This window comes from Pseudonocardia charpentierae, from assembly GCF_031845345.1.
Lineage (GTDB): Bacteria > Actinomycetota > Actinomycetes > Mycobacteriales > Pseudonocardiaceae > Pseudonocardia > Pseudonocardia charpentierae.
Genome location: NZ_JAVREJ010000003.1, coordinates 1 through 56124, shown reverse-complemented (window position 1 = coordinate 56124; position 56124 = coordinate 1). Strand labels below are relative to the sequence as shown.

Sequence of the window (56124 nt, the reverse complement as noted above, 5' to 3'; positions counted from 1 at the left end):
GCGCCAACCGCACCGGCACGCCCTCCATGAGCGTGATGCCGACCCCGATGACCACCAGGCCCAGCGGCGCCGCCCACCAGCCGAGCCCGCTCACCCTGACGTTGCCGAGCAGCTGCGCAGGTGTCCCCAGCAACGTGGCCGCCGCGGCGACACCCAGGGCGAACAGCAGCAGCTGCACCGTGCCGTACAACAACCGCGACGCCCCCGCGACCATCGCACCCGCAGCCAGTTCCGACAACCCGGTCACCATCAGCGCACCGGGCAGCAGTACCGCCAGCGGCGGCAGCACCGTGCGCAGCGCGCCGTCGAGCAGACCCGCGGCGGCGGCCGCGAAGACCAGGGCGGACACCGCGAAGGCGGCCATCGTCGGGAGCAGCGCGAGCAACGAAGAGTGCCACTGCGCCATGCGGGACAGACCGATCACGATGACGCCACCCAAGGCCGCCGCGGCGAGGTTCGCCAGGCCCGGCTGGAGGATCAGGCAGATCCCCACGGCCACGACCACCAAGCCTCCCTCGGCCAGCCATGCCGGGTACCGCAGCGGCTTGCCACGTAGACCCAGCAGCCGGTCGAGGGCCTCCTCGCGGGCGATCCGGCCGGTGACGAGCAGGTGCCGGATGAGACGGACGTCGACGGCCTGGTCGAGTCGCAGCCGCCCGTCGACCGACTCGAAGGTGGCCGGATCACCACTGGCCAGGCCGACGTGCACACCGGTCGGCCCCGCGGCGACCTGCACGTCGGGTGCGCCGAGACGGCGCCCCACCTCCCGCAGCTCGTCCTCGACCTCGTCGACGGGCTGGCCCGTGGCGACCATCGCCGCACCCAGGAACGCCAACAACTTGCGGCGGTCGCGGTCCGCACCACACGCGCACGAATCGGTCACGACACCCCATCTCCAGCGCCTGGTCGAGAACGTCCTCGACCACAGTCTGTGGGGCCGCCTGCGAGGACCCGCGCCCGGAGATCATCGTCCGCTTGAGGGACCAGTGCGAGGGAGAGCGGATGCGACGCGCACCGATCGTCACGACAGAGGACCGCGGCGTCGACACGCTGTCGACGCCGCGGCCATCGCTCAGACCGAGTAGCGGCAGAGGGTCTCGCCGCCGTCGACCTTGATCAGGTCGCCGTGGATGTAGCTGGACTCGTCCGAGGCCAGGAACACCGCGAGGTTGGCGATGTCGTCGACCTCGCCCCACCGCTTGAGCGGGATCGACTCGGTGAAGACCTGGTCGAAGTCCTTGTCGTCGAACAGCGCCCGGGTCAGCGAGGTCTTGGCGTAGGTCGGGCAGATGCCGTTGACGCGGATGCCGTCCTTGCCGTACTCGATCGCCAAGCAGCGGGTGAGATTGGCCTGGGCGCCCTTGGAGATGTTGTAGACCGACTGGTTGGGGTGTCCCTGCAGTCCGGCGGTGGACACGAGGTTGACGATCACGCCGCCCTCGCCCTGGTCGAGCATCTGCCGGATCGCGGCCTTCGAGCCGAAGAACGTGCCCCGGACGTTCACGTCGAAGCAGATGTCGAGATCGGCGACGTCGAACTCGTGCAGCCGCTTGCCGTTGCGGTAGATGCCGGCGTTGTTGACCATCACGTCGATCCGGCCGAACCTGCGCACGGTCTCGGCGATGAGGTTGTCTACCTGATCTTCTTTCGTGACGTCGCAGCTGACGTAGGTGGCGGTGCCGCCGGTCTTCTCGATCACTTCGACGGTGCTCAGGTCGGCGTCGTCCTCGAACCCGCCGGTGTTGGGGTGTTCGTGGATGTCGCCGACGACGACCTTCGCGCCCTCGGCGGCGCAGGCTCTCGAGATGGCGCGGCCGAAACCGGAGCTGGCGCCGGTGACGACGATGACCTTGTTCTGCAGGCGTGGCATGCGTTGTCTCCGATCAGGGGGCGGTGAAGCCGCCGTCGATGGTCAGCATCGATCCGGTGGCCCAGCGGGCGTCGTTGGTCGACAGGAAGACCGCGGCCTTGCCGACGTCCTCGGCGGTGCCGAGCTCGGGCCACGGGGACTTGGAGTGCAGGACCTTGTTCAGCTCGGGGTCGTCGAGGAACGGGCGCACCATGGCGGTGGCGAGGAAGCCGGGGCAGATGGCGTTGACGTTGATCCGCTCGGGAGCGAAGTCGACCGCGAGCTGGCGGGTCAGGTTGACCACGGCGCCCTTCGCTGCGCAGTAGGCGGGCTCGGCGGCCAGCCCGACCAGGCCGCCGATGGAGGCGATGTTGACGATCCGGCCGCGGGAGCCGTCGACCGGCTCCTGGGTGAGCATCTGGCGGATCGCGAACTTGCACCCCAGCCACACGCTCTTGGCGTTGACGGCCATCGTGCGGTCGTACTCGTCCTCGGTCTCGTCGACGATGGTGTGCAGCCCGGTGAAGATCCCGGCGTTGTTGACCATGACGTCCAGCCGGCCGAAGCTCGATACAGCGGAGTCGACCAGATTCTCCACGGCCGAATAGCTGGCAGCGTCGGCCTCGACGTACTCGGCCTTGCCTCCGTTCGCCCGGATGACGTCGTCGGTCGGGGTGAGGATGTCGCCCTCGTATCCGCCTTCGCGGGCCTCACGCCGAAGGTCGGAGCAGACGACCGCGGCTCCTTCCGCGGCGAGCGCCAGTGCGATGGCGCGGCCGTTGCCGGAGCTGGATCCGGTGACGACGGCGACCCTGTCCCGAAGCTTGCTTGCCATCACTGATCAGCCTCCGAGGTGCTGCAGGAACCAGTCGCGGGCGGCCGGGCCGGACGCGTCGAAGCCGTCGACGTAGGCGTCGAAGTGCCCGCCCGGCAGGATCTGCAGCTTCTTCGGCTCGCGCGCCTTCTGGAAGGCGGCGATCGCCAGGTCGGTCGGGGTCAGCACGTCGTTCTGCGCGGGCATCAGCAGCAGAGGGGTCGGACTGATGTAGGGGACGTAGGCGACCGGCTCGTACTCGGTGAACAGCTCGACACTGCGCAACGTGACCTCGTTGCGCCACGAGGATGCGCGCAGGTCGTGGGTCTTGGTGAACCAGGTGTAGGAGTCCGGGGTGGGCAGCGCGGACGGCGCGAGCGGGTCCTTGTCGACCACCGGCACCATCCCGGGCTCCTTGCCCTCGTAGCGGGAGAGGCGGTCGGCGTCGAACAGGGCGCGGAAGCCGTCGATGAAGTCCGCGCGGACCAGGGCGCGGAAGTTGTCGTGCCCGCTGACCAACGGCACCTGGGAGACCACGGCCTTGACCCGGCGGTCGATCGCTGCGACGACGAGCACGTGACCACCGGAGTAGCTGCTCCCCCAGACACCTATCCGGCCGCCGTCGACCTCCGCCAGGGTGGTCGCGTAGGTGATCGCGTGGCGGTAGTCCCGCACCTGCGCCCACGGGTCGATCTCCTGGCGCGGTTCGCCGTCGCTGGCGCCGAAGTTGCGGTTGTCGAACACGAGTGCGTTGAACCCGGCCGCGGCGAACGTCTCGGCGTACTTGTCGAGGTACATCTCCTTGACGGCCGAGAAGCCGTGCGCCATGACAATGGTGGGCGCCGGGCTGGAAGAATCGTCGGCGGTGTAGAACCAACCGCGCAGAGTGACGCCCTCGGCGTCGAAGTCGATATCGCGTCGAACCATGTGTGATCTCCCCGGTGAGGTCCAGAAACCCGGCCCGGGACGCGTCGACTCAGCCCCGGGCCGGTGTGACCTCAGTCTCTCCGCGACCGGGCGCCGGGCCTTGAACTGCAGCGACAGGTCGTTGCACCGCAGCGCCACCCGGCGGCCGGGCGCTCGACCGGTACTCCGTCGGCGACGTGCCGTAATGCGCTTTGAAGCTGCGGCTGAAATGGCTGGTGTCAGAGAACCCCCAGCGGTGCGCAATCACCGAGACGGGCCGGTCGGATTCACTCAGTTCCTCACGGGCGTGCGCGAGGCGCCGGATCCGGATCACCTCGCCGACCGTCTGCCCGGCCGCGTTGTAGATGCGGTTCACCGTCCGGATCGACACGCCGTGCGCCGCTGCCAGTGCGTTCGGGGTGATCGATCCGTCCAGGAGGTGACGTTCGATGTACCGGTCCATCGCCGCACGCAGGGCCGGCTGCGCCGCACTCGTCGACGGTGCGTCGCCGTCCGGCCGCAGCGCTCCCATCAGGAGTTCGAGCGTGGCGTTGCGGGCCGCCGCCACCGCCGACGACCCGAGCACCGGCAGCGATGCGCTGAGGGTGTCGAGATATGAGCTCAGCAACCGGGTCGCCGGTGAATCGCCTTTGAGGCTCACTCCGGTCTTCGTCCAGGCCCGCCCCTTGACCTCGTCGAGCGCGGCCCGGGGAATGACCAGGCTCCGCTTGCTCAACGGCTCCCACACGCTGAACCGGGCCGACTTCGTGCTGTCCCACACCACCGCATCACCGGGACGCATGGCCGTCTCGACGTCACCTTGGCTGACGGTCTCGCTCCCGGCGCGCGTCATCAGCACGACGACGAACTCCCCGTCGGTGTCGGCCAGCTGCCGCCGCTGCCGCGTGCCCGAGCACGGGCTGCATTCGCAGTCGACGAGGGCGAGATCGTCGATCCACCACCGGCGAACCCACGCTTCGAAAAGCCGCTCGTCGTCGCACGGATCGACCTGCACGGTCCATGGCAGGTGCGTCGCGGACAGCATGTCCTGCCACTGTGCGGTCCGGTCGTCCACACCGGCCTGACCGCTGGTGGTACAGTACTCGCCACCCTGCATCGCCGACGACACCTCCGGTCCGACCTCACCGTCGAACAGCGCCCGCACCGACCATAGGTGCTCGAGGCGCGCTGCGTCCCCGCCTGCTCGCCGGGCACCGCTCCTCACCGTGCCGACGTCACCGACCTCGTCCGTAGAACGACGACGACACCCGCTTGTACGAGCGCGCCACGGTCTCGCCTCGGCGGCACTCAGCGCGTGGTCAGGCGCAGGAGCACGTCGGTGTCGAGCGCCGGGAGTTCCAGTGCGCCGATCAGTCGGGGTACGGCCACCTCGTCGATGTGCCGGCGCAGGTCGACCAGCGACGCGCCGTCGTCGGCCGTGACGCGCAGGTGCAGAGCGGGGTGGGCGTGCGGGCCGGTCAGCCGCGCGGTGGCCGACCGCACGCCGGCCTGGGCGGACAGCTCCTCGGCCAGCGGAGCGGCGGCGTCCGCCGTGCCGAGCACGGTGATCCCGGCGCGCTGGTCGGGGCCGCACCCGGAGTCAGTCGGGCGCACACAGGACACCGGGCTGGCACAGAGGTCGTGACCCGTGTGTCAGCCCGGCTTCCTTGGTGCGAGCGGTCGCTTCAGCCGATCCTCGTCGCGGTCGCCGAGCATGCGCAGGGCGATCCGGAAGATGCGACGCCGGTGGCGCCGCACCAGCACCTCGTACGCGTCGACGTCTTCCCCTCGGGCGCGGCGGACCAGCCACTCGTCGGCTGCGCCGTCCCCGGCGCGGGGACGACCCGACAGCAGCTCCGAGCACATGGTGGACAGTGTCGGGCGGACGACGTGCGCGGGCATCGGTCAAATGACGACGCCCGCCCTAGCGTCGGTGGAGGCCGGACCTCTCGCGCGGCACGGCCGCCGCGTCCGTCTCCTGCGTCCGCCGCTCGCCCCGGTAGCTCAGCCGACCCCGCGTCGCCGCCACGACGATCGACGCCACCGAGACGAACCCGACCAGCACCGGCAGCAGACCGTAGGCATCGAGCAGCGGGGCGGGGAACAGCGGCACCACGATCTTGTTCGCGAACGTGTTGAAGGACGCGTGCATCAACATGGTGATCAGCAGGCTGCCCTCGGCGTTGTTGAACACCCAGGCGATGACGACGGTCAGCGCGGTGGTCATCACGACGAACATGACCATGTTCGCCAGGGTGGGCGGCGTCCACACCCCCGTCCAGAACAGGGGGAAGTGCCACAGGGCCCACAGCACGCCCAGAAGGGCGCTGCCGGCCAGCGGCCCGTACGCCACCTGCAGACGGGGCAGCGCGAAGCCGCGCCAGCCGGGCTCCTCGCCCAACGGCCCGCCGAGGACGAACGTCGCGACGAACGCCAACGGGTAGCCGAGCAGCAGCCCGAGTGTCAGCGGTTGATACGACGCGAGGACGCCGGGCAGGACGATCGCGCCGAGCAGCACGCCGGCCGGGATGACCAGCAGGACGAACAGGTACCACCGGAACTGCACGCGCCACAGCACGTACCGGCGCAGCAGGCGCTTCGGCCCCTCCCTGCCCTCGGTCGCCCGGGCCATGACGAACGCCGACAGCGTCGGGCCCGTGAAGGTCGCGGCCGCGATCAGGACGAGCACGGCGATCGGCGGCAGGGTGTAGGGCAGGAGGCCGGTGCCGGTCCGGGAGAGCACGACCGGCAACTCCAGCAGCCACGCGCCGGCGTAGGCGATGACGAAGAAGGACACCAGCGGGTGCCGGGCCAGGACACCGGGACGTGCGTCGGCGGGCTGCGACCCGAGTCGGGACGTGGTCATCGCGTGGCCCTCTTCCTGGCCGGAACGGCGGGTCGTCGACGTGCCGGGCACCTTCCGGGGGAGCGTAGGCAGCGGGCATCGGCCGGAAGCCGGAGATCATCCGATCGTGTCCGGCACGCTCCCGGCCACGCTGCCCGCGGACATCGGCCACCGGTCTTCACCGCGGCGCAGCAGCCGTTAACCTCCGTGGGCATGGCTCAAGCACCCCGGGTGACCGACACCTTCTCCTGCACCGGCGGTGAGCAGTCCTGGACGGTCCCGGCCGGCGTCGACCAGGCGACGTTCGTCGTCGAGGGCGCGGCCGGAGGTGGGCTGGGTGACGTCCCGCCCGGACTCGGTGGTCGGGCGGAGGCGACGGTCGCCGTGACGGCCGGAACGGTCTACACCATCGTCGTCGGCCGCCAGGGCCAGCAACCCGGCGGATACTGGCCTGGCGTGAAACCGGCGCAGGGCGGCTTCGGCTTCGGCCGGGGCGGCGACGGCGGACCGTCGGACTCCACCTCCTCCTTGGGCGCGGGCGCCGGCGGTGGCGGGTCCGCCGTCCTGCTCGGTACCGAGGTCATGCTCGTCGGCGGTGGTGGCGGCGGCACGGCCTTCGGCGGCGATCCCGGTGCGGGCGGAGGGACCACCGGTGGTGCCGGAGGCCCGATCACGGACATCGGTGGCGGTGGCGGTGGAGGCACGGCCACCGGGCCCGGTGCCGGCGGACAGGTCCGCGCCGGGTCGCACGGCAACGCCGGCACGGGCCACGACGGCAGCAGCGGGTCCGCGGCCGCCGGAGCCGACAACGGCGGTGGTGGCGGTGGCGGCGGAGGCTGGTTCGGGGGTGGTGGCGGCGGATCCGGAGACTTGGCGACCGGCGGCGGTGGCGGTGGGTCCGGCTACGCCGCGCCCGGCCTCTCCGCGCAGCTGACCCCCGCGTGCGTGCCGGGGACGGCCAGGTGACGGTCACCCACGACGCGACCTGATTCGTCCAGGAGCACCGTCGCGGCGTGGGCAGCGGCCGAACGGGCCTATGAGCAGGCCAACCGCCCGGCTTTGTGGTTACCGTCTTCCTGGGGATGCGGGAGGCGGGCCATGGAACCACACCACGTGCACGGCGGGATCCTGTGGGACGGCTGGGTGCTGATGTTGCCCGGCATATTCGTGGCGGCGGTGCTGGTCACCGCCCTGGCGCTCAACGGCCCCGGCGAGGCCCTCTACACGTGGGTGCGGGCACAGCTGGCGCCGAACCCGTGGCGCGGCCGCTGGGACGACGCCGTGACGCGCCATCAGGCCACGGCACAGGCCTTCGCCGAGTTCGAATGCGACCTCGACGCGGTGCTGCGGCTGCCGGCCCTGGCCGACGTCGAACAGCCGGCCACCGCGCGCTTCGTCGACGCGTTCGCCGAGGCGAACGCACTGCGCACCGACGAGTTCCCCGGCCCGGACTACGCCCGGCGGTTCGTCGAGGCCGTCGAGCACGCGGAGCAGGGCTGGGCCGCGGCGGTCGAGGCGGCGGAGCGCAAGCGCGACGCACGGTTCGACCCGGCCGAGCGGCGGCTCATCGCCCAGGTGCGCACCCTGCTCGGCGTCGCCGCCTCGTCGGACTTCGAGTCGGAGCGCCGGGCCGCGTACCAGCAGGCTCAGCGCCGTCTCGCCGAGCTGGAGCGGCGCAGCGGGTGGCGGGTGCCGCGGCCGGCGGCCATGGCCCTGGAACACCGGGCGCGCGGCATGCTGGCCGCGGCGGGGGCCGACGGCTGACGGATCCGCACGCCACCTGGCGCGGGACGCGTCACCCGGCCGGGCCGCACGCGTTCACCTCAGGGGGCGACGAGTTCGCCCGGCCGGTCGAGGAACGGAGTACCGAGGACTCATGCGCAACGACGTCACGACGGTGTCGAGTGCCCGAGCGGCGGCGATCTCCGACCTGCTCGCCTCCCTCGAGGTCGTGCTGATCTCCTGCCAGGTCGTCCCGGACGCCGACCGCGAAGCGTCCTGGAACGCCGACGCCGAACGCATCACCGGCGAGGTCGCCCGCCACCTCGCCACCGCCCGGACCCGGCTCTCCCCCAGTTTCGATCCGTCCACCACGCCGCGCCGCTGACCGGCACCCACCGGGCGTCGCGACTCCTGTCTCAGCCCATCCCGACCACGGCGCCGTCCGGCCCGGCGGTACCGACGACCACCGCGCCGGGAGCGGGCACGACGAACGCGTCGCGGAGCAGGTCGAGCGCGACGAACTGGTCACGGCGACCCAGGTCGACCGGGACCGGGGCAGCGCCGTCGGTCTGCACCGCGAACGTCGACGCCGTCCGGCACAGCCGCAGCACCCCGCCGTCGGTGACCGTCGCCGTGACTTCGGCCGGGCAGCCCTTTTGCACCGGCTGCAGCGCGCCCGATGCGGGGTCGACTGTGGCGACGACGCGCTCCGGGTCACCGCCCGCGACGGCGATCCGGCCGTCCCCGAACGGACGCGGGAAGCCCGCGGCGTACGGGATCCGGCCGACCGGCGTGCCGGTGGCCGTGTCGACGACGACACGGTCGCCCGCGCCGGCGGCGACCAGACGGGTGCCGTCGGGCGTCGTCCGGAGCGGGTCCGAGGAGTAGGGGTCGAAAGGCCTCGTTCGCAACGTCCAGGTGACCGACCCGGTGCGCCCGTCGAGCCCGTGCAGCACGAGGCCGTCCTGACATGACGTCTCCACGGGCACCACCGTCGCCGACACCGCCGGGTGGAGCAGCGTCGAGTCGCAGCCGGGCGGAGGCTCCCACGTCCACAGCACGGCTCCGGAGCCGATGTCCCGAGCGGTCGTGCGCGAGCGCGGCGGATCGTCGTAGCCGACCTCGAGCAGCTCGTCGACCGCGAGCACGCCGTCGGTGAGCAGCGCCACCGGCTTGCGGTCGGTGGCCAGCTCCCACCGCCGTTCCCCGGTCGTCGCGTCGAGCACGGTGAGGACGGCGGCCCGCGCGGCAGGGCCGGCATGGATCGTCACCACCGTCTGCCGGTCGGGGCTGACCAGCAGGTCGGTCAACCCGGCACCGACTCGCCGGAACGTCCAGCGCGCCGCGCCCGTCGTCCCGTCCAGGGCCGTGATTCCGTCGTCGCCTGCCACCACGACCCCGACCCCTGCGGCACGGACGTCACGCACCGGCCCGCCGCCGCGCCACGTCCAGCGCGCCGCGTCGGCGCTGTACTCCACCGGAGCGGGCTCGGCCTCGGGTGCCGTGGTCGCACGCACCGGCGCGTCGATCACCGCCGCGGCCGCGGCCGTTCCCCCGAGCGCGGTCACCGCCGTCGCGAGGAGCACCGGCAGCACCCGTCGCCACCCTGCCGAGGGCCTGATCCGCGTCGAGTCGGCGCTTCCGCCGACCACCCGCGCCACGACCCCGACGAGCACGACGGCCGACGCGGCCGCGAGCACACCCGTCGACGGGCCCGGAAGGCCCGTGGCCACGGCCCGCACGGCCGCCGTCGCGCTCGCCGTTCCCGCTGCCGCGGCGAGCACGACCGCGACCACCCGGGTCCGGCGCGACGAGGCCAGCGACAGCAGGCCCGCTGCCGCGAGCACCACCGCGGACCTGCGGTCAGCCGGTCCAGGTCGGCGTCGAGGTTCCAGCTGCCCAGGCCGCGCCGGTCCAGCGCCGCGGCCATCACGATGCCGACCAGTCCGACCAGCACCACGGCCCTGCGCACGACGATCAGTCTTACCGATCACCGAGAGTGGACGACCGTGAACCGCTCGTCCCCGACCACCCGGGGGATGATCGGATCTGTTCCGGGTCTCGTGGACCCGCGGGCAGATGTGGTCGGTCGGACACGAGGGAGGTCGTGGCGGTGACGACGAACGACGTCGCGGCGGCCTGGCGGGCGTTCGCCGTGGAGCTCGGCTATCCCGTCCAGGCAGGCGCCGGCCCCGCATCGGTCGCCGACCTCGTGGCACGGTCCGCGGTGCTCGGCGGAGCTCCGCCGCCGGAGTTCCTCGATCTGCTGCGCGACCAGAACGGCGGCGAGGTCAACGGCCTCCGGTTCTTCCCCGCCAGGTCCGGCCGACCGACCGGCGGGACGGAGCTGCCGGACCTGGTGGAGGTCAACCTCGACATGCGGGACGGCGGCGGCCTCGCCGAGCACATCGTGCTGGTGAGGGCTGCATCTGCCTGCGCGCGCTGCACCTGCCCAGCGGAGCGTTCCACGAACTGGACCGCGTCTCGCTGGACGTGATCGTCGTGCATCCGTCGTTCGGTGCACTCATGGCAGCCGCCATGGACGCCCACCGGTGACAGAGTGGCCACTGCACCCGACCCACGACGGAACGGCAGGCAGCAGACGTGGATGACACCGCCGAGCAGGGGCGTGCGGCCGCGTACGTCCCCCAGATCGCGCAGACGGAGCTCGGCCCCGTCGAGTACGCCGTCGTGGGCACCGGTGCCCCGGTCGTCGTCGTCCACGGCACCCCTGGCGGGATCGACGCCGCGGCGCTGATGGCGGGTTTCCTGCCGCACGACGGCATCGCGGCGATCCTGCTCTCCCGGCCCGGATACCTCGGCACCGCGCTCGGCGACCGTACGACCATCGATCAGCAGGCCGACCTGGTGGCCGCCCTGCTCGACCACCTCGGTGTCGAACGGGCCGGCGTGTTCTCGTGGTCAGGTGGCGGGCCCGCCGGGTACCGACTGGCCGTCCGGCATCCGGACCGGGTGAACGCACTCGTCGCGTTCGCCGCGGTCAGCCAGGCTTACCACCTGCCGAAGACGGACCTCGCCACCCGCTTGATGTTCACCACCGGCGCCGGGCGGTGGTTGCTCCGGCTGCTCGCCGCCCACCAGCCCAAGCAGTACATCGCCGGCTCGCTGTCCGGCGAGGGCGACCTGACGAAGGAGCAGCTGGAGCAGCGGGTCGAGGAGGTGTTCGCGGATCCGGTGAAGCGCGACTTCGTCCTGGCCCTCGGCCCGACGGCGAGCCAGGACAACGCCAGGCGTACCGGCTACGCGAACGACCTGCAGCAGTTCGCGGCCATCACCTCGCTGGAGCTGGACGCGATCACGACGCCGACCCTCGTCATCCAGGGCACCGCCGACAGCGATCTCCCACCGGCACAGAGCACCTTCGCTGCGGAGACGATCCCCGGCGCGGAGCTGCTCACGCTCGACACCGGCACCCACCTGGCACTCTTCACCCACCCGGACGCCGTGTCGGCTCAGGCACGCGTCGTCGACTTCCTGCTGCGCCCGTGATCGTCGTCGCCGAGCACGAACGCCCGGATCTGCGCCACGAACCGCTCGGGCTCCTCGACGTTGATCAGGTGACGGAGGAGCCGGTGCCGGGACCGACACCGGCTGGCCCTCAGGGTAAGTCTCCGTACCAGGTCGCGAACGCTGCGGCGCGGTTGCGGAGCGAGGTGCGCAACCACTGCGGGGCCAGGGCTTCCGGTTCCTCGGTGCGGACGGCCAGTGCCGTGATCGACCCGGTCCGGACGCTGTGCGGGTTCGGCAAGTTCCTCGGCGGCCAACACCCGCGACAGCCGGTAGGTGCGGTCCGCGCCGGACCTCGTCGCCAGCAGGTAGCCGTGACCGTGGACGGTCACCAGGCCGATCGGGTCCACCGTGCGCCACGTCGGAGCCTGGTCCACGGCCGCGTAGTGGATGCGCAGCTTGTGGCCGGCGAACACCGCGCGCCGGACCTCGGTCGCGATGCTGTCGGGGACCTCCTCGGCGACGAGCCGGCGCGAGAGGAGGTCGGTCTCCGGGTCGACGAGCAGTCGCCGGGCCGCGTCGCTCGCGGTGGCCCGATAGCTCTCGGGCAGCGCGTCGACCACCTTGAGCATGGCCGAGGCTTCCTGCAAGGCTCCTTCATGCAGGGAACCTCGACGAATCGAATGGGAGCCGGTGTGGCGATGGAACGAACCGCAGTCAACCCCGTGCCGTGGTCGCTGGAGATGGGTTTCAACCAGGGCGAGATCGTCTCCGGGCACAGCCGGACCCTCTACTGCTCCGGGCAGACCGCGATGAGCGGCGACGGCAAGCCCCAGCACGACGGTGACATGGCGGCCCAGTTGGCCTTGAGCATCGACAACCTGGAGGCGGTGCTCGGCGAGGCAGGCATGTCTCTCGCGAACCTCGTCCGGCTCAACATCTACACCACCGACGTCGACCTGCTCTTCGAGCACTACGGCGTGCTGGCGTCGCGGTTGGGTGCCGCCGGGGTGGCGCCGACCGCCACGCTGCTCGGGGTGACCCGCCTGGCGATCCCCTCCCTCATGGTCGAGATCGAGGGAACCGCCGTCGCGTGATCACCGACCCCTTGCTCGTCCGGATCGGCGAGGCGGTGCAGCTCAGCCACCAGGGCGAGCGGGAGACCGCACGTCTGCTCTTCGCCGAGATCTGGGACGAGATCGGTGGCGAGCAGGGGGATCCCCTGCACCGGTGCACGCTCGCGCACGCGATGGCCGATGTGCAGAACGACGTGCGCGAGGAACTGCTGTGGGACCAGCGAGCACTGGCGGCCGCCGATCTGCTCACCGATGCGCGAGTGGCGCAGGCCGGGGTGCCGCTTCCGGTGGCCGGCCTGTACCCCTCGCTGCACCTGAACCTGAGCGAGTGCCATCGGAAGCTGGGCGATCTCGACCGTGCCCGTGAGCACCTCCGGCACGCGCAGGCCACGATCGGCGCGCTGGGCGACGACGGTTACGGCCAGATGATCAGGAACGGCCTGGAGCGGATGGCCGAACAGCTGCGCTGACCGGTCGCATCCCCTTCAGACGCTCGGGCTGATGGCGAGGATGGCGAGGTCGTCGCCGAGGAATCCCCTGCGGTAGGCCATGGCCGAGGTGGTGACCACGTCGACGACTGCGCGAACCGGTTGGCCGCTGCTGGTGGTGAGCGTGTCGGTGAGACGTTCCAACCCGAAACACTCGCCGCCCGGGCCGGGCCGGGCGTCGGTGACACCGTCGGTGAACACCACCATGACCTCGCCCGCGCCGATGCGGACCTCGACCGCCGGTGCGGGCTGCCGAGGCACCAACCCCAGGAGCATCCCGCCGGCGCTGACCACCTCGACCGCGCCGCCGATCCGCCGGATCAGGGCCGGTTCGTGGCCTGCGGAGGCGAGTCGGCCCACCAGCCCGCCGTGCCCGTCGGGGCGCAGTACCGCCGCCACGGCGGTGACGAAGCGTCGACCGGTCCGCACCATCAGGATGTCGTGCAGCCGGTGCAGGAGCAGGGCCGGGTCCGGCGCAACGGGGCCTCCCGCCGACGCGTCGAGGGCGTCGGACGCGACCGTGTGCGCCGCGTGGCGGACCGAAGCGGCGACCGAGGCGGCGGCCATCCCTTTGCCGCACACGTCGCCCATGACCACCCACCACCACGTCGCGTCGTCCACCGCCTCGTGACCGCGTGCCGGTATCTCGATCGGGAAGACGTCGTAGAAGTCGCCAGTGGCGTCGACGCCCGGCGTTCCCGACAGTTGCGTCGCCGCAAGGTCGAGTACCTGCATGCTCTGGGTGTAGACGACGGCCGGCGGCTCCACGGCATAGCCGACCCCGCGTCCTGCGAGAGGTCGCGACACACCGCTCAGCGTCACAATGACGGCTCCCATCGTCTCGTCGTCAGCCCCGGCTGGCCCCGACACCGACCTAACGACGTCCCCACCGGAGGCGAGGCGCGGCAGCGCGACATCCGGACGCAGACCACTCTTCCGAGGGGCGCGAACGCAGCGGGTGACCGCGGCACGCCCGCTCTGGTGATGCGATAGAACAACGAGATGACGGGGACGACTGCGACCGAACTGCGTTCACGGTGGGCGGCCGGACGAACCGCTCACGGCCTGTGGAGCCTGCTTCCGGGAGCGGTGACCGCCGAGCTACTGGCGCGGACCGGTCCCGACTACGTCGTCCTCGACCTCCAGCACGGCGCGCTCAGCGAGGCGGACCTGCCCGGCGTGACGGCGACCATTGCGGCGGCCGGTGCCGTACCGCTGGTCCGCACCCGCAGCGCGCAGTTCGCCGACATCGGCAGGCCGCTCGACCTCGGCGCGCACGGCGTGTTCGTGCCGAACGTGCGCGGCGTCGACCACGTCCGCGAGGTGGTCGCAGCGTGCCGGTACGCGCCCACCGGCACCCGTTCCGCCGGACGGTTGGTGGGAGGAGCGAACGAGCCGCTCGTTATGATCGTCCTGGAGACGGCCGAGGCCCTCGACGACCTCGATGCCATCCTCACCGTCGAGGGTTTGGACGGCATCTACGTCGGACCGACGGACCTGAGCCTCTCCCTCGGGCGCTCGGACCCGACCGACCGCGACCACATGCAGGCGGTGATCTCCTCGGTGATCACCCGCGCCGTCGCCGCCGGGATCGCGGTCGGGGTGCACGCTCCCACCGGGGGTGCGCGGGCCAATCGGTACGCCGAGCAGGGCGCGACCATCGTCACCGCCGCCGTCGACACCAGCACCCTGATCGCCGCCGTGCAGGAGCAGCTGAGGCTCGCCCGCGCAACTCACGACCGCGCTGACGGGTCATGACGCCGCACCACGCCGAGCTGCGCCGTCGGCGTCCGGTGCTGCTGCTGGTCGTCGTCGTGCTCGCCCTCGCCGGGTGCAGCGCCGACACCGGTCGTCGGATCGAGCAGGGAGCAGCCGAGGTACGCACGGATCAGGCGTTCTACACGCTGCCCGATCCGGTGCCCGCCGGGCCGCCGGGCAGCATCGTGCGGACCGAGCCACTGCCTAGCACCATGGAGGGGTCGGTCGCGTGGCGGGTGCTGTACCACACCACGGACCAGCAGGGCACCGACCGAGTGGCGTCCGCGGTGGTGGTCGCACCGGCCGGACCGGCCCCCGCGGGTGGCCGGTCCGTGATCGGTTGGGGCCACCCGACCACCGGTGCCGTGGCGCGCTGCGCCCCGTCCAACGGCCTCGACCCGTTCGACCTGATCGAGGGGCTGAGCCAGCTGCTGCACGCGGGCTACGCGGTCGCCGCCGCCGACTACCCGGGTCTGGGCGTCGAGGGCCAGAGCTCCTACCTGATCGGCGTCACCGAAGCCCACAGCGTCATCGACGCCGTCCGCGCGGCGCGCAACCTGCCCGACGCGGGCGCCGGTGCCGAGGTGCTCCTGTGGGGCCACTCCCAAGGGGGCCATGCGGCCCTGTTCGCCGGTCAGGAGGTCAGCCGCTACGCACCGGAGCTCTCGCTGCGCGGCGTCGCCGTCGCGGCACCCGCCACCGAGCTCGCCACCCTGCTCGACGACCACATCGCCGACGCGTCGGGGGTCACCATCGGCTCGTACTCCTACGCCGCCTACCAGGCCGTCTACGCCGACCAGCACCCCGGCATGTCGCTGGAGTCGATCCTCACCCCGGCCGGGGTCGCCGCAACGCCCGCGATGGCCCAGCTGTGCCTGTTCGGCCAGTACCTGTCCCTCCGCAAGATCGCCGATCCGTTGATCGGCAAGTACGTGGCGCACGACCCCGCGACCACTGAGCCGTGGGCCACCCTGCTCCGGCAGAACACCCCCGGGGCGGAGCGGATCGGTGTTCCGGTGTTCGTCGCACAGGGCGAGTCGGACGCGCTGGTCAAGCCGGCGGCGACCACGCAGTACGTCAGCAGGGTGTGCACCGCGGGCGAACACGTGACCTACAAGCAGTACCCCGGTGCGAATCACGGCTCGATAGCCCGCGCAGCGATGGACGACGTGCTGCCGTTTCTCGCCGGCGCACTGCAGGGCACCCCACCGGGCTCGACCTGCTGACCGGCTCGGTCGCCGCCCGGTGAAGGCGCTGATGACGGCGGGGTTTCCAATAGCGGCGTGGATCAGCACACGCCCCGGTCGGAACCGGCCGGCCGTTCGAGATGGGGCCGCTCGGGATCGTCGGCAACCTGCTGGTCTTCGCTGCGCTGGGGTTCTTCGCTCCGATGCGGTTCGCGGCGCTGGCGTCCCTGCCGCGGATCCTGGCGCTCGCGGCGGGGTGCTCGGTCCTGATCGAGGTCGCGCAGTACGTGCTGCAACTCGACCGGGTGTCCTCCGTGGACGACGTCCTGCTCAACGCCGTCGGCGCCGTGCCGGCCGCCCTGGCGTCGCGCCCCTGGTGGCGCACCCGCCCGATCGAGGCCGTCAGATCGGCAGGAGCATCCGCAGGCCCGCGGTGACCACCACGGCGACCAGCACGCCGACGAGCACGGAGCCGCCGCGCCAGAACACGATCCCCGCACACGCCACGCCGACGGCGTCGGCGCCGATCCCGAGGTGGCCGTTCTTCCCGAACAGCTGCGTCATGACGAGCGCGGCCAGCAACGCCGGCGCGAGCAACCCCACGACCCCGGCCAGCCAAGGCGGCAACTCCCGACCACCCAACGCCACCGGGCCCGCCGCCTTCATCACCACCCCCATCAGCGCCATGCCACCGACCAGCAGCCACAACGTGGTGCTCACGCCGTCGGCCGGCGCAGCCCGGCCAGCGCGGCGAGGCTGGCCGCCAGCACCGGCACCCCCGGCGGGGCGAACGGCGCCAGCGCGAGCGCGATGGCCGCACCCACGAGCGCCACCACTCGCGACCGCCGGTGCCGGAGCTCCGCGAAGAGCAACGCCAGGAAGAACGCGGGGAACAACGCGTCGAGCCCGAACCGGTCCAGGTCACCCAGCGCGGCCCCGGCCACAGCACCGACCACGGTGCCGGTCACCCAGCCGATGTACTGCGGTGCCGTCGATCCGAACAGGAACAGCCGGTCGAAACGCCCGTCACCCCGGTTGGCCATCGCCCAGGAGGCGTCCACCACCGCCTGCCCCTCGACGGCACGGCGCAGCGGTCCGCCGGGCAGCGACGGCGCCAGCCCGATACCCATCGGCAGGTACCGGGAGTGCACCAGCGTCGCCGCGCTGAGGGCGGTCGGCAGGCCACCACCCTGGGCGATCACCGCGAGCGCCGCGAACTGTGCCGACCCGGCGAACACCAGTGCCGACATCGCGATCGCCCCGATCGCCGAGAAGCCTGCTTGGACGGCGAGCACGCCGAAGGAGAGCGAGACGACGCTGTTGGCCAACGCGTACGGCGTGCCGGCGCGTACTCCGGCCCAGAAGGACGCGCGTGGTGGCCTGTCCTGGTCATCCCCCGGCATCCGCGCCGCCCCCGATCCCGATCATGCGATTCCCGGCCCAGTGAAATCGACGCCCCGCACCGTCGCAAGGGCCCCCTGACAGCGCTCGCGGAGATGGGTGCTGCACCCGATGGTTCTTCCGCCCGGATCTCGACAGGCTTCTGGTGACGACAGCACGGACTGGGGGCTCGAGCAGGACGGCATGGATCTGTGGCTGCTGTGGCTGGTCCTCGCGGTGCTGCTGGGTACCGCCGAGATCGCCACCTTGACCGCGGCGTTCGGCCTGCTCGGCGGGGCCGCCCTGGTCTCGGCGCTCACTGCGGCGGTCGGGCTGCCGCCTGTCCTGCAGTTGCTCGTCTTCGCCCTCGCTGCCACGGCGGCGCTCGTGTTCGTCCGCCCGCTCGCCCAGCGGCACCTGCTCGCGCGGCGGCAGGACCGCTTCGGTGTGGACGCCCTCGTCGGTCGCAGCGCCGAGGCGGCGGTCACCGACACCGCGGTACCGACCGGCACACGGTCGATCGACGACGGGGCGACGCGCGCGCTCACCCACCGGTCAGCTGAGAGCCGGTGTCGTGACGCACGATGCGTGAGTGCCCCCGCTCCGGACCCCCGACGGTCGGTGGATCGTCGTCGACGGCCGGAGGTGGCGGGCTGCCGATCCCGAGCTGCCCGAGCAGGTCCGGGCCCGGTTGCTGCACCACCTGGGGGCAGCTCGCTCCGCGGTCCGCACCGCACAGCGGGCCGACGACCAGGCGGCGGTGACCGCAGCACGCGCGCGGGTCGGGGCGGCCAAGCGCGGTCTGGGTGAACGCGGAACGCCGTGGTGGGAGCAGGACTCCGACGCACGCAGCGAACGCTGGACCGCAGCCCTGGCGGAGCTCGACCCTTCCTAGGGCGGTCAGTGTTGACAGCCCGGGCACCACCAGGTCTCGCGCCCGTGCGGGGTCCGGGCGGCCTCGGCGAAGGCGATCGGGGTGGCGCAGCGCAGGCAGGGACGCCGGGCGCGGCCGTACACCCAGTGCCGGGGGGAACGCCTGCCCGTCGTGTTCTGCGACGGATCGTGATCGACGGCGTGCCGCAACCGACGCCGGGCGTCGGCCAGCAGCGGCGCCGGGTCGGTGGCCGACGCCGGTCGCCACGGATCGACGCCGTGCAGGAACAGCAGCTCCTGCGCCCACATGTTGCCCAGCCCGGCGACCCGGCGCTGGTCCAGCAGCGCGGCGACGGCCGGTTGGGCCCCGGCCGCGACCACCCTCGCGGCCGCGCGGGCCAGTCCCTCGTCCGTCGCTGTCGACGCGTCGAGCAGGTCCGGACCGAGGTGGCCGACGACCCGGTGCTCGTCACCGGTGCGGACGAGGGTGAGGACGGGCAGGTCGATCCCGGCGAGCGTGCGATCGTCGTGGAGGCGCATCGCGATCCGCAGCCGGGCGGCGACGGTGCGCGGCAGCCGCTTGCCCGCGCCCAGCACGGTCCATCGCCCGCTCATCCGCAGGTGGGAGTGCACGGTGATGCCGGCGTCGGTACGCATGAGCAGGTGCTTGCCGCGCGGCGCCCAGCCGAGGATGCGCTGGCCGGCCAGGTCCGCGGTGGCGAACCGCGGGTGTCGGACGTCGCAGACGGTGATCACGCAACCGGCCGTGCCCGAGTCCAGGCGGGCAGCGAGGCGGGCGATGCTGTCGCCTTCGGCCACCCGACCAGATTACGACGACGTCAGACGGCGCGGCGGGTCCTCGTGCCGTCCTCGGTGACGACGACGGTGGACACGGTTCTCCTTAGATCGGGTCGTTCAGGACGGTGGCCGGGATGCGATAGAAGCGTTTCGCGGTCCCGGCGAACAGGTCGTCGCGCTCGTGTCGGTGGAGGCCGGCGGTGATGGTGTCGAATGCCGCGTACAGCGCACCGAAGGTGGAGTAGAGGCCGTCGACAGGGAAGTTGCTGCCGAACATGCAGCGCGAGGGACCGAAGACGTCGATCGTGTCGAGGACGATCCGGCGGATGCTGTCGGTGGTCCAGTGGTGGTCGTTGGTGCCGAGCGCGGAGATCTTGACGGTGGTGTTCGGCTCGGCCGCGACGACTGCCAGGTTCCGCTTCCAGCGGTCGAGCGCCTGCGGGTCGCGCTCGATGGGCATCCCGGCGTGGTCGAGCACGACGGGGATGTCGCCGTGGTCGGCCGCCAGTGCCGCCGCCTCCCGGAGCTGGTCGGGGAAGACCTGCAGGTCGAACGACAGGCCGAACTCCCGGAGCGTGGCGAAGCCGGCCAGCCAGGCTGGGTCGGTCATGAGGTCACCCCGATCCCGGTGGGTGAACACGGGATCGGGGTGCCAGTTCAGGATGTCGCGCACGCCACGCACGGACGGCAGCGTGGCGTGCTCCGCGAGCTGGTCGTGCGCCGTGGGCGAGGTGAGGTCGACCTTCACCACCTGGACGGTGGGGAGCCCGTTCTCGGTGATGACCGTGTCGATCCACCGGCTCTCCCGGAGCGGGTCGGCGGCTCCGTTCTCGACGTGCACCGACCCGGCGAGCCGGGCTCCGAGCGGACGGAGCTCGGCGGTGTCGGTCCGATAGTCGTCGATCAGGTAGTCACGCCGCAGGGGCAGGTCGTCGCCGTGATAGCGCAGGATGGGCGGCCCCTCCAGCCAGGGGTACGAGGCGGCGCTGAGTTGGCACAGGTGGTGGTGGGCGTCGACCACGTCGATGTCGAGCATCCGTGGTCACCGCCGATCCTGTGCGTGGCGGGCCAGGGACAGCTCGACTGCGGAATGATCGAGCGCGCCGTCCCCGTCCGCGATGGCTTGTTCGAACACCGTATGCAGGGTGGCGGCGACGGGCAGTCGCAGATCCCGGGCTGCGGCCGTCTCCGCGATGAATCGCAGGTCCTTGAGCTGGTTCGCGGCACTGCCGCCTCCGTCGAAGTCGCCGGTGATCCACCGGTCCCGCTTCTGCCGGAGCACCTCCGAGCCTGCGAGCCCGCCGCCGAGCAACTCGAGGAGCTGCGCGCGATCGATGCCGGCGGCGTCGGCCAGGACGAGGGCCTCGGCCAGGGCGGTGACGGTGGCGGCGACCACGACCTGGTTGCACGCCTTGGCGACCTGCCCGGCTCCGCTCGGTCCGAGGTGCCGCACCGTCGAGCCGACGACCGACAGCACCGGCCACGCGCGGGCGACCGCGGCGTCGGCCCCGCCAACCATGACGCTGAGGGCGCCCGACTCCGCGCCGGCCACACCGCCGCTGAGCGGCGCGTCGACGACGTCGATCCCCTGAGCGACCAGACGCTGCGCAAGGGCGGCGACCGCAACGGGCGAGACGGTGCCGTGCACGACGAGGACCGGTCGCCCGACACCTGCCGAGACCCAGCCGGCGATGAGCCCTTCCGGGCCCCGCAGCAGGTCCTCGACGTCACCGAGGTCGGTCAGCACCGTGAGCGTGACCGCAGCGGCCGCCTCTGCGGGCGTGGTGGCCACCTGCGCGCCGGCATCGACGAGGCCGGCTGCCCTGGCCGGAGTCCTGTTCCAGATCGTCAGGTCGCCGAGCTTCGCGAGCAGACGCCGGGCGATGGGCTCGCCCATGCGCCCGAGCCCGAGCAGCGACACCTGCGGGGCGCTCATCGGTCGAGGTCCCCGAGGTCGTCGAGGTCGGCGAGGAGCGCCGGGTCGATGTCCTCGAGCAGGGTGGTAGCCGTGAACCCGAGCTGGGCCGCGGCTCGGTCCAGCGACACCGGGACGTCCCGGCCCGCAGTCGGCGTGCGGGGCACGCCGGGAACGGTCTGCCGGAGTGCCTGGTCGGTCTCCTGGCGGAGGTAGGTCCGCGGTGCGGCGACGAGGATTCCCGGGGCGGCGGGCGTGTCGTGGGTCAGGGCGGCGACGGTGGCCGTCGCCGCGTCACGGACGTCGAGGTAGGTCCACCCCTCACAGGCCTGCCGGCGCGGGTCCTCGCGCAGCACCCGGCGGATGTGGCGGGCGAAAACGGTGCCGCCCGCGGCGGTGATGTCGCGGACCAGCGGGTAGCGCAGCCCGGTCATCGCCAGTCCGTGCCGACGGGACAAGGCGACGGCGGCCGCCTCGTTCGCCTGCTTCGACAGCGAGTAGGCATCGGCGATGACCGCCGGCTCGTCCTCGTCCCACGGGTACCGCGAGGGCAGCACCGCGTGCGGGTTCAGGGGCAGGCCGGAGGCGTTGATGCTGGAGGCGTAGACGACCTTGGCGACGCCGGCCTGCGCGGCCGCCTCCATCACCAGGAACGTGCCCAGCGTGTTCGCGGTGTAGATCTGTTCGGCGGTGCCGCCGTCGAGGCCGGCGATTCCCGCGAGGTGGACGACGGCGTCGTGCCCGTCGACCGCCTTCGCCACGCTCGTCATGTCGGTCACGGAACCCGAGGTGTGGTTCTCGGCCCCGGCCTGCCCGGCGCGGGCGGCCGCGTCCGGCCCGCCCAGGTCGTAGACGTCGACGCGGGCCCCCAGCTCGGCGAGGAGCCGGACCACTGCGCTGCCGATCAAGCCGTCACCACCGGTCACGAGGATCCGGCGCGTGGCGACGCCGTCGAGGGATCGGCCCGCGTGTCCGATGCTCATTCGCCGGTCCGGGACGCGACGGTCGGCTCGCTGGCCTCCGCCGGGTCGGTCGTCGACGGCGACGGGGTGACGGGCGTGGGCTCGCTGCGGTTGCGGCGGCCGCGGCCCAGACCCCACCAGGCGTGCTTGCTGCCCTGGTCGATGGCGACCGCGATGACCACGACGAGTCCGGTGACGATCTGCTCGTAGAAGCTGGGCACGTTGAGCAGGACGAGGCCGTTGGTGAGGGCGCCGAGGATGAGTGCGCCGACCAGGGTACCGGCGATGCGGCCCTCGCCGCCCATCAGGTTCGCTCCACCGATCACGGCCGCGGCGATCGCGGTGAGCAGGTACGGGGCGCCGGCTTCGGACTGGGCTGCGCTGATCCGGGCGACGACGACCAGGCCGGCCAGCGCCGCAAGGGAGCCGGAGAGCCCGTAGACGAGGATCTTGACGCGGGCCACCCGCACACCGGAGAGCCATGCGGTCTCCTCGCTGCCACCGGTGGCGATCACGTTCTGTCCGAACACGGTGCGGCGCAGCAGCAGCCAGGCGAGCAGGGCGACCACGATGACGATGACCACGATGATCGGGACGCCGGCGATGTAGCTGTTGAGCATCAGCACGAAGGACTGCGGCACGTTGTAGACCGGTTGGCCCTCGGTGACGACATAGGCCAAGCCCTGGTAGACGCTCATCGTGCCGAGCGTGGCGATGAACGGGGGCAGTTTGACCAGGGTGATCAGAATGCCGTTGAGCCCGCCCGCCACGAACCCGAGCACGAGGCCGACCAGCAGCGCCGGGGCTGCACCGACACCGGAGTTGACCATCAGGTTGGCCGAGACGATGCCGACGAAGCTGGCGATCGATCCCACGGACAGGTCGATGCCGCCGGTGATGATGACGAAGGTCAGGCCGATACCGATCAGGGCGTTGACACAGGCCGACACGGCGATGTCACGCAGGTTGCCGACGGTGAGGAAGTTCGAGTTCAGGAATCCGAAGATCACGAAGATGGCGGCCGCGGCGAGGAAGATGCTCAGGGCCTGCATGTTGAGGTGGAAGTGCCGCTGTGGACGACCGGCGGCGGTGTCGGTGGTCATGGCGTTCCCTTCGCGCTTTCACTGGCAGCGATACCCATGGCGCTCGCCACGAGGCTGTGTTCGTTGATGTCCTCGACGTGTTCGGAGATGAACCGGTCGTTGCGCATCACCAGGACGCGGTCGCTGAGCGAGATGATCTCGGGCAGGTCGGAGGAGACGACCACGATGGCGTTGCCCGCTGCGGCCAGTTGGTCGATCAGCCCGTAGATCTCGGCCTTCCCGCCGACGTCGACGCCCTTCGTGGGCTCGTCGAACAGGAAGACGCGGGAGCCACGGCGCAGCCACTTGGCGATGACGAGCTTCTGCTGGTTGCCGCCGGAGTACTGGCGGGCACGCAGCCGGACGTTGGCCGGCCTCAGCGAGAGGGAGGTGCCGAGCTCGCTCGCCACCTTGATCTGATGCCGTGGGCTGATGAACGGCCCGGTACCGACGAGATCGGGAGCGGCGGTCAGGGCGATGTTGGCGTAGGCCGGCATCTGCAGGGCCAGCCCCTGGCGCTTGCGGTCCTCCGGGATGAACGCGATACCCGCGTCACGGCTCCCGTTCGGGCTGTGGATGTTCACGGGCTTCCCGTCGATCACGAGCGTCCCGCTGCACCCGGGGTCGGCCCGCACGAGAGCCCGGAGGAACTCCGTCCGCCCGGAGCCGACCAGCCCCGCGATCCCGACCACCTCACCCGCCCGAACCGTGAGGTCGTTGCTGGCCGGGCTGTCGGGCCGGGTCACTCCGGTGGCGGTGAACAGCACCGGAGCGTCGGGCCCGACCGGGTGGGCGCGCCGGAAGCCCAGCAGCTCCCGCCCGACCATGTTGCGCACGATCTCTTCGGTGGTCGTGTCGGCGATCGGCGACTCGTACCCGACGCGGCCGTCGCGGAGCACGACGACGCGGTCGGACACCGCCATGACCTCGGGCATCTTGTGCGAGACGAAGATGACGCCGATGTCGCGCTCGGTCGCGAGATGGCGCACGCGGTCGAGCACGGCGTCGACGTTGTGTTCGAGCATCGAGGTGGTCGGCTCGTCGAGAGCGACGATCTTGGCCCCGAAGGCGAACGCCTTGGCGATCGTGAGCGCGTGCCGCTGGGCCGGGCTCAGTCGGGAGAGCCGGGTCCGGCGGTCGAGCGGGAAGCCCATGGCGGCGACGTCGGCGAGCGCCCCGTCGACCGCGGACGCTGCGGCGCGGCGTTCGGCGGCGGTCTTGCCGAGCAGCAGGTTCTGCTCGACGGTGAGCTGCGGGACGATGGCCGGCTCCTGGTGCGCGATCATCACGCCCTCGGCCAGCGCCTGGCGCGGCGAGTACTCGCCGCGCCGGACGCCGTCGACGCTCACCGACCCGTTGTCCGGCGCGAGCGACCCGCCGAGGATGCCGAGCAGGGTGCTCTTACCCGCGCCGTTCTCCCCGGCCAGGGTGAGGACCTCGCCGTGGCGGAGCGTGAAGCTCACGTTGTCGAGTGCGCGGACGCCGGGGAAGGACTTGGCGACGTTGCTGATCTCGAGGAGGACAGGTTTCATGGTTCGGGTCCCGTAATCTGCTCGGCCGGATCGGTCAGGGCATGCCGGCCGCGTAGTCCGCGACGTTGCTCTTGTCGACGATGAACGCGGGCACGTCGACCCAGCCGGGCACGGTCTTGCCGTCGAGCAGCCAGAGCGCGGTCTGCACGCCCGCGGCGCCTTCCGTGGAGGGCCGCTCACTGACCGTCGCGGTGATGGCGCCGTCGGCGATCTGCTTCTTCGCCTGCGGAATCCCGTCGGTGCCGACGATGATGACCTGACCGGTCAGGCCCTTCGCGTCGATCGCCGCCTGGACGCCGAACGCCATCGTGTCGTTCTGCGAGTAGAACGCCTTGATGTCGGGGTTGGCGGTCAGCATGGCCGTCGCGATGGTCTGTGCCTGGTTGGTGTCCCACTTCGCGGACTGCGAGGCGACCAGGTTGAGATTCGGGTGCTTGGTGAGCCCCTCCTTGAAGCCCTTGCCGCGGTTGAGTGCGTTCGACGACCCGGGGTCGCCCTCGATCATCGCGACCTTGCCGCCATCGGGCAGCTGCTCGGCGATGTAGTCGGCGGCGGTCTGGCCGATCGCTTCGGCGTCCGGGCCGACGTAGACGACGCCGGGCAGGGTGCCCTTCGCGTCGTTCAGCACGATCGCCGGGACGCCCTTGGCCAGGGCCGTGGTGAAGACGCTGTCCAGTGCGGTGGCGGAGATCGGCGACGCGAGCAGGGCCGTGCACCCCTGGTTCAGTGCGCTCTGCGCCTTGTCCAGCTGCTCGGTGATTGACGCCTCGTCGTTCACGGCGAAGGTCTGGAACTGCACGCCCAGTTTCTGGGCCTCCGCCTCGAAGCCGGTGCGCTCGAAGCCCCAGAACTCGTTGGCCAGGGTCCGGGTGACGTAGCAGAGCTTGGTGTCGGGCTTGACCGTCGGATCACCCAGCGACTTCTGGACATCCTCGATGGTGGTCTTCTGGTCGGCCTGGACGAGCGAGGCGATGTTGGCCGTGCTCGCGCCCCCTCCCCCGCTGGGAGTTCCGCCGGGGGTCGCCGTGCAGGCGGCCAGCGGGAGGAGCGCGGCGGCGGCCGTCGCAAGGACCGCCAGGGGGCGCAGTCGTCGCTGCATGGGAAGTTCCTTTCGTCGTTGGAAGGCACTGCAGGGGAAGCGCGCCCGCGGGCCGTGCCGGTTCTGCTCTCCGCCACGGGCGCCGGAGAGCACCGTGGGTACTCAGGGGTGGACGAGTGCCTCGGTCTCGCGGCGCAGCTCGAGAGCGGTCGCGAGGGACTCGTCGATCACGACGTCGTCCCAGCTGACGCTCTGTCCCTTCGGCACGTCGTTCTTCAGCGGAACGTGGTGTGCGAGAGCGACGGGCAGCAGGCGGTTGCGCACCGAGGTCTCGGCCGAGACGAGCTTGCCCCACACGGTGTAGCCGCCCTCGCCGTCGAGGAGCTCGCCTGCCGCGAGGTCCTTCTTCGCGGTGGCGACGACGTCGCCGTAGAAACCCTTGGGCGAGCCGGTCGCGACACCGCGCAGCACCGCGTTGGCGATCGAGATGTTCAGCTCGAGACCGACGTAGTGGTAGGGCCGGTAGAGCGCGGCGTACTGGCCGGTGGGGTCCGGGTGCCACGGGTACTCGGTGAAGCAGCCCGACACGTACTGGTTCGTGGCCTTGACGACGACGAACACGCCCTCCTGGGTGTTGAACGGGATCCACTCCCCCGCCCGCGTCACGCTCGACATGACCTCCACCGACGCGTCGTTCGCGAGGACTCCGCCCACCGAGGCGGGGCGGCAGATCGTGGCGATCTCCTCGACGTTGCCCGGGGTGAAGGTCAGCCCGCTGTCGGACGGCACGAGACCGGCCGCGTTGGCGACCGCGGCCATCTCGATCGACGCCTTGGTGCCGTCCCGGAACGACGTGTGCATGTAGGGGTTGAGCTGGCCCGAGTCCGTGAGCTCCTTCGAGAACTCCCAGTTCTCCCAGACGTTGTCCGGGTTCATCTCGTGATAGTGCTCGAGGTACTTCGCACCCTTGCCGGCACAGACGACGTCGAACCCTGACGTCCGCGCCCAGTCGACCAGCTCCATGATCAGCGCGGGCTGGTCGCCGTAGGCCATCGAGTAGACGACACCGGCCTTCTGCGCCCGCTGGGCCAGCGCCGGACCGGCCAGCGCGTCGGCCTCGACCGTGACCATCATGATGTGCTTGCCGGTGGCGATCGCCCGCAGTGCGTGCTCGACGCCGATGATCGGGTTGCCGGTGGCCTCGACGATCACGTCGATGTCGGCGTCGAACAGCGGTGCCGCATCCGGCAGAACCACCGTCGTGCGGTCCGCGATCGCCGCGTCGATGTCGGCCGCGACCGCATCGGCCGGCCAGTCCACGAGCGCGAGCGCACCCTTGGCCCGGTCCACGTTGATGTCGGCGATGCCGACGACGTGCACGCCGGGGATGTTGCGCGCCTGCGCCAGGTACATGGTCCCGAACCGGCCGGCCCCGATCAGACCCACGCGGATGGGCCGACCGTCGCGTTCGCGCTGTTCGAGCAGGGAGTGGAGGTTCACCGGTGATCCTTCGTCCGTGGGCCGGGCGGCGAGGTCCGCGAGCGGCCGGTCGAACGGCCTGGAACCCTCGTTGCCAGGTGGGGTGGTAACGGTTACAGTTTTGTACCAGCGGCGTGTGACCAAGTCAATAGCCGCGGCAGCCGTCAGTAGGCTGGGAGCGAGTAGGAGGTGCCGGTGCGAAAGCGATCGACGATCCGCGACGTCGCGCGGGAGGCGGGGGTGTCGGTAGCCGTCGTCTCCCGGGTACTGAACGACGGCACGGGACCGGTGGCACCCCAGACGCGGGCTCGCGTGGTCGAGACCATCGAACGGCTGGGCTTTCAGCCGCGCGCCGCGGCTCGCGAACTTCAGCAGCAGTCGACCACCACGATCGGACTGGTGTTGGCCGATCTCGCCAACCCGTTCTTCGCACGACTGGCCGACCGGGTCGTCTGGGACGCACGGGCTCGTGGGATCCACGTCGTTCTGCTCACCAACCAGGAAGACCCGCACCTCGAGGCGGAGTCCCTGGAAACCCTTGTCGGGCGTTCGGTCGGCTCGATCATCGCCACGCCGACCGGCGAGAACGTCGACAAGTGGCGCCGACTGATCACCCTCGGCGTCAACATCGTGTTCGTCGACCGGGAGATCGACGAGCTGCCCGGGGTCGATGTCGTCGCCATCAACAACGACCTATCCGCCGAGGCGGCGACCCAGCACATGTTGGGGTTGGGCCACGAACGCATTGCGTTCATCTCCGGCCCGCTGTCGACCTCCACCGGCCGCGACCGCGTCGCCGGCTTCCGCAAGGCCATGGTCGCAGCGGGAGTGGAGGTCGACGAGCAGTTCATCCACGCCATTCCGTTCCGCGGCGACTCCGGAGGCGACGCCGTCAGCGCCCTCCTCGCACTACCGAATCCGCCGACCGGAATCATCGTCGGAAACACCGCTCAGGTACGTAGCGCACTTCGACGCGTCAAACAGTCCGCGATCGCGGTACCCGACGACCTCAGCCTGATCGTGTTCGACGACAATCCGTGGACAGAGCTCGTGTCACCGCCCCTCACCGTCGTGCGTCAACCGATCGACATGCTCGCCCTGCATTCGGTCGAACTCGCCGTCGGGCGGCTCAAAGGTGCGCTCACAGAACCGGCGCGGCACATCAGGGTGAATGCCGATTTCGTCCAACGCTCGAGCACCGCCCCGCTGTCACCCGTCACGGCCGATTAGAGCCTGTCCGAGATCGAGTAAGGCGGCCGACAAGGCCGGAGAATCCCCGCGCGATCAGCCTGGTTGATCGTGCGGGCGCAATGACGGCGGTTCGGAGCCGATGAGGTGCCGCACGATCAGCCTCGTTGATCGTGCGGGCGACGGCCGCGTGCTCAGGCGACCCCGAGAACCTTCAGCGCGTTGTCCTTCAGGATCAGCGGCCGGACCTCGTCCTTGATCTCCAGCTTCGCGAAGTCGGCGAGCCAGCGGTCCGGGGTGATGACCGGGAAGTCGGACCCGAACAGAACCTTGCGCTTGAGCAGGCCGTTCGCCGCGCGGACGAGCTGGGGCGGAAAGTACTTCGGCGACCAGCCGGACAGGTCGATGTAGACGTTCGACTTGTGGGTGGCGATGGAGATGGCCTCGTCCTGCCACGGCACCGACGGGTGGGCCATGACGATCGTGAGGTGGGGGAAGTCGGCGGCAACGTCGTCGAGCAGCATCGGCGCCGAGTAGCGCAGCTTGATCCCGCGGCCGCCGGGCAGGCCGGCGCCGATGCCGGTCTGCCCGGTGTGGAACAGCGCGGGGACCTGGAGCTCCTGCAGCGCCTCGTACAGCGGGTAGTACCGGACGTCGTTCGGTTCGAACGCCTGCAGGCTGGGGTGGAACTTGAACCCGCGCACCCCGTGCTCGGTCACGAGCCGGCGCGCCCTCGTGACCGCAGCCTTGCCGGCGTGCGGGTCAACCGAGCCGAACGGGATCAGGACGTCGGCGTGCTCGGCGGCCTGATCGGCGATCTCCTCGCTGGAAATGGGCGGGTGCCCGGTGCCGGCGGGGGCGTCGACGGTGAACACCACGGCGGCGATGCGGCGGGCGCGGTAGTGCTCGGCGATCGAGGTGATCGTCGGCGTCCGGTCCTGGTCGGCGTGGAAGTACTTCGCCGAGGCGTCGAGCAGTTCCTGGTCCAGCGCGAGACAGCCGTGGCCGTCCTGCTCGACGTGGACGTGCACGTCGATCGCCTCGATGCCCACGAGATCCATGTGCACTCTCCTACAGTCCGGCGCCGGTCTTCGCGGCGAGCAGGGCGTTCAGAACGGCGTCGCGGCGGGTGACCAGCTCGGCGGAGTCGACACCGTCGAGCTCGTCGTCCACTCCGGCCACGAGGGTGGCCACCAGCTCCGGCGTCAACGTCACCGACCGCAGGTCGCGCCACCACTTCTCCGTCGGCGGACCGAGGTGCTCCAGGATGTGGGCGATGCCGCCCGGCCCTCCGGAGAGGTGCTGGTTGAGGAACGGGCCGAGCACCGCCCAGCGCAGGCCGGGGCCCTGGGAGATCGCGGTGTCGATGTCGGCGACGGTGGCGACGCCGCGCTCGACCAGCGAATAGGCCTCCTGCCACAGGGCGGCCTGCAGACGGTTGGCGATGTGCCCCGGCACTTCCCGACGGACCCGGATCGGCCGTTTGCCGACGGCGGCGTAGAAGGCCATCGCCGTCTCGACGGACTCCTCAGCGGTCTTCTCCCCCGGCACCACCTCGACCAGCGGGATCAGATGCGGCGGATTGAACGGATGCCCGACGAGCACCCGCTCGGGGTGCTCGAGGGCGCCGCGGGCGATCGTCGACGGCAGCAGCCCCGATGAGCTGGACGCGAGCACGACCTCCGGGCGCGCCGCGGCGTCGATCACGGCGAACAGGGCGTGCTTGACGTCCTCGCGCTCGGGACCGTTCTCCTGCACGAAATCGGCGTCCGCGACGGCCTCGGCAGGATCGGCCGTGAACGACAGCCGCTGCGGTGAGGCGCCGTCCGCCAGACCGCCGCGCTCCAGCACCGGCCAGTGCGTGGCCACCTCGGCGCGCAGCCGCTCCTCCGCGTCCGGGGCGGGATCGGTGGCGACGACGTCGAGGCCGTGGGCGAGGAAGTGCGCGGCCCAGCTGGCCCCGATCACGCCGGTGGACACCACCGCCACCCGGCGCACGCCGGTCACGAGGCACCCCGCAGCCCGACGAAGGCGTCCAGGGCCGTCGGGTCGGCCAGCACGTCGCGGCTGGCGACCTCGTCCGGTGCCGCGCCGAGCAGGATCTTCTTCACCGGCAGCTCCAGCTTCTTGCCCGTGCGGTTGTGCGGGATCACCGGCACCGCCGCGATCCGGTCGGGGATGTGCCGCGGCGAGAGCTCGGTGCGCAGCGTGGTCGAGATCCGCCGACGCAGCGCGTCGTCCAGCTCGACCCCGTCGGCGGGCCGGACGAAGAGCAGGAGCTGCCCGTTGCCGCCTGCCGCGTCCTCCAGGTGCACCACCAGGCTGTCGGCGACCTCCGGCAGCTCCTCGACCACCCGGTAGAACTCCGCGGTGCCCAGCCGGACCCCGCCGCGATTCAGGGTGGCGTCGGACCGGCCGGCGATGATGGCGCTGCCGACCTCGGAGAAACGCACCCAGTCGCCGTGGCGCCACACGCCCGGGTAGACGTCGAAGTAGGTGTCGCGGTACCGCGTCCCGTCGGGGTCGCCCCAGAACCCGACCGGCATCGACGGCAGCGGCGCGGTGATCACGAGCTCGCCCAGCTCGCCGACGACCTGCTCGCCCTTGTCGTCGAACGCCTTCGCGTCGATGCCCAGGCACGGGCCGGAGATCTCCCCCGCCCACACCGGCTGCAGCGGGCTGCCCTGCACGATGCCCGAGCAGATGTCGGTGCCGCCCGAGCCCACGTTCAGCAGCACGTCGGGTCCGAACTGCTCGGCCACCCACCGGTAGCCCTCCGGCGGCAGCGGGGAACCGGCCGCCCCGATCTGCCGCAGCCGCGACAGGTCGAACTCCTTCGCCGGCTCGACACCCTCCTTGCGGCACGCCATGAGAAAACCCGGGCTGGCGCCCATCAGCGTCGCGCCGGTCTCCTCGGCGAGACGCCACTGCCAGCGGATGTCCGGATGCAACGGGTTGCCGTCGATCATCACGATGGACGCGCGCACCAGCAGTGCCGACACCAGCGCGTTCCACATCATCCAGGCGGTGGTGGAGAACCACAGGATGCGGTCGCCCGGCCCGAGGTCCCAGCTCAGCGCGTGGTTCTTGAGGTGCTCGAGCAGGATCCCCCCGTGGCCGTGGATGATTGCCTTCGGCTTGCCGGTGGTGCCGGAGGAGAACAGCACCGCCAGCGGGTGCGCGAACGGCACCGGCTCGAACGCGAGCTCTGAATCCTCCCCCTCACCGCTTCGCTGCCCGCGGGGATTCGCGGGCTGCGCCAGCAGCTCGTTCCAGCCGGCAGCGTCGGGCAGCGTGTGCGCGCCGTAGGGCACGTGCACCACGTGCTCGACGGTGGGCAGCCCCTCCCGGATCTCGGCGACCTGCTCACGTCGGTCGACGTCCTTGCTGCCGTAGCCGTACCCGGCGACGGCGAGCAGGATCTTCGGCTCGACCTGGCCGAACCGGTCGACGACGCTACGCGCACCGAACTCGGGCGCGCAGCTCGCCCAGATCGCCCCCAGGCTCGCGGTGGCCAGGAACGCCACGAGCGTCTCGGGGATGTTCGGCAGGTAGGCCACCACCCGGTCGCCCCGGCCGACGCCGAGTCGCTGCAGACCGGCGCGGGCCCGGGCGACCTGGTCGCGGAGCTGACCCCACGTCAGCTCCACCCGGTCCCGGGTCTGCGAGTAGCCCAGCACCGCGGTCTCGTCGGCGTCCTGATCAGGGTTGTCGAGCAGCCCGAGCGCGTGCTCGGCGTAGTTCAGCGTCGCTCCCGGGAACCACTCCGCTCCCGGCATCTCCCGCCGGCCCAGCACCGCGTCGTACGGGCTGTGTCCCCGCACCTCGAAGTGCTCCCACACCGCCGACCAGAACCCGTCGAGGTCGTCGACCGACCAGCGGTGCAGCTCCTCGTAGCCCGCGAAGGTCAACCCCCGTTCGCGCTCCAACCACGTCATGAACCGACCGATCTCGGTCGTCGCCCGGACGTCGGGGGCGACCGGACGCAGCAGCTCGGGCTCGCTCATCGCTGCACCTTCCCCCCGCGGCCCTGCAGGAACGCCTGCATCCGCTGCTGGGCCTGCTCGCTGCTGCCCGCGAGCGCCGCCATCAGCGACTCCAGCAGGTAGCCCTCGGCCGGGTTGGCCTCGGCGATCCGCGGCAGGGCCTGCAGGACGGCGAAGTTCGTGACCGGGGAGTTGGTGGCGATCTTCTTCGCGAGCTCCAGCGCCTTGTCCAGGCCCTCCCCCGGGCCGACGAGGTAGTGCGACAACCCGAGTGTCTGTCCTTCTTCGGCGTCGACGACACGACCGGTGAGCATCATGTCGGCCATCCGGTGCGCCCCGATCAGTCGCGGTACCCGCACCGAGCCGCCGCCCCCGACGAACAGGCCGTGCTGTCCCTCGGGCAGGGCGTAGAAGGTGCTCGGCTCGGCCACCCGCAGGTGCGTCGCCGACGCCAGCTCGAGGCCGCCCCCGATCACGGCGCCCTTGAGCACCGAGACCACCGGCAGCCGCCCGCTCTCCATCCGCTCGAACGCGCGATGCCACATCCGCGAGTGCTGGAGGCTCTCGAACGCGTCGCGCTCGGTGAGCTCGGACAGGTCCAGTCCGGCGCAGAAGTGCTCGCCCTGGGCGTCGAGCACGACGGCCTTCACCCCCTCGGACGGCGCGCTGAAGAACGCCTCGATACCGAGCACGGTCGGGTCGTTGAGTGCGTTGCGCTTCGCCGCGCGGGTGAGGCGCAGCACGGCCACCTCGCCGTCCGCGCCGTGCCGCTCGACCTCCAGCGACGGCGGCAGCAGGGGCTCGAACCGGTTGGTGACGGAGCCGTTGGCGTGTCCGTCGGCGGCGCTGGTCATGATCGTCCCTCCGGCCGCACCGAGAACACGGCCTTGTCGTCGTGAGTGCTGGAATGCTCGTCCGCCGCGCGCTGCCGCAGCTCGACCCGGCGGATCTTCCCCGTGGCGTTGCGCGGCAGTTCCGGCACGAGCTCGATGTAGCGGGGCACCTTGTAGCGGGCCAGGTTCGCCTGCAGGTGGGCGCGCAGCTCGGCTTCGGTCAGGCTGGCGCCCTCGCGAACCTGCACGTACGCGGCGCCGACCTCGCCCCACCGCAGGTCCGCGACGCCGACCACGGCGCAGTTGGCGACCGCGTCCAGCTGCACGGCGACGGCCTCCACCTCCGCGGGGTACACGTTCTCCCCGCCGGAGATGTACATGTCCTTCACCCGGTCGACGACGTGCGCCCAGCCGTCGTCGTCCGCCCGCAGGACGTCGCCGGTGCGGAACCACTGCCCGTCCACGAAGCTCGCCTCGGTCTCCTCCGGGCGGTTCCAGTAGCCGGAGGCGACGTGCGGGCCGCGCACCAGCAGCTCGGCCGGCTCACCCTCGACGGGCCCGGGTCGGCCGTCGCGCAGCAGGGCGACGTCGGTGAAGAAGTGCGGCACACCCACCGCGGTCGGATGGGCGAGCGCGCCCTCGTACGTGGCCATGTAGACCCCGGGCGACGCCTCGGTCATCCCGTAGCCCTGGATCAGCCGCACCCCGCGGTCCAGCCACGCCCGCGCGACCCGCTCCTGCACGGGCGACCCGCCGTACTGCACGAGCGTGAGCGAGCTCAGGTCCGCGGTGTCCCAATTCGGGTGCTCGCACATCATCTGCAGCATCGTCGGCACCGCCGAGAAGCTCGTGATCCGCGCCGTCGACACCCGGTCCAGCACCAGCCCCGGCTCGACCTTCGGCATCAGCTCCACGCTGCCGCCCTTGAACAGCGTCGGCAGCGTGACCTGACTGATGCCCACGCAGTGGAACAGCGGCGCGATGCCCAGCGCCCGGTCCGTGCTCAGCACGTCCATGTGCGCGAGGAAGTTGACCGTGTTCCACGTCAGGCTGCCGTGCGTCAGCACCGCACCCTTGGGGCGACCGGTCGTCCCGGACGTGTAGAGGATCAGCGCGGGGTCGTCGAGCGCGACCGGCGGCTCCGCCTCCAGCGCCGGGCCCTCCGCGATCTCCCCCTCGTAGTCCAGCCCGTTGGCCGGGCAACTCGCCGGCTGCACCGCCAGCACCCGCAGCCCGTCGGGCAGCGGTGCGGCCGCCCCGACCAGCGCGTCGGTGTCGGCGCTGTGCACCAGCACCGATGCCCCCGAGTCGTCGAGCATGTAGCGGATCTCCGGCCCGGACAGCCGGTAGTTCAGCGGCACCGCGATCGCGCCGAGCAGCCACGCGGCGAAGAACGTCTCGAACACCTCGACGGCGTTCACGCCCAGGTACGCCACCCGGTCGCCCGGGCCGACGCCGAGCCGGCGCAAGGCGCCCGCGTAGCGCGCGGTGCGGTCGGCGAGCTCCGCGTAGGTCAGCGACCGGGACGGATCCAGCAGCGCCGTGCGGTCCGGCGAGATCCGGGCCCGCCGTGCGGGCCACGTGCCGAGCCCCGGGTTCGGGCCCGCGGTCAGGTCGAGGGTCGTCATGGCTCCACCACCGTCAGAGTGATCAGGCTGGGTCGGTCGGGATCGTGGAAGATCCGCTGCCGCGCGACGGCCGTGTCGGCCGAGTCGTACGCGCTGTGGCCGGTGTTGAGATTGCGGTCCCAGCGCGGGTGCGAGCTGGAGGTGACGTCGACGCGGATGCGGTGCCCGGGCAGGAAGGTCTGGCCGGTGGCCCACAGGTCGATCCGGTACTCGTACACGGTGTCCGGCTCGATCGGGGTAGGCGGCACCGGGCGCACCACGCCCGGCTCCGGGTAGCTCTCCCGGGCCGACGCCCGGATGATCCCGTCCGCGACGCCCATGGCCCGGCCGTCCGGGTGCACGTCGACCAGGCGTGCGACGAAGTCGGTGTCGGGCGCCGACGACGCCGCGTGCAGGGTCACCGACACCGCGCCGAGCACCGTGTACGGCTGCTGCAGCACCGCGCTGGTGTAGGTCAGCACGTCCGGCCGGGCTTCGATCGCACGCTGGTCGTACGGACCCGGTGGGAGGCTCGGGGTGAGCAGCGTCGACCCGCCGACCGTCGGCACGGGGTCCCTGGGGTCGTAGTCGTAGATGTCCGGGGCGCTCGCCGAGGCGACCCGACGGTCCAGTCCGCCGTCGGGCTGGAGGTACCACTCCTCGGCACGGGCGCCCGGCACCGGGTAGCGGTCGTAGCCGCGCCAGCGGTTCTCCCCCATGACGAACAGCCGCACCGGGTCACCGGTCAGCTGCTCCTCCTGCCCCTTGAGCGTGGCGTCGTACCACCGCAGGTGCAGGTCGGTGAGGTCGACGAACGCGCCGGAGGCCGTCGGCCCGAAGTCGAGCTCCCCGCAGACACCCGCCACGCCGACGTGCGGCCAGGGACCGATCACCAGGCGGGGCGGCCGCGTGCCGCGCTCGGCGGCGAGGTCGGCCGTCGCCCGGTACTGGCCGAGCGTCCCGGCGAGGAAGACGTCGAACCAGCCGCCGATGTGCAGCGCGGGCGCCTGCACCCGGTCGTAGCGGCCGTCGAGCCGCGTGCGGTCCCACTCCGTGTCGGTCACGTCCCGGGCGAGCGACGCCATGAGCCCGGCGGTGGCCGGGTCGGGCTCGGGGAGCGCGGACAGCGGCAGGGTGGCGAGGAGGTCGCCGGTGGACGCCGAGTCCAGCCCGGCCAGGAGCCCTGTCATCGCCTGCTGCCGGGCGGCCGGGTCGCCGGCGTGCTGCCGCGCGAGGAGGTCCGGGCCGATCGGGCCGTGCACCCACACCCAGCGCGACCCGAGCTCACGGGCGCCGCCGCGCATCTGGAAGCCGTCGACGGGCTCGTGTGCGGCCGAGACGCCGGGGACGATCGCCCGCAGTGCCGACGGCCGCGTCATCGCCGCACGCCACTGCGTCTCGGCGAAGTACGACCGTCCCCACATGCCCACCGTCCCGTCGCAGTACGGCAGGTCCGCCGCCCACTGCACCGTGTCGTGGCCGTCGTCGGCTTCCTGGTGGCTGGGGTCGAACACCCCGTCCGAGCCGTACCGCCCGCGCACGTCCTGGCGCACTACGACGTACCCGTTCCGCGCCGCGCGCAGCGGGTCGAAGTACAGCGGGTCCGTCCCCGCGTCACGCCCGTACGGAGTGCGGGAGAGCAGCACCGGGTATCGGCCGCCCGCCGCCGGCCGGTACACCGTGGACCGCAGGATGGTGCCGTCACGCATGGGCGTCTCGACGTCGTACTCGATCTGGACCTCGCGGACCGGGGCGGTGGTGGCCATCTCAGCGGACCTCGACAGCCGGCTCGACGTCGGCAACGGCGGAAACCTGTCGCTGACGCAGCCCGCCGAGGTCGTCGGTGGCGACGTCCTTGGTCTCGCGGGCCGTCAGCACCGTGATGATGCTGACGGCGGCGCATCCGGCCACGAAGAGCGCGACGGTGATGCCCGTGCCGCCGCCCGCCAGGAGCCCGGCCGCGATCGCGGGGGCGAACCCGGGGAAGATCTGACCGAGCTGCCCGGCGACCGCGACGCCGGAGTAGCGCACCCGGGTGTCGAACATCTCCGCGTAGAGCGCGGGGATGATCGCGTTGCACATCGAGTAGCCGATCGGCATCATCACGACCGATCCGACGAGCGCGGCGCCGGCGGAGCCGGTGCCCAGCGCGCCGAAGAACAGGAACGTCCCGGCCGCGGCGATCACCGCGCCGGTGAGGAACACCGGCTTGCGGCCGATCCGGTCGGCGATGATCGCGAAGACCGGCTGGGTGAGGATCGCCAGCGCCGAGCTGGCCAGGCCGATCATCAGCATCGTCGGGCGCGAGATCCCGGACTGGACGCCGTAGGTCAGGCCGAGGACCTGGTTGATCGGCACGACGACGGTGAGCACGGCGATGAACACGACCCGGACGACGGCCGATGTCTGCTTGGTCAGGACGGTGACCAGCGGGAACTTCGCGACGGCGTGGTGGTCCTCGACCTTCTCGAACTCGGGCGACTCGGGCAGCTTGGCCCGGATGACCAGCCCGACGATCACCACGACCGCGCTGAGCAGGAACGGCACCCGCCAGCCCCAGCTCTCGAACTGCTCGGCCGGCAGCGAGGAGAACCCGAGGAACGCCAGCGTCGCCAGCATCGAGCCGGCCGCCGCTCCCTGGTTGACCCAGCTGGCGTAGAACGCCCGGCGGTGCTCGGGTGCGTGCTCCATGGAGAGGGTGATGGCTCCACCCGACTCACCGGAGACCGCGATGCCCTGCAGCAGACGCAGGATCAGCAACAGGATCGGGGCGGCGATCCCGATCGAGGCGTACGTGGGCAGGCAGCCGATCAGGATCGTGCACACGCCCATGCCGATCAGCGTGAGGATCAGCATCTGCTTGCGGCCGATCCTGTCGCCGTAGTGGCCGATGACCGCCGCGCCGATCGGCCGGCCGATGTTGCCGATGGCGAAGGTCGCCAGGGCCGCGATCGTGCCGAGCGCCGGGTTCGCCGTGGGGAAGAACAGCTTGCCGAACACCAAGGCGGAGGCGGTGCCGTAGATGAAGAAGTCGTAGTACTCCAAGGCGCTGCCCACGAAGCTGGCGGACGCGGCCAGCCGGGGGCGCTTGGCGTGGGTGGGGGCCATCACAGCTCCTCGTCGAGATGGTCGGCAGGAGCAGCACGACAGCGTGTATCAAGCTCCTTGATACACAATTAGTAGCAAGATGCTTGATATGAAGTCAAGGGTGCGGTCAGGTGACGCGGTACGCGTCGTAGACGACGGCGTCGGCGGTGCGCAGCGCGGACCCGATCGCCAGCGTCCGGTTCAGCCAGCCGTACGTCACCGACGCGGTCTCGAACAGCATCTGCACGCGGAAGTAGTAGAGCGTCGGATCGACGACCTCACCCTGCCCGATACGGGTGAGCACCTCGGCAGGGCCGTGCCGGAAACCCTGCGTGCGCAGGTACGCGAGCGCCCCGTCGTCGAGCCGGAGCAGGTAGCGGGTGTCGACGACGGTCGCGCCGTCGTCGCCGACGATCTGCCAGTCGGCTCCGTTGTCGAGGATCTCGCCGTTGAGGTCGGGCCCCACGATGCGGCCGCCGGTGATCGGCACGATGCGGCGCGACCCGAGCCCGCTCGTCCGCCCGAGATCCCACAGCGGGCGCGCGAGCTCCACGGTGAACCGGGCCAGCAACGCCAGTCCGGGCACCGGCGGCGTCGGGAACCCCGTCACGCTGCACCTTCGTCGTCTGCCGGCTCCCCACCCACCGACACGGTGAGAGCGTCCAGGCACCGTTCCAACGCCCGCCCGAAGGCCCCGGCTTCAGCAGGGGTGAGACCCGAGAGCATCCGCTCCTCCACCTCGTCCACCGCCCGGTGGCACGCCCGCAGGACTCGCGAGCCGTGCTCGGTCAGCCAGGCGCGCAGGATCCTGCGGTTCGCCTCGTCCGGACGCCGCTCGATCAGCCGGTCGCGCTCCATGGTGGCGATCAGCTGATGCATGGCCTGCGGGGTCACGACGTGCCGGCGGGCCAGTTGCGCCGACGACAGACCCTCGCGGCGCTCGAGGATGCTGAGCGCCGTGTACTGGTGCAGCGTCACCCCCAGAGGGCGCAGCACCTCCTCCATCCGGGCGCGTTCGGCCATCTCCAGACGCTTCACCAGGTAGGTCAGACGTTGCCCGCGTTGACCGGCGGGGCGGGTCGTCAACTCCGTCATGGCCACAGCTTATCTAGAACCTTGATACTTGACGAGAGTTATCAAGCTCCTTAACATATTCCCCACGCAACCGGATCCGGACTCGTCGTCCGCCTCGGGCCGCCAACCAGCAGACAGGGTTTTGCGATGACGCACCCCCACTTCTCGCGCACACAGTTGCGCCGCGCCGTGCTGTCGAGCTACCTCGGCAGCGTGATCGAGTACTACGACTTCCTGCTGTACGCCACGGCCTCCGCGGTGGTGTTCAACAAGGTCTTCTTCTCCAACCTCGATCCGCTGGTCGGCACGGTCGCCAGTTTCGGCACGCTCGCCACCGGCTACTTCGCCCGGCCGCTCGGCGGGATCGTGTTCGGCCACTTCGGCGACCGGATCGGTCGCAAGAAGATGCTGGTGCTGAGCATGACCCTGATGGGGGTAGGCAGCACCCTGATCGGCGTGCTGCCGACCTACGCCCAGGTCGGCGTGTGGGCGCCGATCCTGCTCGTGCTCCTGCGCGTCGTGCAGGGCATCGCCGTCGGTGGCGAGTGGGGCGGTGCGGTGCTGATGTCCGCCGAGCACGCGACCTCACGCCGCGGTCTGTGGGCCAGCTTCACCAACGCCGGCGCCCCGAGCGGCGTCGTGCTCTCGACCCTCGTGCTGGCCGCTTCCGCGTCCCTGACCGGTGAGCAGGCCTTCCTGGCCTGGGGCTGGCGGATCCCGTTCCTGCTGAGCGTCGTGCTGCTCGCCGTCGGCCTGTTCGTCCGGGCCCGCGTCGAAGAGACGCCCGTGTTCGCGGAGGCAGCCGCCGCCGGGAAGCCCGCCAAGCCGCCGCTGCTCGAGGTGCTCCGGCACCACCCGCGCAACCTCCTGCTGTCGATCGGGGTCGGCTTCGGCGCCTTCGTCGCGCAGGGCGCCATCACCACCTTCCTGATCTCCTACGCCGTGCAGGCCGGCTTCGCGCGGTCGACGGTGCTCAACGCGCTGACCCTGTCCTCGTTCGTGGCGATCTTCGGGATCATCGGTTACGCCGCGCTGTCCGACCGCGTGGGGCGCAAGCCGGTCGTCATCGCCGGCGCGATCGCCATGGCCGTCTACTCCTTCGTTCTGTTCCCGATGGTCGACAGCGGCTCGGTTGCCCTGCTTACCCTCGCGATCGTCCTCGGCCAGGGCGTCGTGCACCCTGCCTGGTACGGGCCCCTCGCCGCGCTCTACACCGAGCTGTTCTCCACGGGGTCCCGCTACACCGGTGCGTCGCTGGGCTACCAGTTCGCCGGCCTCGGCGGCGGCATCGCACCCCTCGTCTTCGCCTCGGTCCTCGCAGGCGGCGGCAGCACGACCACGATCTCGATCATCATCGCCGCCGGTTGCCTGCTCTGCATCGGCTGCATCCTCGCCCTGCGCGAGACCTCGACCACCGACCTCACCGTCGATCCGGAGACCGCGGCAGCTCCCGCCGGCCGCTGACACCGCCCGACCTGCGCTGCTCGAGAGGACGACGACGATGACGGAGGAGCCGGCCGACGCGTGGAGCGGCAGTTCGCCGGTCCCGCCGAACCGGGGCGACTTCTACAACCTGCTCGCCCTGCTCCCGGACGACCAGAGGGCGCTCCTCGCCGACGTCCGCCACTACCTCGAGACGGACATCGCGCCGGTCATCACCGAGCACTGGGAGCGGGCCGAGTTCCCGGCACAGATCGTGCCGGCGCTGGCGAAGATGAACCTCGCAGGCAGCAAGTTTACCGGCTACGGCTGCCCGGGCCAGGGCGAACTGTTCCACGGCCTGCTGAACGTCGAGCTCGCCCGGATCGACCCGTCGCTGGCGGTCTTCTTCGGTGGCCACGACGGCCTGGGCATGGGCACGATCGCGCTCTGCGGGTCGGAGGAGCAGAAGCAGCGCTGGCTGCCACCGATGGCCCGGATGGAGAAGATCGGCGCGTTCGCCCTGACCGAACCCGACGTCGGCTCCGACGCCGCCCGCGGCCTCGCGACGACCGCGCGGCGGGACGGCGACACGTGGGTGCTCAACGGCGTCAAGAAGTGGATCGGCAACGCCACCTGGTGCGACCTCGTCGTCGTCTGGGCCCGCGACGAGGCCGACGGGCAGGTCAAGGGCTTCGTCGTCGAACGCGGCACCCCCGGCTTCACCACGGAGAAGATGCACGGCAAGACCGCCTTGCGGATCATGCAGAACGCCCTGATCACCCTGGACGACTGCCGCGTCCCCGAGGCGAACCGGCTAGAGCACGCCAACTCGTTCGCCGACACCGCCCGCGTCCTGCGCACGACGCGGCTCATGGTCGCCTGGCAGGCCGCCGGCACCGGCCGCGGCGCCTTCGAGCACGCCCTGGCCTACGCCACCCGTCGCACCCAGTTCGGCCGGCCCATCGCCCGCTTCCAGCTCGTCCAGGACCTCCTCGCCCGCATGCTCGCCAACACCACCGCCTCGCTCACGATGTGCGCCCGGCTCGCCGAACTCGCCCAAGCCGGCGACATGCAGGAGGAGCAGGTCTCGCTGGCGAAGATGTACGTCACCACCGCCACCCGCGAGACGGTCGGCTGGGCCCGCGAGGTCTTCGGCGGCAACGGCGTCCTCCTCGACCACCACGTCACCCGCTACACCAACGACGCCGAGGCCATCTACAGCTTCGAGGGCACCCGCGAGATCAACTCGCTCATCGTCGGCCGCGCCCTCACCGGCATCTCCGCCTTCGTCTGAGCGAGCCGTCGTCAGCCGCCCAGTACCGCGGGCCGCCGGGCGTTCCACGCGAGCGCGTCCCGGACGCCGTCCTCGAGCGATCGCTCCGCGCGCCAGCCGAGGAGACGCTTCGCGCTGCCGGAGTGGGCGTAGGCGCCCACGACGTCCCCCGGGCGGCGCGGCCCCTCCTCCACCTTCAGGTCGCCCGCGACGCTGCAGAACGCCTCCACCAGTTCCCACACGGTCGTACCGCTGCCCGTGCCCAGGTTGAGGGCTCGCTGGCTGGCCCCTTCCAGCGCGGCGTCGAACCGCAGGAGCGCGGCGACGTGCGCGCGAGCGAGATCCCAGACGTGGACGAAGTCGCGGATCGCCGAGCCGTCTCGGGTCGGCCAGTCCGTGCCGGCCACCGTGAACGGCGTTCCGGACTCGTGGGCGGTGATGAGCCGGCCCAGCGCGTGGGTCGGCAGGCGGTGCTGCAGGCCGGTGCGGAGCAACGGGTCGGCGCCGATGGGGTTGAAGTAGCGCAGGGAGAGCACGCGCAGGTCACCGGCGGCGGCGACGTCGGCCAGGATCTGCTCCGCCATCGCCTTCGACCGGGCGTAGGGGCTCGAGGGGGCGAGCGGGGCCGTCTCGTCGACGGCGGAGCCGCCCTCGGGTGACGCGTAGATCGACGCGGACGAGCTGAACAACAGGCGGGTGCACCCCCGCGCCGCGAGGTGCTGCGCCAGTCGCAGCGTGCCGACGACGTTGTTGTCGTAGTAGCCGGCGGGGTGGGCCACCGACTCGGGCACGACGATCCGGGCGGCGCAGTGCACGACCGCCGCCACGTCGGGATGCTCGTCGAAGATCCGGTCGAGGAGGGCGGCGTCGGTGATCGTCCCCTCGTAGCTGTGGCGGCCGGCGGTGAACTCCCGGCGGCCCGTGCTGAGGTCGTCGAGCACGACGGGAACCAGGCCGGCGTCGAGGCAGGCGCTGGCGACGGTGCTGCCGATGAAGCCGGCGCCCCCGGTGATGAGGACCTTCACAGCCGGATTCCCGACCTTGCCCGGAACACTTCGCACGGCTCCGGTGCATCCATCCGTCCTGCCTCCTGGCGGGCCAACGCCTCCAGGTCCGCCGCCACCTGGTCGGGCCCGCCGAACTGGAAGCCCAGCTGCGTCACGTAGCGCCGGGCGGCGGCGGCCTTGGTCCCGAGGTGCGCCGCGATCCCCACGGGCTGCTCGACGCCTCGCGGCACGCCCTGCCACGCCGACGCGTCCGGCCGCCGCAGGACATACGGGGTGTCGCGCCAGAACAGCGCGTCCGGTCGCAGCGCGGCGACGACGTCGGCGACCACGCGGTGGTCGACGTGGTCGCCGATCGCCTGAGGGGCGAGGACGAGGTCGGCGCCGCGCACGTGAGAGGCCAGCGCGTCCGCGAGCGGACCGGCCACGTCGTCGTCGGTGTGCCGTCCGGCGAACAGGTCGGGCGCGCTGGTGTAGCCGCGGTGCGGCGCCTCGGCCAGCGGCAGGTGCAGTGGCTCGGCTCCGAGCAGAGCCACGGCGGCGGCGTCCTCGGCCCGGCGCAGCGCCATGTAGTCGACGTCCGCGGCGAGCCCCTTGTCGAGCTGGGTCGACAAGGCGAACGGCGACGGGTCGGCGACGCTCGCGGTGAAGCACGTGACGACCTGCACCCGCCACCCCCCGGCGGCGAGCACCGCGAGCGTCCCTCCGGCCGAGAAGACCGCGTCGTCGAGGTGCGGCGACACCGCGACGGCGGCCCGCACCGCAGGTGCGGGCCTCACAGCAGGTGTGGGGCTGCCCGGAACCGGCACGAGGGGTCGCGGGGCGGGTCCGGGATCTCGGGGACCTTGACGTCGCGGGCCAGGAGGTCCGCGTAGACGTCGGTGATCCGCCCCGCCACGACCGGCCACGACCAGTACCGGTGCACGTCGTCGTACGCCTGGTCGGCGATCCGCCTGCGGAGCGCGGGGTCGTCGAGCACACGGCGGATCCCGGCGGCCAGCGCGGGCGGGTCGGCGGGCGGCACGAGCACGCCGTTCTCGTCCGGCCGCACGCAGTCGCGCACGCCGACGACGTCGGTCGACACCACCGGTAGCCCCGTCGCCATCGCCTCGAGGATCGTGTTGGAGAACCCCTCGGCGTAGGTGGGGCTGACGAAGACCTCGCCGCGGCGGTAGACCTCGTGAGCGCGTTCGTACGGCACCGCGCCCAGGACCTCGACGTGGCCGTCGAGCCCGAGCTGCGTGATCCCCTCCCCCACGGCGTCGACGTCCGGGCCGATGCCGGACACGAGCAGCCGCACCGCCACCCCGTCGGCGAGCAGGAGCCGCACGGCCTCCAGCAGGTCGAGCACGCCCTTCCGGCGGTCGACCCGTCCGTGGTAGAGCAGCACGGCGGGGTCGGAGACGTGCGCGTCGGTGTTCGACCGGGTGAACCGCTCCGCGTCGGTCGCCCCCGGCACGAGGGTGAACCGCTCCGGGTCGACGCCGTGCCGCTCGCAGACCTCGCCCGCGAACGACCGCGACCCGATCAGCAGCGCGGGGGCGTGGGCGAACACGGCGCGGACGAGGTCGCGGTGCGTGCTGCAGCAGGTGCCGACCCAGTGCCCGTCGCCGCCCTGCACGGACACCACCGCGGGCAGGCCGGCCGCCCGCGCCGCGCGGAGCACCGCGAGCCCGTTGGGGTAGGCGTACTGGGCGTGCAGGATGTCGAACGGGTGTTGCTCGTGCAGGTCCAGCACCGTCCGGGTCATGGTGTCGACGTCGGCCTCGAAGTCGGCGGGCTCGCCCGCACCGACCCGCTGCTCGCCGAGCGCCTCCAGGGCGACGACCTCGACGCCGTCGGGCACGCGGTCGGCAGGCGGCGGGCCGCCGCCGTAGACGGCGCGACCGGCCGGGTCGCCGCGGTACTGCGACACCATGGTCACCTCGTGACCCTGCCGGACGAGGTGGCGCATCAGGTTCTCGGCGTAGGCGCTCATCCCCGACACCGCGGGCCAGTAGCGGCGGGAGACGAAACCCACTCTCAGTTGTTGCGGCCTCATGCGGCGACCCGCTCCGATTCGGCGGCCCGCACGGCGGCGAGCGCGTCGGGAACGAGCGTGTCGGCCCGGTGGGCGTCCCGCGACAGCTCCAGCGACACCAGCCCCTGGTAGCCGACGTCGGTCAGGGCGCCGAGCACGGCGGGGAAGTCCATGTCGCCCTCGCCGGGGGCGCGGTGCTCGTGGATCCCGCGCGGCATGTCGGCGATCGACACCGCCCCCAGCGACGCCGCGAACTCCCGGACGGCGGCGTCGGGCTCCCAGCGCCCGTCGACGAGGCAGTGGCCGGTGTCCAACGCCAGCGTCAGGCCCGGCACGGCCGCGGCGAGGCGGGCCCAGTCGTCGCAGTCGCCGACGAGCATCCCGGGCTCGGGCTCGACCGCGCAGGTCACGCCCCGTTCCTGCCCGTAGGCGACGACGGCACCCACCCCGTCGACGAGCCGGTCCCAGCACGCGCCGTCGTCCTGGCCGGGCTCGGGCACGCCGGCCCAGAACGACACGGCCTCGCTACCCAGCTCGGCGGCGACGTCGATGCACGTGCTGAGGAACGCCAGTCGGCGCGCCCGGTCCTCACCGTCGGCGTCGATCAGGGTGGGACGGTGCTTGCGACGCGGGTCGAGCACGAACCGCGCTCCGGTCTCGACGACGCTGCCGAGGCCGAGTCCGTCGAGGCGGCGGCGCAGCGCGGTGACTCGGGCGGCCAGGTCCGGCGCGAACGGGTCGAGGTGGCCGACGTCGAGGGTCAGCGCGACGCCGTCGTAGCCGCAGTCGGCGAGCAGGGCCACCGCGTCGTCGAGGCGGTGGCTGGTCAGCCCGTTGGTGTTGTAGGCGTAGCGGAGCATCATCGAACCTCTCTCTTGTCGAGCACCTGGGCCACGACGTGGCGTCCGGGCTCGCGGTACAGCGGGTACAGCGCGCCGACGCGGCGGCGCGCTCCGTCGTTGTCGAACCACGCCGGGCCCCCGAGCCGCTCCTCCGCGGCGGCGGTGAGGTGCACGCGCCCCCAACCGCCCGGGTCGGCGCCGACCGCGACCAGCGGGTCGTCGCGGTCCCGGAGCCTGCGGACGCCGCGCTCGCCGATCCGCCCGTACGACATCGTCTCGACCTCGCAGCCGGGCACCAGCACCTTGGCGGCGACGGCGTCGCCGTCCGAGGGCCGCAGGTGCACGAGCACGTCGAACCCGCGGTCGTGGAGGCCGCCGACGACGTGGCCGTGCAGATCGCTCCCGGTCCAGGTCGGCAGGTCGGTCAGCCGCACCGTCGACCGGTGGGCCAGCACGGTGCCGCGCAGCAGGTCCACGAGCGCGGGCGTGCCCAGCGCCGTCCAGTCGAGCATCGCCGACAGTGCCCGGTCCTCGGCGACCAGCCGCTCCGGCGGGTGCCCGGCGAGCCAGTCGTCCAGGTAGCCCGGCGGGGTCGCGCGTGCCACGACGTCCAGCGGTCCGTGCATGAAGGCCTTGCGCCCCCGGGCGGCGGCGAACTCGTGCAGCGCCTTGCGGACCGCCGCGTCCCGGTCGGGGTGCGCGGCCTCGCCGCTCGCCGTCGCCATGATCGGGACCGGCTCGGACGCGTCGCGGGAGCACCCGACGACGTACACGTCGACGACGCCGAGGTCCGTGCTCGCGAGCTTGACCGTCACGTCGATGCCGGCGGCGTCGAGCCGGGCGAGCAGGGCGAGCGCGTCGGGGTCGCGCAGACCGTCGAGGTCGACGACGACGCCGCGGTCCATCGCGCGGTACGTGGTCGCGTTGCCGTCGCGCTGCAGCACCTCGAGCACGGCGTGGACCACGGCCCGCTCGGCGTCGAACCCCGCGCCCTGGCCGTTGCTGATCACGGTCGTGAGCCATCCGCCCGGCGGCGGAGGGCCCGGCAGGTCGCCGGCGGACGACGCCACCAGCTCCGCGGGCACCAGCACCGACTCGCCGTCGCGCAGCCGGGTCATCGGCAGCCACTGCAGCACGCGGTCGTCGTCGTAGGGGCTGCCCGCCTCCAGCGCCAGGGTGCGCGGGTCCTGCACCCGTCCGGCACCCTCCTTGCGCACCAGGTCGGCGAATGACGCCTCGACGCGCGGCGCACCCGCCAGCGCGCGGGCGGACAGCGCCATCTCGGCCATCTCGCCCAGCGCGCCCGTGCGCGCCTCCTCGCGCGTCGCGCCGTACCCGAGCCCGCTGCCGCCCGGGTGCCGGGAGGTCGTCGGCAGGGCGGCGTTGTGCAGCTCGACGTCGAGGACATCCAGCCCCGCCACCGGGAACTCGACGACCTCGCCGGGCGGGAACGACGCGAGGTAGCGATTCGCCGGAGTTGTATCGGACACAGCGCTCATCCCAGCTCCGCGAGCGGGATCGGGCCGGCGATCGGCTGCCCCGCGAGCTGGCGGTCGAACAGCGCCAGCACCTGCTTGGTCGACACCGGCGCGGCGAACTCGAACGGCGTGGCGACGGCGTCGAACTCCAGCCGCTCGACCAGCGCCCGGGCCTGCCGGATCTCGGCGTGCGACAGCGGGATCTGGGCGTGGTACGCCTTGTGGCACGACAGGCCGACGGGCGTCTCGCCCTCGAGGTCGACCTTGAGCAGGTCGCCGACGAACAGGATCCCGCGGCGCTCGTCGTGCAGCACGGTGTGGCCGGGGAAGTGGCCGCCGGAGCGGTGCATGACCAGGCCGGGGGCAAGCTCGTGGCGGTCGTCAGTGGGCCAGGTGACGCGGAACGCCTTGGTCCACTGCAGGTCGTCGACGCCGATCGCCACCACCGGCGGCGCCAGCTCGTCCTGCAGCTGCCACAGCGCGCCGTAGCCGTGCACGTGGCTCGCGCCCAGCGCGACCAGCCCGCCGCGGCGGCGCAGCTCGCCGAGCGCCGCGGGCGGGTAGAAGCCGGCGCCCTCCCACCCGATGAGCCCGCCGTCGGTCTCGATCACCCAGCCGGTGGTGCCCAGCCCGACCTGGGGCTCGACCCAGTACCCGCAGACACCCGGCGCGACCTGCGTCCACCGGGCCTGCCGGTCGGCGAGGTCGTCCGGAGTGATCCACTCCCAGCCGTTGTCGGGCAGGGCGTTGCGGACATCCGTGCAGACCGGGCAGAAGGGCGGCTCGGCGAACCAGCGCTGCCAGTGCCCGCAGTTGGCGCAGGAGTAGGGACGCAGCGGCATGTCAGCTCCTCTCGGTGGCGGTGTGGGTGATCGCGCTGTGGGCGATGGCGGCGTGCAGGAGGCGGTGTAGGCGCAGGTCGCGCTCGAGCGGCCAGGGCCAGTCGGCGGTGCCGGCGACGGCGGCGGAGAACGCCGCGAGCTGCGCGGCGAAGGGGCTCGTCGCGGTGTCGAACGGGACGTCCAGGGCGGTGCCGTCGGCGTCGTACCGGGTGAGCCGGCCGCCCGCGGTCTGGCCCATCGTGTCCTGCGCGACGAGCTGCGCCCGGGTGCCGACCACTTCGAGGCGGCGGCGCGGCAGCGCGTCCGGGGTGTTGAAGGCGACGTGGGCCGAGAACAGGGCCTCGCCGGCGGTACGTCCGGCGATGACGGCACCGTCGTCGACGGGATAAGCGTGCACGCGCCGCTGGAGCAGGACGTGTAGCTCGGTCAGGTCGTCACCGCCGAGCAGCGCGCCCACCAGGTCGATGCCGTGCGGGGCGAGGTCGACCAGCGCGCCGCCGCCTGCGCGGGCCGGGTCCACGCGCCAGTTGTCGTTCGACGAACCGTCCGGGCTCCAGTCGGGCGGCAACCAGCAGGCGTAGACGATCCGCACGGCCGTGACGGTGCCGAGCTCACCGGCGGCGACGATCTCGGCGATCCGCCGGTGGGCGGGATGGAACCGCTGGTCGAACGCGGTGCCGGCCAGGGTCCCGGCACAGGCGGCCACGATCTCGGCGGCGTCGTCGACGTCCGCGGCCAGGGGCTTCTCGCACAGCACGGGTATCCCGCGGGCGGCGACCCTCGCGACCACGGGCAGGTGCGCGGAGTTGGGGGTGGCGACGTACACGGCGTCAAGCCCGGGCCGGGACAGAAGAGCGTCGAGGTCGGCGGTGGCCAACACGTCGTCGTGCCCGGCGGCGAGCCGGGCGGCAGCCACGACGTCGCGGTCGCAGGCGCCGACGAGCCGCGCCGTCGGCGTCGCCCGGAGCCCGGGCAGCAGGTGGTCGCGGGCGACCCACCCGCACCCGACGATCCCCCACCGCACCGGTGATCCGGGATGTAGCGAAAGCGGCTTTGAGTGCGTTGACTGCACCGAAAGCCGCTTTCGCTGCATGGGGACGCCGCCCGCCGAGCTGCTCACCACGCCTCCGGGAGGTCGAGGACGAGGCGCCGGTGGACGGCGTCGCCCGGGGGCAGGTCGGTCCACCGCTCCGGCAGGTACGTCTCCGCCCGCAGGCCGTACTCGGCGGCCCAACGGTCCCCCGGCCAGCGGCGCGCGCCGTCGGCGTAGAGCGGGTTGCGCGACAGTGCGGCGCCGGGTCCCGGCGCGAGGAGCGCGGGCTCGGGTGGGCCGCCGGCCTCGTCGAGGGCCAGGTTGACGGCCTCGGTCGCCGCCAGCGCCGCGTCGTCGGCCGGGTCGGGCAGGCGTCCGGTCGCGGCGGCCGCCGTCAGCTCCTCCTCGGCGTACGCCGCGGCCCCCGGAAGCAGGGCCAGCCAGCCGTCCGGGTCGAGCGGGCGGCCCGCCCGGCCCGCCGGATGGAGTGCGTTGTGACAGTGCCCGAGCAGCACCGCTCCCCCGTCGCCTGCGTGCCGGCGCGCCGCGGCGACGAAGGCCTCCTTGCCGTCGAGGAAGTACAGCGCGTCGTGGCAGGCGACGTGCCGCGGTCCCGTCGGGGGCGGCAGCGGCCACGGCGCGGTGAGGTCGGCGCACACCAGTGCCACCGGCACCGCGGTCGGCAGCACGAACCGCCGGGCCAGCCACAGCTTCGCGAACACCACGTCCACCCCGGTCAGATCCCCAGGGTTCGCACCGTGGCCGTGCAGCGCCAGGTGGCGCAGCAGGTGTCCCGCGCCGCAAGCAAGGTCGACGACCGGACGCCCCGCGGGCGGGTGCGCCGCGGTCAGCGCCAGCGCGGCCAGCCAGCTCGGGTCGCTCCACCGGTGCACGAAATAGGTGCCGACCCGCCCGAACCCGAGCAGGTCGACGGCGTCGCGCAGGGTCGCTGCCGCCAGCGCGCCGCGCAGCTGCGCATCCGGCGGTGGCGGGGTGTCCCACCAGTCGTCGGCGTCGGCCAGCAGCACCACCGCCGCACCGTCGGCGTCGCCGGCGTCGAGCGCGGCGACGGCCCGTTCCCGCACGTCGTCGCGCCCTTCCCGCAGCCACGGGATGCCCGCGACCACCGGCCAGCGACGCTCGCCGTCGTGCAGCGTGGACCGGGTGTCGGCATGGAGCGGAACGCCGGCCGGGCCGCACCACACCGATGCCGCCGTCACAGGCCCGCCGCGGCCAGCACCGCGTGATGGTAGTCGGCGACCGGACCGGCGTGCACCAGCTCCAGGTCCCCGAGCGCCTGCTCGGCGGTGAAACCCGCCGCCCGGGCGTGGTGGTGGCACTGCAGCACGCGGTCGAGCACGTCCGCGGCATGGAACGCGCGACCGACGGGCGTGGTGGCGTCGGCGCGGTACCCCAGGAGCTCGCGGACCCGCTGCGCGAGCGCGCCCGGCAGGGTCACGAGCTCGCGCTCGGTCAGCCGCTCCAGCACCGGCTCGAGGTACGGGCCGAGCAGCATCTCCCCCGCGAACCCGGCGTCGGGCAGCACCGCGTTGTGCAGGTGGTGGGCCAGGCCGAGGAGGAACGCATCGGCCGGGTCGGCGTCGACGTCGTCGGCGAGCAGGGCGCCGTAGACGGCGACGGCCCAGCAGTGCTCGGCGTGGTTCTCGGGCGGCTCGACGATCAGCCGCGGGCGGCCCGGTGCCGTCGCGCCCGCGCGCGGCTGGCGGCAGAGCGCCTCCACGAAGCCCGGCACCGCGCAGTCCTGGTTCCTGGCCCCTGCGGTCGTGGACGACAGCACGGGCAGCGCCGCCCGCGCCCGGTCGACCGTCGCCGGGTGCAGGCCTCCGGCCACCTCGTCCACGGCACGTGCCAACACGTCGGCCGCCTGGTCCGGCGTCAGGCCCGCTTCGCGCAGCACGGCCGCGTCCACCCCCGCCAGACGGGCCCCCGCCAGCGCCGCCGCGCACTCCGCCGCGGCGACCCGTGCCGGGTCGGCACCGCCGACCAGCGCCGCCCAGCTCCGGACGAACGCCCGCTCCGCCACCGAGCCCCGGGCGTGCGCCACCCGGACCCGCTTGAGGTCCCCGACCTCGCGGAACGGGCCGGGGACCGAGGCGAGCCGGCCCTCGGGGACGCCGGAAGCCACTGCCGTCAACGGCGGTCCAGCCAGTCGAGCAGGATCCGCTCCTGGACGTGCAGCGCGTGCTCCGGCGACTTGCCGACCTGCGTGACCGGGGCCTTGAAGAAGAACCCGAGCTGCTCCTGCGGGCCGCCCTCGCCGCGCCGGTGCGCCTCGGCGATCAACCGCACGAGCTCGAGCACGAGCGGCGCCGCGAGGATCGAGTCGCGGCACAGGAAGTCGACCTTGAGCTGCATCCGCTGGCCGAGGAAACCGACCAGGTCGATGTTGTCCCACGCCTCCTTGGCGTCGCCGCGGGGCCGGTAGTAGTCGATGCGCACGATGTGGTCCTCGACGTCGTAGCCGAGGATCGAGTCGAGCACCGAGCCCTTGGTGTCGAGCTTGCTGGCGAGCGACGACGGGTCGTCGAGGATCATCCCGTCCCGGTTGCCGAGGATGTTCGTCGAGTACCAGCCCTCGACCTGGAGCGCGCGCGATCGGAACGCCGGCGCGAGCACGGTCTTGATGAACGTCTGCCCCGTCTTGCCGTCCTTGCCCGCGACCGGGACGCCTTCACGATCCGCCAGCTCGAGCAGCGCGGGCACGTCGGTGAAGCTGGGCGTGAAGTTGACGTACGGGCAGCCCTCGGTGATCGCCGCGTAGCAGTAGATCATCCCCGGCGTGATCACGGACTCGTCGGCGTCGAGCCCCTTCTCGAACGTGTCGAGGTCGGCGAGCACCGCCGAGGTCAGATCCGGCCACGCCTCGGTCGAAGCGAGGTTGACCACGACGACGCGGTCCAGCCCCTCGCTCTCCCGGAAGCGGCGCAGGTCGGCCCGCACGTGCGCCACCCGCTCCCGCAGCGGGCCGATCCCGACCACGTTCGTCCCCGTCGCATTGCGGCACCAGGCAGGGTCGGCGACCGCAGGCCACGGCCTGATCCGCTCCATCTGCTCGGCGACCGCCTCGATCTGGGCCGGCTCGAGCACGCGGTGCACGTGGGCGGCCTTGGCCAGGTCGTCGGCGTCGAGGTCCCACCCGCCGAACACGAGCGCCTCGTACGGGACGAGGTCCTCACGGTGCGCGAACGGCAGCCCGGCCGTCGTCGACGAGCCCAGGCGCATCTGCTCGACGCCCGCGACCGCAGTCGTGGCCACGGCTCCACCGAGGCCGATCACGGCCACACCGGTGCGGCCCTGCTGTGCCGCCGTCACGCGCGCGATCCAGCCACGCGGGCCGCTCGTGGCCTGGTCGTGTGGTGGTGTCGCATCGCCGGTTCCTTCCGCCTGACCGCCGCGAGATCGGCGGAGACACGAGGAGAACCCGGCGTCCGAACGCCCGCGAGTCGACCTTCCCCACGCATCGACGCGCGAGTGGCGACAGGGGCACCTACGCTTTCCACTGAGGACGTGTATGGCCGACGCCCGCTTACCGTCCGATCCTTGGCGTCCCCGCGAACGGCCTCGTCCGGCGGTCGCCGGTCTGTGCGGGTGACCAGCCCGGTGTGGGATTCGCCACGGCGAGCGTCCCAGGCCGCCTCGGTCACTCTGCCGACGACCATCGCCCCGAACGCGGCGACGTTCCGTGCCTCGGCGCGCCACGATCGGGTGCCACAGCGATGACGGGACGTGACGACGCGTGTCGGACCGCCTGCATTATGGTGACGCTTCCGCCGTTCGGCGGACACGCGTCGTAGCCGACGGGAGGCATCGTGAGCGACGACGCCACCCCGTCGAAGCCGCAGATCGCCGGGGTGTCCGCGGTGTCGTTCGTCGGCGCCGTCCTGGTCGAGCTGTCCGACGGGCGGCCGGAGGCGCTTCCGCCTGGGCCCTCCTCCTGGTCGGGGCCGCGTTTCTGGGACTGGTCGCGGGCGGGGCCGTCTTTCCCGTCCTCGCGTGGCTTCTCCAGCACCTCGGCAAGGTCAAGCAGCTACATCCGTGGAAGCCGAAGAAGGACCACGTCCGCATCGCGGTACCCATCGTGCTCACCATCGGGCTCGCCTACTTCGCCGGGCCGCCCGCACTGCGCGCCCTCGACCGGAGGGTGTTCGGCTGCCCCCAGACCACCGCGCTGACCGTCCTCACCTCACCAAGCGGGCTGGCCCCCACCATCGAGCTCGTGGAGGGCTACGAGCGGTGGACGGCGTCGCGCGACGGCGGGTGCGCCGCCGTCGACGCCTACGTCTACGCGACGCCCGACATCGCGGCCACGGCCGCCGTGTCCCGCAGCTGGGCCACCGAGGAGAACAACATCGTCAACCCCGCCCGTGACGTCGGCCCCCGCCCGGACGTCTGGTTTCCCGACTCCGACGTCGAAGTCCAGCGACTCGAGGAGCGGATCCGGACCCGGGAGATCGTCGAGGACACGACGATCGCCGTCTCCCCCGTGATCCTGGCCGTCCGCTCCGACGCCCGCAAGCAGCTTCCGGAACAGGTGCCACCCTGGCCGCAGATCGTCGAGCAGGCGGACGCCGCAGGGCTCGGAGTCGTGCGCGCCGACCCGAACATCTCGGTGCTCGCGAACGTCGCGACGGCGGCCCTCTACGGCCCCGCCGGTACCGGCGGCCGCGCCGTCGAGCGGGTGATCGGCCGTTCGCTCGACCGTGACCAGTATCCGCTGCCCGCCGACAGCCCGGACGTGCTGTGCCGCTACCGACAGCTCGAGGCACCCGAGGCGGCCGTGGTCATGTCCGAGCGCGACATGGTGCGGTTCAACCGCGGCCTGGCCCTCGGTGGATCGTGCGGGGCCGCCGACCGTCCCCACGTCGGCGCCGATCAACTGGTCGCGCTCTACCCGCAGGACCTCGCCCTCGCACAGCAGCTCGTCCGTTTCGGGTGGACCCCCGAGGGCTCCCGGCGGGCGGTGGCCGTACGCGACCTGCAGCGGTGGCTCGGCGACGAACCCGGCCGGCGGGCCCTCGAGGACGCCGGGCTGCGCCCCGTCGGTGCTGCCGTCGCCCCCGCGTCGTTCGCCGCAGCGGGAGCGCAGCAGGACCCCGCTCGCACCCCGGTCCAGCTCGCGCCCGCCGCGGTCGACGCGACGAGGAACGCGTTCGTCCAGGCCCGTCGGACCAGCCGGGTGCTCGTCGCCCTCGACGTCTCCGGTTCGATGAAGGAACCGGTGCCACCCACGTCGGCAACCCGGCTGCAGGCCGTCGCGGAGGGCGTCGGCCGCGCGGTCGTCCGGGCCCGTGGCGACAACGAGGTCGGCCTGTGGCTGTTCCCGGCTGACGTTTCCGGGCGCGGCACCCGCCGGGTGGTGCCCGTGGGCCCGCTCGACGACGGGCGCCGCGGCGCGATCGTCGCGGAGCTGGGCCGGGCGACCCCGGGCGGGGACACGCCGCTGTTCGACGCCACAGCGGAGGGTGTGCTCGAGCTGGGCCCGAGCAACGACAGCACGGTCACCAAGCTGATCGTGGTCACCGACGGGGAGGACACCACGAGTACGCGAGCACCCGACGACCTGCTCACCGTCGCCCGCGAGGGCAAGGTGCGGGTCTTCGTCATCGCGATCGGGGGCACGAGCTGCGCGGCGCGGCCCTTGGAGTCGCTCACCGCCGACACCGGCGGCGCGTGCTACGCCGAGATCCCTTCCGGTGTCGGGCCGCGCGTCACCCAGATCATCGACGACTAGGGCGGGCCCCGGGTGCTGAACTGGATCGGCCGGCTGAACTAGATGTATGTCGCCGTGGTGGGCGTGGCCCTGTGCCTGTGCCTGGTCGCGTGGCTCCTGGCGGCGACGCGACCTACGCCCGTTGCATCGTGGACCGGCGAGCTGGTGATCCTGAGCGGCCGCGACGACAGCACGGGCAAGCAGCGGCAAGCCCGCGTCGACCTGTGGAACGAGGTCCACCCGGAGATACCGGCCAGCATCGTCGAGCTCAGCGGGAACGCCGACCAGCAGCGCAACGAGATGGTCCGACGCGCGCAGGACCCGGCGGGTCGCGTCGACATCTACAACCTGGACGTCACGTGGACCGCCGAGTTCGCCGAGAACGACTACATCGTCCCGCTGTCGGGCGTGCCCACCGACGACTTCCTGTCCCGTCCGCTCGACACCTGCCTCTACGAGCCCCGGTTCGACGGCATCCCGTTCAGCGGCGAGCAGCTGTGGGCGTTGCCGTTCAACACCGACGCCGGGCTGCTCTACTACCGCGCCGACCTGGTCGCACCGCCCGCGAGCTGGGACATGATGGTGACCGAGACGCGCAGGGTGCTCGAGTCGCCGGACCACGACCCGCTCCTCGAGGCCGGCTACACCACCCAGCTCGACAACTACGAGGGCCTCACGGTGAACGTGCTGGAGGCCCTGCGCGACGTCACCACCACGATCAAGGTGGACGAGTCCGGCCGTCTCCCGTTCGACGGACGGGATCTCAAGGAGGTCGTCGACCGCTTCCGGGTCAGGAACGAGAACGACGACGGGAACCAGCGCGAGAACGCGAAGGTCATGCTTCCGACGTCGATCGGCTACGAGGAGCAGCGGTCCACCGAGGCCATGCGCGAGGGCAAGACGCTGTTCCTGCGGAACTGGCCGGTCACCTACCGCACGCTCACCGCCCGGTCCGGCGAATCGTCTGCGGCCGAGCGGGAGTTCAAGGTCGCCCAGTTGCCCGGTGGGAGCGTGCTCGGTGGTCAGAACCTTGCCGTCGCCCGGCACAGCGCGCACCCCGAGGCGGCCACGGAACTGGTCCGCTTCCTCACCAATGCGCCCAGCCAGCGGGCGCTCTTCGTGAACGGCGGGTTCGCCGCCACCCGCCGCACCGTCTACGACAACAAGGACGTCAAAGCGGCGATCGACTACGCGGGCGAGCTGCGCTCGGCCGTCGAGAACGCGGAGCCCCGGCCGGAGGGCCCGTGCTACGCGCGGTTCAGCAAGATCCTGCGCGACGCCGTCACCGCGGCACTGCGCGGCGACGGCTCCCTGCCGGACGACCTCGTCGAGCAGCTCGACGCGGCCCTGAACTGCAGGCCGGCCCCCTGATCGGCCACCTCGGCACGTCCGTCGACGTCACGCCCTAGACGAGTAAGTCCGAACTCGATCAGTGGTCGTAGGCGATCAGGGATCGGGTGACGGGTTGGCCGGTGGCGCGGTTGTGCCAGATCGCGGCGGTGAGTGCGAGCAGGCGTTGAGCGACACGCAC

The 56124-nt window shown here is 72.1% G+C and carries 55 protein-coding genes and 3 pseudogenes (1 of these 58 only partly in view); 17 read left to right on the top strand and 41 right to left on the bottom strand.

Annotation, left to right across the window (positions count from 1 at the left end; all coding sequences use genetic code 11):
• The 8 genes from RM445_RS05715 to RM445_RS05680 all read right to left on the bottom strand — a co-directional run.
• A protein-coding gene (locus RM445_RS05715; RefSeq protein ID WP_311554991.1) for a threonine/serine exporter family protein crosses the window boundary here: on the bottom strand, nucleotides 1-883 show its 5' portion. The gene continues 386 nt to the left of window position 1, outside the view; 883 of the gene's 1269 nt are visible here — the first part of the coding sequence; the start codon lies at nucleotides 881-883; its stop codon lies beyond the left edge, outside the window.
• Between the two features lie 189 nt (nucleotides 884-1072).
• Nucleotides 1073-1870, bottom strand: a complete 798-nt coding sequence (locus RM445_RS05710; protein ID WP_311554989.1) for an SDR family NAD(P)-dependent oxidoreductase — start codon at nucleotides 1868-1870, stop codon at nucleotides 1073-1075.
• A gap of 13 nt (nucleotides 1871-1883) precedes the next feature.
• Nucleotides 1884-2684 carry an SDR family NAD(P)-dependent oxidoreductase gene (locus RM445_RS05705; RefSeq protein WP_311554988.1) on the bottom strand — a complete coding sequence of 267 codons (801 nt, stop codon included), beginning with the start codon at nucleotides 2682-2684 and terminating at the stop codon, nucleotides 1884-1886.
• Nucleotides 2685-2690: 6 nt separating this feature from the next.
• Complete coding sequence (locus tag RM445_RS05700; protein WP_311554987.1) at nucleotides 2691-3590, bottom strand: alpha/beta hydrolase; 900 nt, start codon at nucleotides 3588-3590, stop codon at nucleotides 2691-2693.
• A gap of 49 nt (nucleotides 3591-3639) precedes the next feature.
• Nucleotides 3640-4734: a helix-turn-helix domain-containing protein gene (locus RM445_RS05695; RefSeq protein WP_311554986.1), complete on the bottom strand. Its 1095-nt coding sequence runs from the start codon at nucleotides 4732-4734 to the stop codon at nucleotides 3640-3642.
• Nucleotides 4735-4877: 143 nt separating this feature from the next.
• Nucleotides 4878-5183 carry a hypothetical protein gene (locus RM445_RS05690; protein WP_311554985.1) on the bottom strand — a complete coding sequence of 102 codons (306 nt, stop codon included), beginning with the start codon at nucleotides 5181-5183 and terminating at the stop codon, nucleotides 4878-4880.
• Nucleotides 5184-5222: 39 nt separating this feature from the next.
• A complete protein-coding gene (locus RM445_RS05685) occupies nucleotides 5223-5471 on the bottom strand; it encodes a hypothetical protein (protein WP_311554984.1) in 249 nt (82 codons plus the stop codon).
• 22 nt (nucleotides 5472-5493) lie between these two features.
• Nucleotides 5494-6435 carry a CPBP family intramembrane glutamic endopeptidase gene (locus RM445_RS05680; RefSeq protein ID WP_311554983.1) on the bottom strand — a complete coding sequence of 314 codons (942 nt, stop codon included), beginning with the start codon at nucleotides 6433-6435 and terminating at the stop codon, nucleotides 5494-5496.
• A gap of 192 nt (nucleotides 6436-6627) precedes the next feature.
• Here RM445_RS05680 and RM445_RS05675 point away from each other — a divergent pair, with 192 nt between their 5' ends.
• The 3 genes from RM445_RS05675 to RM445_RS05665 all read left to right on the top strand — a co-directional run bounded on the left by RM445_RS05675 (nucleotide 6628) and on the right by RM445_RS05665 (nucleotide 8521).
• Entirely contained in the window at nucleotides 6628-7380 is a 753-nt protein-coding gene (locus RM445_RS05675; RefSeq protein WP_311554982.1) for a glycine-rich protein, read from the top strand.
• A gap of 132 nt (nucleotides 7381-7512) precedes the next feature.
• A complete protein-coding gene (locus tag RM445_RS05670; RefSeq protein WP_311554981.1) occupies nucleotides 7513-8178 on the top strand; it encodes a hypothetical protein in 666 nt (221 codons plus the stop codon).
• A 112-nt stretch (nucleotides 8179-8290) separates the two neighbouring features.
• Nucleotides 8291-8521, top strand: a complete 231-nt coding sequence (locus tag RM445_RS05665; RefSeq protein WP_311554980.1) for a hypothetical protein — start codon at nucleotides 8291-8293, stop codon at nucleotides 8519-8521.
• A 31-nt stretch (nucleotides 8522-8552) separates the two neighbouring features.
• On the opposite strand, the gene RM445_RS05660 is transcribed toward RM445_RS05665, so the two are convergent.
• Nucleotides 8553-9983, bottom strand: a complete 1431-nt coding sequence (locus RM445_RS05660) for an outer membrane protein assembly factor BamB family protein (RefSeq protein ID WP_311554979.1) — start codon at nucleotides 9981-9983, stop codon at nucleotides 8553-8555.
• 266 nt (nucleotides 9984-10249) lie between these two features.
• On the opposite strand from RM445_RS05660, the gene RM445_RS05655 reads away from it, so the two are divergent.
• Both RM445_RS05655 and RM445_RS05650 read left to right on the top strand, forming a co-directional pair.
• Nucleotides 10250-10633 (top strand): hypothetical protein, encoded by a 384-nt coding sequence (locus RM445_RS05655; protein WP_311554978.1) that lies wholly within the window; start codon nucleotides 10250-10252, stop codon nucleotides 10631-10633.
• 107 nt (nucleotides 10634-10740) lie between these two features.
• Nucleotides 10741-11646, top strand: coding sequence for an alpha/beta fold hydrolase (locus RM445_RS05650; protein ID WP_311554977.1), 906 nt, complete (start codon nucleotides 10741-10743; stop codon nucleotides 11644-11646).
• On the opposite strand, the gene RM445_RS05645 is transcribed toward RM445_RS05650, so the two are convergent.
• The gene (locus RM445_RS05645) at nucleotides 11610-12254 is read right to left on the bottom strand and encodes a helix-turn-helix transcriptional regulator (RefSeq protein ID WP_311554975.1); all 645 of its coding nucleotides are present in this window, start codon (nucleotides 12252-12254) and stop codon (nucleotides 11610-11612) included. The genes RM445_RS05650 and RM445_RS05645 overlap by 37 nt on opposite strands.
• Nucleotides 12255-12305: 51 nt before the next feature.
• Between RM445_RS05645 and RM445_RS05640 the strand changes: the two genes are divergently transcribed.
• Both RM445_RS05640 and RM445_RS05635 read left to right on the top strand, forming a co-directional pair.
• Complete coding sequence (locus RM445_RS05640; protein WP_311554974.1) at nucleotides 12306-12701, top strand: RidA family protein; 396 nt, start codon at nucleotides 12306-12308, stop codon at nucleotides 12699-12701.
• On the top strand, nucleotides 12698-13150 hold the full coding sequence (locus RM445_RS05635; RefSeq protein WP_311554972.1) for a hypothetical protein: 453 nt from the start codon (nucleotides 12698-12700) through the stop codon (nucleotides 13148-13150). Before RM445_RS05640 ends, RM445_RS05635 begins: the two co-directional genes overlap by 4 nt.
• A 15-nt stretch (nucleotides 13151-13165) precedes the next feature.
• Here RM445_RS05635 and RM445_RS05630 read toward each other — a convergent pair whose 3' ends face one another.
• Entirely contained in the window at nucleotides 13166-13975 is an 810-nt protein-coding gene (locus RM445_RS05630; protein WP_311554971.1) for a PP2C family protein-serine/threonine phosphatase, read from the bottom strand.
• A gap of 195 nt (nucleotides 13976-14170) precedes the next feature.
• Between RM445_RS05630 and RM445_RS05625 the strand changes: the two genes are divergently transcribed.
• From RM445_RS05625 to RM445_RS05615, 3 genes are all read left to right on the top strand, one after another.
• Entirely contained in the window at nucleotides 14171-14926 is a 756-nt protein-coding gene (locus RM445_RS05625; protein ID WP_311554970.1) for an HpcH/HpaI aldolase family protein, read from the top strand.
• Nucleotides 14923-16152, top strand: coding sequence for a lipase family protein (locus RM445_RS05620; RefSeq protein ID WP_311554969.1), 1230 nt, complete (start codon nucleotides 14923-14925; stop codon nucleotides 16150-16152). The genes RM445_RS05625 and RM445_RS05620 overlap by 4 nt, the downstream gene beginning before the upstream one ends.
• 101 nt (nucleotides 16153-16253) lie before the next feature.
• Nucleotides 16254-16550: a VanZ family protein gene (locus RM445_RS05615; protein WP_311554968.1), complete on the top strand. Its 297-nt coding sequence runs from the start codon at nucleotides 16254-16256 to the stop codon at nucleotides 16548-16550.
• Here the strand turns inward: RM445_RS05615 and RM445_RS05610 are convergent.
• On the bottom strand, nucleotides 16516-16833 hold the full coding sequence (locus tag RM445_RS05610) for an AzlD domain-containing protein (RefSeq protein WP_311554967.1): 318 nt from the start codon (nucleotides 16831-16833) through the stop codon (nucleotides 16516-16518). The genes RM445_RS05615 and RM445_RS05610 overlap by 35 nt on opposite strands.
• Nucleotides 16830-17516: an AzlC family ABC transporter permease gene (locus tag RM445_RS05605; RefSeq protein WP_311554966.1), complete on the bottom strand. Its 687-nt coding sequence runs from the start codon at nucleotides 17514-17516 to the stop codon at nucleotides 16830-16832. The genes RM445_RS05610 and RM445_RS05605 overlap by 4 nt, the downstream gene beginning before the upstream one ends.
• 569 nt (nucleotides 17517-18085) lie before the next feature.
• On the opposite strand from RM445_RS05605, the gene RM445_RS05600 reads away from it, so the two are divergent.
• The gene (locus RM445_RS05600) at nucleotides 18086-18388 is read left to right on the top strand and encodes a hypothetical protein (protein WP_311554965.1); all 303 of its coding nucleotides are present in this window, start codon (nucleotides 18086-18088) and stop codon (nucleotides 18386-18388) included.
• Between the two features lie 5 nt (nucleotides 18389-18393).
• Here RM445_RS05600 and RM445_RS05595 read toward each other — a convergent pair whose 3' ends face one another.
• The 8 genes from RM445_RS05595 to RM445_RS05560 all read right to left on the bottom strand — a co-directional run bounded on the left by RM445_RS05595 (nucleotide 18394) and on the right by RM445_RS05560 (nucleotide 27194).
• Entirely contained in the window at nucleotides 18394-19185 is a 792-nt protein-coding gene (locus RM445_RS05595; protein ID WP_311554964.1) for a DNA-formamidopyrimidine glycosylase family protein, read from the bottom strand.
• An 82-nt stretch (nucleotides 19186-19267) separates the two neighbouring features.
• Entirely contained in the window at nucleotides 19268-20200 is a 933-nt protein-coding gene (locus RM445_RS05590) for an amidohydrolase family protein (RefSeq protein ID WP_311554963.1), read from the bottom strand.
• Between the two features lie 6 nt (nucleotides 20201-20206).
• The gene (locus RM445_RS05585) at nucleotides 20207-21100 is read right to left on the bottom strand and encodes an NAD(P)-dependent oxidoreductase (RefSeq protein WP_311554961.1); all 894 of its coding nucleotides are present in this window, start codon (nucleotides 21098-21100) and stop codon (nucleotides 20207-20209) included.
• Nucleotides 21097-22062 carry an NAD-dependent epimerase/dehydratase family protein gene (locus tag RM445_RS05580; protein WP_311554960.1) on the bottom strand — a complete coding sequence of 322 codons (966 nt, stop codon included), beginning with the start codon at nucleotides 22060-22062 and terminating at the stop codon, nucleotides 21097-21099. The genes RM445_RS05585 and RM445_RS05580 overlap by 4 nt, the downstream gene beginning before the upstream one ends.
• Nucleotides 22059-23144: an ABC transporter permease gene (locus RM445_RS05575; protein WP_311554959.1), complete on the bottom strand. Its 1086-nt coding sequence runs from the start codon at nucleotides 23142-23144 to the stop codon at nucleotides 22059-22061. Before RM445_RS05575 ends, RM445_RS05580 begins: the two co-directional genes overlap by 4 nt.
• Entirely contained in the window at nucleotides 23141-24655 is a 1515-nt protein-coding gene (locus RM445_RS05570) for a sugar ABC transporter ATP-binding protein (protein WP_311554958.1), read from the bottom strand. The genes RM445_RS05575 and RM445_RS05570 overlap by 4 nt, the downstream gene beginning before the upstream one ends.
• A 34-nt stretch (nucleotides 24656-24689) precedes the next feature.
• Nucleotides 24690-25754, bottom strand: coding sequence for a sugar ABC transporter substrate-binding protein (locus tag RM445_RS05565; protein WP_311554957.1), 1065 nt, complete (start codon nucleotides 25752-25754; stop codon nucleotides 24690-24692).
• Nucleotides 25755-25856: 102 nt separating this feature from the next.
• Entirely contained in the window at nucleotides 25857-27194 is a 1338-nt protein-coding gene (locus RM445_RS05560) for an NAD(P)H-dependent oxidoreductase (protein WP_311554956.1), read from the bottom strand.
• A 168-nt stretch (nucleotides 27195-27362) separates the two neighbouring features.
• Here RM445_RS05560 and RM445_RS05555 point away from each other — a divergent pair, with 168 nt between their 5' ends.
• Nucleotides 27363-28403 (top strand): LacI family DNA-binding transcriptional regulator, encoded by a 1041-nt coding sequence (locus tag RM445_RS05555; protein WP_311554955.1) that lies wholly within the window; start codon nucleotides 27363-27365, stop codon nucleotides 28401-28403.
• A gap of 152 nt (nucleotides 28404-28555) precedes the next feature.
• On the opposite strand, the gene couO is transcribed toward RM445_RS05555, so the two are convergent.
• Entirely contained in the window at nucleotides 28556-29422 is an 867-nt protein-coding gene (couO, locus tag RM445_RS05550; protein ID WP_311554954.1) for a 4-hydroxyphenyl-beta-ketoacyl-CoA hydrolase, read from the bottom strand.
• 68 nt (nucleotides 29423-29490) lie between these two features.
• On the opposite strand from couO, the pseudogene RM445_RS32275 reads away from it, so the two are divergent.
• Nucleotides 29491-29547 (top strand): annotated as a pseudogene (locus tag RM445_RS32275) (hypothetical protein); the annotation flags it as partial.
• 71 nt (nucleotides 29548-29618) lie between these two features.
• On the opposite strand, the pseudogene RM445_RS05545 reads toward RM445_RS32275, so the two are convergent.
• The 8 genes and pseudogenes from RM445_RS05545 to RM445_RS05510 form a co-directional block, all read right to left on the bottom strand.
• Nucleotides 29619-30341 (bottom strand): annotated as a pseudogene (locus RM445_RS05545) (3-hydroxyacyl-CoA dehydrogenase NAD-binding domain-containing protein); the annotation flags it as partial.
• A gap of 23 nt (nucleotides 30342-30364) precedes the next feature.
• A complete protein-coding gene (locus RM445_RS05540; protein ID WP_311554953.1) occupies nucleotides 30365-32368 on the bottom strand; it encodes an acetoacetate--CoA ligase in 2004 nt (667 codons plus the stop codon).
• Entirely contained in the window at nucleotides 32365-33201 is an 837-nt protein-coding gene (locus RM445_RS05535; RefSeq protein ID WP_311554952.1) for a crotonase/enoyl-CoA hydratase family protein, read from the bottom strand. The genes RM445_RS05540 and RM445_RS05535 overlap by 4 nt, the downstream gene beginning before the upstream one ends.
• The gene (locus tag RM445_RS05530) at nucleotides 33198-34808 is read right to left on the bottom strand and encodes an acyl-CoA synthetase (protein ID WP_311554951.1); all 1611 of its coding nucleotides are present in this window, start codon (nucleotides 34806-34808) and stop codon (nucleotides 33198-33200) included. The genes RM445_RS05535 and RM445_RS05530 overlap by 4 nt, the downstream gene beginning before the upstream one ends.
• Nucleotides 34805-36553 (bottom strand): CocE/NonD family hydrolase, encoded by a 1749-nt coding sequence (locus RM445_RS05525; RefSeq protein ID WP_311554949.1) that lies wholly within the window; start codon nucleotides 36551-36553, stop codon nucleotides 34805-34807. Before RM445_RS05525 ends, RM445_RS05530 begins: the two co-directional genes overlap by 4 nt.
• Before the next feature lies 1 nt (nucleotide 36554).
• A complete protein-coding gene (locus tag RM445_RS05520) occupies nucleotides 36555-37895 on the bottom strand; it encodes an MFS transporter (protein WP_311554948.1) in 1341 nt (446 codons plus the stop codon).
• Between the two features lie 106 nt (nucleotides 37896-38001).
• Entirely contained in the window at nucleotides 38002-38484 is a 483-nt protein-coding gene (locus RM445_RS05515; RefSeq protein WP_311554947.1) for a DUF3237 domain-containing protein, read from the bottom strand.
• Complete coding sequence (locus RM445_RS05510; RefSeq protein ID WP_311554946.1) at nucleotides 38481-38969, bottom strand: MarR family winged helix-turn-helix transcriptional regulator; 489 nt, start codon at nucleotides 38967-38969, stop codon at nucleotides 38481-38483. The genes RM445_RS05515 and RM445_RS05510 overlap by 4 nt, the downstream gene beginning before the upstream one ends.
• A gap of 126 nt (nucleotides 38970-39095) precedes the next feature.
• Between RM445_RS05510 and RM445_RS05505 the strand changes: the two genes are divergently transcribed.
• Nucleotides 39096-40412, top strand: a complete 1317-nt coding sequence (locus RM445_RS05505) for an MFS transporter (RefSeq protein ID WP_311554945.1) — start codon at nucleotides 39096-39098, stop codon at nucleotides 40410-40412.
• Between the two features lie 37 nt (nucleotides 40413-40449).
• Nucleotides 40450-41664 (top strand): acyl-CoA dehydrogenase family protein, encoded by a 1215-nt coding sequence (locus RM445_RS05500; RefSeq protein WP_311554944.1) that lies wholly within the window; start codon nucleotides 40450-40452, stop codon nucleotides 41662-41664.
• Between the two features lie 11 nt (nucleotides 41665-41675).
• Here RM445_RS05500 and galE read toward each other — a convergent pair whose 3' ends face one another.
• The 10 genes from galE to RM445_RS05450 form a co-directional block, all read right to left on the bottom strand.
• Nucleotides 41676-42668, bottom strand: a complete 993-nt coding sequence (gene galE, locus RM445_RS05495) for a UDP-glucose 4-epimerase GalE (protein ID WP_311554943.1) — start codon at nucleotides 42666-42668, stop codon at nucleotides 41676-41678.
• Complete coding sequence (locus RM445_RS05490) at nucleotides 42665-43426, bottom strand: PIG-L deacetylase family protein (protein ID WP_311554942.1); 762 nt, start codon at nucleotides 43424-43426, stop codon at nucleotides 42665-42667. The genes galE and RM445_RS05490 overlap by 4 nt, the downstream gene beginning before the upstream one ends.
• Nucleotides 43423-44667, bottom strand: coding sequence for a glycosyltransferase family 4 protein (locus RM445_RS05485; RefSeq protein WP_311554941.1), 1245 nt, complete (start codon nucleotides 44665-44667; stop codon nucleotides 43423-43425). Before RM445_RS05485 ends, RM445_RS05490 begins: the two co-directional genes overlap by 4 nt.
• 17 nt (nucleotides 44668-44684) lie before the next feature.
• Entirely contained in the window at nucleotides 44685-45530 is an 846-nt protein-coding gene (locus RM445_RS05480) for a sugar phosphate isomerase/epimerase family protein (protein WP_311554939.1), read from the bottom strand.
• Nucleotides 45527-47008: a YcaO-like family protein gene (locus RM445_RS05475; RefSeq protein ID WP_311554938.1), complete on the bottom strand. Its 1482-nt coding sequence runs from the start codon at nucleotides 47006-47008 to the stop codon at nucleotides 45527-45529. Before RM445_RS05475 ends, RM445_RS05480 begins: the two co-directional genes overlap by 4 nt.
• Nucleotides 47005-47829: an MBL fold metallo-hydrolase gene (locus RM445_RS05470; RefSeq protein ID WP_311554937.1), complete on the bottom strand. Its 825-nt coding sequence runs from the start codon at nucleotides 47827-47829 to the stop codon at nucleotides 47005-47007. The genes RM445_RS05475 and RM445_RS05470 overlap by 4 nt, the downstream gene beginning before the upstream one ends.
• Nucleotide 47830: 1 nt before the next feature.
• Complete coding sequence (locus RM445_RS05465) at nucleotides 47831-48853, bottom strand: Gfo/Idh/MocA family protein (RefSeq protein WP_311554936.1); 1023 nt, start codon at nucleotides 48851-48853, stop codon at nucleotides 47831-47833.
• A gap of 92 nt (nucleotides 48854-48945) precedes the next feature.
• Nucleotides 48946-50082, bottom strand: coding sequence for a class I SAM-dependent methyltransferase (locus RM445_RS05460; protein WP_311554935.1), 1137 nt, complete (start codon nucleotides 50080-50082; stop codon nucleotides 48946-48948).
• Nucleotides 50079-51008, bottom strand: coding sequence for an HD domain-containing protein (locus RM445_RS05455; RefSeq protein ID WP_311555424.1), 930 nt, complete (start codon nucleotides 51006-51008; stop codon nucleotides 50079-50081). The genes RM445_RS05460 and RM445_RS05455 overlap by 4 nt, the downstream gene beginning before the upstream one ends.
• A 5-nt stretch (nucleotides 51009-51013) precedes the next feature.
• Complete coding sequence (locus RM445_RS05450; RefSeq protein WP_311554934.1) at nucleotides 51014-52195, bottom strand: inositol-3-phosphate synthase; 1182 nt, start codon at nucleotides 52193-52195, stop codon at nucleotides 51014-51016.
• 766 nt (nucleotides 52196-52961) lie between these two features.
• Between RM445_RS05450 and RM445_RS05445 the strand changes: the two genes are divergently transcribed.
• Nucleotides 52962-54614 (top strand): vWA domain-containing protein, encoded by a 1653-nt coding sequence (locus RM445_RS05445; RefSeq protein ID WP_311554933.1) that lies wholly within the window; start codon nucleotides 52962-52964, stop codon nucleotides 54612-54614.
• A 42-nt stretch (nucleotides 54615-54656) separates the two neighbouring features.
• Nucleotides 54657-55964, top strand: coding sequence for an extracellular solute-binding protein (locus RM445_RS05440; RefSeq protein WP_311554932.1), 1308 nt, complete (start codon nucleotides 54657-54659; stop codon nucleotides 55962-55964).
• 58 nt (nucleotides 55965-56022) lie between these two features.
• On the opposite strand, the pseudogene RM445_RS05435 reads toward RM445_RS05440, so the two are convergent.
• Nucleotides 56023-56124, bottom strand: a pseudogene (locus RM445_RS05435) (IS982 family transposase); the annotation flags it as partial.

Excerpts from the sequence above, each read along its gene's own strand:
- RM445_RS05710 (WP_311554989.1), bottom strand. The coding sequence starts at position 1,870 with ATGCCACGCCTGCAGAACAAGGTCATCGTCGTCACCGGCGCCAGCTCC.
- RM445_RS05705 (WP_311554988.1), bottom strand. The coding sequence starts at position 2,684 with ATGGCAAGCAAGCTTCGGGACAGGGTCGCCGTCGTCACCGGATCCAGC.
- RM445_RS05700 (WP_311554987.1), bottom strand. The coding sequence starts at position 3,590 with ATGGTTCGACGCGATATCGACTTCGACGCCGAGGGCGTCACTCTGCGC.
- RM445_RS05685 (WP_311554984.1), bottom strand. The coding sequence starts at position 5,471 with ATGCCCGCGCACGTCGTCCGCCCGACACTGTCCACCATGTGCTCGGAG.
- RM445_RS05680 (WP_311554983.1), bottom strand. The coding sequence starts at position 6,435 with ATGACCACGTCCCGACTCGGGTCGCAGCCCGCCGACGCACGTCCCGGT.
- RM445_RS05675 (WP_311554982.1), top strand. The coding sequence starts at position 6,628 with ATGGCTCAAGCACCCCGGGTGACCGACACCTTCTCCTGCACCGGCGGT.
- RM445_RS05670 (WP_311554981.1), top strand. The coding sequence starts at position 7,513 with ATGGAACCACACCACGTGCACGGCGGGATCCTGTGGGACGGCTGGGTG.
- RM445_RS05665 (WP_311554980.1), top strand. The coding sequence starts at position 8,291 with ATGCGCAACGACGTCACGACGGTGTCGAGTGCCCGAGCGGCGGCGATC.
- RM445_RS05640 (WP_311554974.1), top strand. The coding sequence starts at position 12,306 with ATGGAACGAACCGCAGTCAACCCCGTGCCGTGGTCGCTGGAGATGGGT.
- RM445_RS05625 (WP_311554970.1), top strand. The coding sequence starts at position 14,171 with ATGACGGGGACGACTGCGACCGAACTGCGTTCACGGTGGGCGGCCGGA.
- RM445_RS05620 (WP_311554969.1), top strand. The coding sequence starts at position 14,923 with ATGACGCCGCACCACGCCGAGCTGCGCCGTCGGCGTCCGGTGCTGCTG.
- RM445_RS05615 (WP_311554968.1), top strand. The coding sequence starts at position 16,254 with ATGGGGCCGCTCGGGATCGTCGGCAACCTGCTGGTCTTCGCTGCGCTG.
- RM445_RS05605 (WP_311554966.1), bottom strand. The coding sequence starts at position 17,516 with ATGCCGGGGGATGACCAGGACAGGCCACCACGCGCGTCCTTCTGGGCC.
- RM445_RS05590 (WP_311554963.1), bottom strand. The coding sequence starts at position 20,200 with ATGCTCGACATCGACGTGGTCGACGCCCACCACCACCTGTGCCAACTC.
- RM445_RS05585 (WP_311554961.1), bottom strand. The coding sequence starts at position 21,100 with ATGAGCGCCCCGCAGGTGTCGCTGCTCGGGCTCGGGCGCATGGGCGAG.
- RM445_RS05580 (WP_311554960.1), bottom strand. The coding sequence starts at position 22,062 with ATGAGCATCGGACACGCGGGCCGATCCCTCGACGGCGTCGCCACGCGC.
- RM445_RS05575 (WP_311554959.1), bottom strand. The coding sequence starts at position 23,144 with ATGACCACCGACACCGCCGCCGGTCGTCCACAGCGGCACTTCCACCTC.
- RM445_RS05570 (WP_311554958.1), bottom strand. The coding sequence starts at position 24,655 with ATGAAACCTGTCCTCCTCGAGATCAGCAACGTCGCCAAGTCCTTCCCC.
- RM445_RS05565 (WP_311554957.1), bottom strand. The coding sequence starts at position 25,754 with ATGCAGCGACGACTGCGCCCCCTGGCGGTCCTTGCGACGGCCGCCGCC.
- couO (WP_311554954.1), bottom strand. The coding sequence starts at position 29,422 with ATGGATCTCGTGGGCATCGAGGCGATCGACGTGCACGTCCACGTCGAG.
- RM445_RS05540 (WP_311554953.1), bottom strand. The coding sequence starts at position 32,368 with ATGAGCGAGCCCGAGCTGCTGCGTCCGGTCGCCCCCGACGTCCGGGCG.
- RM445_RS05535 (WP_311554952.1), bottom strand. The coding sequence starts at position 33,201 with ATGACCAGCGCCGCCGACGGACACGCCAACGGCTCCGTCACCAACCGG.
- RM445_RS05530 (WP_311554951.1), bottom strand. The coding sequence starts at position 34,808 with ATGACGACCCTCGACCTGACCGCGGGCCCGAACCCGGGGCTCGGCACG.
- RM445_RS05525 (WP_311554949.1), bottom strand. The coding sequence starts at position 36,553 with ATGGCCACCACCGCCCCGGTCCGCGAGGTCCAGATCGAGTACGACGTC.
- RM445_RS05520 (WP_311554948.1), bottom strand. The coding sequence starts at position 37,895 with ATGGCCCCCACCCACGCCAAGCGCCCCCGGCTGGCCGCGTCCGCCAGC.
- RM445_RS05510 (WP_311554946.1), bottom strand. The coding sequence starts at position 38,969 with ATGACGGAGTTGACGACCCGCCCCGCCGGTCAACGCGGGCAACGTCTG.
- RM445_RS05505 (WP_311554945.1), top strand. The coding sequence starts at position 39,096 with ATGACGCACCCCCACTTCTCGCGCACACAGTTGCGCCGCGCCGTGCTG.
- RM445_RS05500 (WP_311554944.1), top strand. The coding sequence starts at position 40,450 with ATGACGGAGGAGCCGGCCGACGCGTGGAGCGGCAGTTCGCCGGTCCCG.
- RM445_RS05480 (WP_311554939.1), bottom strand. The coding sequence starts at position 45,530 with ATGATGCTCCGCTACGCCTACAACACCAACGGGCTGACCAGCCACCGC.
- RM445_RS05475 (WP_311554938.1), bottom strand. The coding sequence starts at position 47,008 with ATGAGCGCTGTGTCCGATACAACTCCGGCGAATCGCTACCTCGCGTCG.
- RM445_RS05470 (WP_311554937.1), bottom strand. The coding sequence starts at position 47,829 with ATGCCGCTGCGTCCCTACTCCTGCGCCAACTGCGGGCACTGGCAGCGC.
- RM445_RS05440 (WP_311554932.1), top strand. The coding sequence starts at position 54,657 with ATGTATGTCGCCGTGGTGGGCGTGGCCCTGTGCCTGTGCCTGGTCGCG.